This is a genomic window from Martelella alba (assembly GCF_006516955.1).
Classification (GTDB): domain Bacteria; phylum Pseudomonadota; class Alphaproteobacteria; order Rhizobiales; family Rhizobiaceae; genus Martelella; species Martelella alba.
Map to the genome: position 1 here is coordinate 1 of NZ_VHLG01000018.1, position 57,671 is coordinate 57,671.

General features: G+C 59.1%; 47 protein-coding genes (1 of these 47 running past the window's edge). 19 read left to right on the forward strand and 28 right to left on the reverse strand.

The genetic code is table 11. From position 1 onward, the window contains the following. Positions 1–283: 283 nt before the first annotated feature. The 12 genes from FJU08_RS20175 to FJU08_RS20230 all read right to left on the reverse strand — a co-directional run bounded on the left by FJU08_RS20175 (position 284) and on the right by FJU08_RS20230 (position 17,142). On the reverse strand, positions 284–1,216 hold the full coding sequence (locus FJU08_RS20175; RefSeq protein WP_141150864.1) for a helix-turn-helix domain-containing protein: 933 nt from the start codon (positions 1,214–1,216) through the stop codon (positions 284–286). 366 nt (positions 1,217–1,582) lie between these two features. After that, on the reverse strand, positions 1,583–2,554 hold the full coding sequence (locus FJU08_RS20180; protein ID WP_141150865.1) for a D-2-hydroxyacid dehydrogenase family protein: 972 nt from the start codon (positions 2,552–2,554) through the stop codon (positions 1,583–1,585). 108 nt (positions 2,555–2,662) lie between these two features. Beyond that, entirely contained in the window at positions 2,663–4,444 is a 1,782-nt protein-coding gene (locus FJU08_RS20185) for a hydantoinase B/oxoprolinase family protein (RefSeq protein WP_141150866.1), read from the reverse strand. Next, positions 4,437–6,518, reverse strand: a complete 2,082-nt coding sequence (locus tag FJU08_RS20190) for a hydantoinase/oxoprolinase family protein (RefSeq protein ID WP_181409954.1) — start codon at positions 6,516–6,518, stop codon at positions 4,437–4,439. The genes FJU08_RS20185 and FJU08_RS20190 overlap by 8 nt, the downstream gene beginning before the upstream one ends. Positions 6,519–6,688: 170 nt before the next feature. Beyond that, positions 6,689–7,837, reverse strand: coding sequence for a hypothetical protein (locus tag FJU08_RS20195; RefSeq protein ID WP_141150868.1), 1,149 nt, complete (start codon positions 7,835–7,837; stop codon positions 6,689–6,691). A 153-nt stretch (positions 7,838–7,990) separates the two neighbouring features. After that, positions 7,991–9,250 carry a M20 family metallopeptidase gene (locus FJU08_RS20200; protein ID WP_141150869.1) on the reverse strand — a complete coding sequence of 420 codons (1,260 nt, stop codon included), beginning with the start codon at positions 9,248–9,250 and terminating at the stop codon, positions 7,991–7,993. A 138-nt stretch (positions 9,251–9,388) separates the two neighbouring features. Beyond that, on the reverse strand, positions 9,389–10,648 hold the full coding sequence (locus tag FJU08_RS20205; RefSeq protein ID WP_141150870.1) for a M20 family metallopeptidase: 1,260 nt from the start codon (positions 10,646–10,648) through the stop codon (positions 9,389–9,391). A gap of 39 nt (positions 10,649–10,687) precedes the next feature. Continuing rightward, positions 10,688–12,322, reverse strand: coding sequence for a dipeptide ABC transporter ATP-binding protein (locus FJU08_RS20210; RefSeq protein WP_141150871.1), 1,635 nt, complete (start codon positions 12,320–12,322; stop codon positions 10,688–10,690). Then, a complete protein-coding gene (locus tag FJU08_RS20215; protein ID WP_141150872.1) occupies positions 12,322–13,149 on the reverse strand; it encodes an ABC transporter permease in 828 nt (275 codons plus the stop codon). Before FJU08_RS20215 ends, FJU08_RS20210 begins: the two co-directional genes overlap by 1 nt. Positions 13,150–13,153: 4 nt before the next feature. Next, on the reverse strand, positions 13,154–14,101 hold the full coding sequence (locus FJU08_RS20220) for an ABC transporter permease (protein WP_141150873.1): 948 nt from the start codon (positions 14,099–14,101) through the stop codon (positions 13,154–13,156). A gap of 13 nt (positions 14,102–14,114) precedes the next feature. After that, entirely contained in the window at positions 14,115–15,665 is a 1,551-nt protein-coding gene (locus tag FJU08_RS20225; protein ID WP_141150874.1) for an ABC transporter substrate-binding protein, read from the reverse strand. Positions 15,666–15,954: 289 nt separating this feature from the next. Next, the gene (locus FJU08_RS20230) at positions 15,955–17,142 is read right to left on the reverse strand and encodes an MFS transporter (RefSeq protein ID WP_181409956.1); all 1,188 of its coding nucleotides are present in this window, start codon (positions 17,140–17,142) and stop codon (positions 15,955–15,957) included. Between the two features lie 2,171 nt (positions 17,143–19,313). On the opposite strand from FJU08_RS20230, the gene FJU08_RS20240 reads away from it, so the two are divergent. After that, the gene (locus FJU08_RS20240) at positions 19,314–20,354 is read left to right on the forward strand and encodes a tyrosine-type recombinase/integrase (protein ID WP_235890872.1); all 1,041 of its coding nucleotides are present in this window, start codon (positions 19,314–19,316) and stop codon (positions 20,352–20,354) included. A 115-nt stretch (positions 20,355–20,469) separates the two neighbouring features. On the opposite strand, the gene repC is transcribed toward FJU08_RS20240, so the two are convergent. The 8 genes from repC to FJU08_RS20280 all read right to left on the reverse strand — a co-directional run bounded on the left by repC (position 20,470) and on the right by FJU08_RS20280 (position 30,159). Continuing rightward, entirely contained in the window at positions 20,470–21,765 is a 1,296-nt protein-coding gene (repC, locus tag FJU08_RS20245) for a plasmid replication protein RepC (protein WP_141150877.1), read from the reverse strand. Between the two features lie 206 nt (positions 21,766–21,971). Continuing rightward, complete coding sequence (gene repB, locus FJU08_RS20250) at positions 21,972–22,985, reverse strand: plasmid partitioning protein RepB (RefSeq protein ID WP_141150878.1); 1,014 nt, start codon at positions 22,983–22,985, stop codon at positions 21,972–21,974. Then, on the reverse strand, positions 22,982–24,193 hold the full coding sequence (gene repA / locus FJU08_RS20255; RefSeq protein ID WP_407943730.1) for a plasmid partitioning protein RepA: 1,212 nt from the start codon (positions 24,191–24,193) through the stop codon (positions 22,982–22,984). Before repA ends, repB begins: the two co-directional genes overlap by 4 nt. 277 nt (positions 24,194–24,470) lie before the next feature. Then, entirely contained in the window at positions 24,471–25,157 is a 687-nt protein-coding gene (locus FJU08_RS20260; protein ID WP_141150880.1) for a GntR family transcriptional regulator, read from the reverse strand. A gap of 103 nt (positions 25,158–25,260) precedes the next feature. Beyond that, on the reverse strand, positions 25,261–26,061 hold the full coding sequence (gene hpaI, locus FJU08_RS20265) for a 4-hydroxy-2-oxoheptanedioate aldolase (protein WP_141150881.1): 801 nt from the start codon (positions 26,059–26,061) through the stop codon (positions 25,261–25,263). Between the two features lie 253 nt (positions 26,062–26,314). Further along, a complete protein-coding gene (gene trpS / locus FJU08_RS20270; RefSeq protein WP_141150882.1) occupies positions 26,315–27,361 on the reverse strand; it encodes a tryptophan--tRNA ligase in 1,047 nt (348 codons plus the stop codon). Continuing rightward, the gene (locus FJU08_RS20275) at positions 27,358–28,692 is read right to left on the reverse strand and encodes an FAD-dependent oxidoreductase (RefSeq protein ID WP_141150883.1); all 1,335 of its coding nucleotides are present in this window, start codon (positions 28,690–28,692) and stop codon (positions 27,358–27,360) included. The genes trpS and FJU08_RS20275 overlap by 4 nt, the downstream gene beginning before the upstream one ends. 87 nt (positions 28,693–28,779) lie before the next feature. After that, on the reverse strand, positions 28,780–30,159 hold the full coding sequence (locus FJU08_RS20280) for a coproporphyrinogen-III oxidase family protein (RefSeq protein ID WP_141150884.1): 1,380 nt from the start codon (positions 30,157–30,159) through the stop codon (positions 28,780–28,782). 639 nt (positions 30,160–30,798) lie between these two features. On the opposite strand from FJU08_RS20280, the gene FJU08_RS20285 reads away from it, so the two are divergent. The 5 genes from FJU08_RS20285 (at position 30,799) to FJU08_RS20305 (ending at position 36,342) form a co-directional block, all read left to right on the forward strand. Next, positions 30,799–31,977, forward strand: coding sequence for a Gfo/Idh/MocA family protein (locus tag FJU08_RS20285; protein ID WP_141150885.1), 1,179 nt, complete (start codon positions 30,799–30,801; stop codon positions 31,975–31,977). Positions 31,978–31,988: 11 nt separating this feature from the next. Beyond that, the gene (locus FJU08_RS20290) at positions 31,989–32,873 is read left to right on the forward strand and encodes a carbohydrate ABC transporter permease (RefSeq protein WP_141150886.1); all 885 of its coding nucleotides are present in this window, start codon (positions 31,989–31,991) and stop codon (positions 32,871–32,873) included. Further along, complete coding sequence (locus FJU08_RS20295) at positions 32,870–33,727, forward strand: carbohydrate ABC transporter permease (RefSeq protein ID WP_141150887.1); 858 nt, start codon at positions 32,870–32,872, stop codon at positions 33,725–33,727. Before FJU08_RS20290 ends, FJU08_RS20295 begins: the two co-directional genes overlap by 4 nt. 174 nt (positions 33,728–33,901) lie before the next feature. Further along, entirely contained in the window at positions 33,902–35,128 is a 1,227-nt protein-coding gene (locus FJU08_RS20300) for an ABC transporter substrate-binding protein (RefSeq protein WP_141150888.1), read from the forward strand. An 80-nt stretch (positions 35,129–35,208) separates the two neighbouring features. Beyond that, the gene (locus FJU08_RS20305; RefSeq protein ID WP_141150889.1) at positions 35,209–36,342 is read left to right on the forward strand and encodes an ABC transporter ATP-binding protein; all 1,134 of its coding nucleotides are present in this window, start codon (positions 35,209–35,211) and stop codon (positions 36,340–36,342) included. 16 nt (positions 36,343–36,358) lie between these two features. Here the strand turns inward: FJU08_RS20305 and FJU08_RS20310 are convergent, their stop codons facing one another. Next, positions 36,359–37,819, reverse strand: coding sequence for a M81 family metallopeptidase (locus tag FJU08_RS20310; RefSeq protein WP_141150890.1), 1,461 nt, complete (start codon positions 37,817–37,819; stop codon positions 36,359–36,361). 14 nt (positions 37,820–37,833) lie between these two features. Beyond that, positions 37,834–38,322 carry a hypothetical protein gene (locus FJU08_RS20315; protein ID WP_141150891.1) on the reverse strand — a complete coding sequence of 163 codons (489 nt, stop codon included), beginning with the start codon at positions 38,320–38,322 and terminating at the stop codon, positions 37,834–37,836. 180 nt (positions 38,323–38,502) lie between these two features. Between FJU08_RS20315 and FJU08_RS20320 the strand changes: the two genes are divergently transcribed. The 5 genes from FJU08_RS20320 (at position 38,503) to FJU08_RS20340 (ending at position 44,953) form a co-directional block, all read left to right on the forward strand. Continuing rightward, complete coding sequence (locus tag FJU08_RS20320; protein WP_141150892.1) at positions 38,503–39,366, forward strand: MurR/RpiR family transcriptional regulator; 864 nt, start codon at positions 38,503–38,505, stop codon at positions 39,364–39,366. 51 nt (positions 39,367–39,417) lie between these two features. Next, positions 39,418–41,340, forward strand: coding sequence for a beta-N-acetylhexosaminidase (locus FJU08_RS20325; protein WP_141150893.1), 1,923 nt, complete (start codon positions 39,418–39,420; stop codon positions 41,338–41,340). 10 nt (positions 41,341–41,350) lie between these two features. After that, positions 41,351–42,820, forward strand: coding sequence for a M81 family metallopeptidase (locus FJU08_RS20330; protein ID WP_141150894.1), 1,470 nt, complete (start codon positions 41,351–41,353; stop codon positions 42,818–42,820). 70 nt (positions 42,821–42,890) lie between these two features. Beyond that, positions 42,891–43,613: a copper homeostasis protein CutC gene (locus FJU08_RS20335; protein WP_141150895.1), complete on the forward strand. Its 723-nt coding sequence runs from the start codon at positions 42,891–42,893 to the stop codon at positions 43,611–43,613. Between the two features lie 122 nt (positions 43,614–43,735). Beyond that, the gene (locus FJU08_RS20340; RefSeq protein WP_181409957.1) at positions 43,736–44,953 is read left to right on the forward strand and encodes an META domain-containing protein; all 1,218 of its coding nucleotides are present in this window, start codon (positions 43,736–43,738) and stop codon (positions 44,951–44,953) included. Positions 44,954–45,054: 101 nt separating this feature from the next. On the opposite strand, the gene FJU08_RS20345 is transcribed toward FJU08_RS20340, so the two are convergent. From FJU08_RS20345 to FJU08_RS22865, 4 genes are all read right to left on the reverse strand, one after another. Next, the gene (locus tag FJU08_RS20345; RefSeq protein ID WP_181409958.1) at positions 45,055–45,267 is read right to left on the reverse strand and encodes a hypothetical protein; all 213 of its coding nucleotides are present in this window, start codon (positions 45,265–45,267) and stop codon (positions 45,055–45,057) included. A gap of 183 nt (positions 45,268–45,450) precedes the next feature. Continuing rightward, positions 45,451–46,182: a LuxR family transcriptional regulator gene (locus tag FJU08_RS20350; RefSeq protein ID WP_141150898.1), complete on the reverse strand. Its 732-nt coding sequence runs from the start codon at positions 46,180–46,182 to the stop codon at positions 45,451–45,453. A gap of 290 nt (positions 46,183–46,472) precedes the next feature. Then, positions 46,473–46,715: a DUF3329 domain-containing protein gene (locus FJU08_RS20355; protein WP_141150899.1), complete on the reverse strand. Its 243-nt coding sequence runs from the start codon at positions 46,713–46,715 to the stop codon at positions 46,473–46,475. A gap of 14 nt (positions 46,716–46,729) precedes the next feature. Continuing rightward, positions 46,730–46,906 carry a hypothetical protein gene (locus tag FJU08_RS22865; RefSeq protein WP_181409959.1) on the reverse strand — a complete coding sequence of 59 codons (177 nt, stop codon included), beginning with the start codon at positions 46,904–46,906 and terminating at the stop codon, positions 46,730–46,732. Between the two features lie 125 nt (positions 46,907–47,031). Between FJU08_RS22865 and FJU08_RS20360 the strand changes: the two genes are divergently transcribed. The 4 genes from FJU08_RS20360 to FJU08_RS20375 are packed head-to-tail and all read left to right on the forward strand — an operon-like array spanning position 47,032 to position 50,552. Beyond that, complete coding sequence (locus tag FJU08_RS20360; RefSeq protein ID WP_141150900.1) at positions 47,032–48,054, forward strand: ABC transporter permease; 1,023 nt, start codon at positions 47,032–47,034, stop codon at positions 48,052–48,054. A gap of 44 nt (positions 48,055–48,098) precedes the next feature. Further along, positions 48,099–48,956, forward strand: coding sequence for a nickel transporter permease (gene nikC, locus FJU08_RS20365; RefSeq protein WP_141150923.1), 858 nt, complete (start codon positions 48,099–48,101; stop codon positions 48,954–48,956). A gap of 4 nt (positions 48,957–48,960) precedes the next feature. Then, the gene (locus FJU08_RS20370) at positions 48,961–49,809 is read left to right on the forward strand and encodes an ABC transporter ATP-binding protein (protein ID WP_141150901.1); all 849 of its coding nucleotides are present in this window, start codon (positions 48,961–48,963) and stop codon (positions 49,807–49,809) included. Further along, positions 49,806–50,552 (forward strand): ABC transporter ATP-binding protein, encoded by a 747-nt coding sequence (locus FJU08_RS20375; protein WP_141150902.1) that lies wholly within the window; start codon positions 49,806–49,808, stop codon positions 50,550–50,552. The genes FJU08_RS20370 and FJU08_RS20375 overlap by 4 nt, the downstream gene beginning before the upstream one ends. A 242-nt stretch (positions 50,553–50,794) precedes the next feature. Here the strand turns inward: FJU08_RS20375 and FJU08_RS20380 are convergent, their stop codons facing one another. Continuing rightward, entirely contained in the window at positions 50,795–52,405 is a 1,611-nt protein-coding gene (locus FJU08_RS20380; RefSeq protein ID WP_141150903.1) for an IclR family transcriptional regulator domain-containing protein, read from the reverse strand. 183 nt (positions 52,406–52,588) lie between these two features. Here FJU08_RS20380 and garL point away from each other — a divergent pair, with 183 nt between their 5' ends. Together garL and FJU08_RS20390 are read left to right on the forward strand one after the other, a co-directional pair. After that, the gene (gene garL / locus FJU08_RS20385; protein ID WP_141150904.1) at positions 52,589–53,380 is read left to right on the forward strand and encodes a 2-dehydro-3-deoxyglucarate aldolase; all 792 of its coding nucleotides are present in this window, start codon (positions 52,589–52,591) and stop codon (positions 53,378–53,380) included. A 42-nt stretch (positions 53,381–53,422) separates the two neighbouring features. Next, a complete protein-coding gene (locus FJU08_RS20390) occupies positions 53,423–54,313 on the forward strand; it encodes a 2-hydroxy-3-oxopropionate reductase (RefSeq protein ID WP_141150905.1) in 891 nt (296 codons plus the stop codon). A 27-nt stretch (positions 54,314–54,340) separates the two neighbouring features. Here the strand turns inward: FJU08_RS20390 and FJU08_RS20395 are convergent, their stop codons facing one another. Next, complete coding sequence (locus FJU08_RS20395; RefSeq protein ID WP_141150906.1) at positions 54,341–55,093, reverse strand: FadR/GntR family transcriptional regulator; 753 nt, start codon at positions 55,091–55,093, stop codon at positions 54,341–54,343. A 234-nt stretch (positions 55,094–55,327) separates the two neighbouring features. Between FJU08_RS20395 and FJU08_RS20400 the strand changes: the two genes are divergently transcribed. Together FJU08_RS20400 and FJU08_RS20405 are read left to right on the forward strand one after the other, a co-directional pair. Next, the gene (locus FJU08_RS20400; protein ID WP_141150907.1) at positions 55,328–56,476 is read left to right on the forward strand and encodes a mandelate racemase family protein; all 1,149 of its coding nucleotides are present in this window, start codon (positions 55,328–55,330) and stop codon (positions 56,474–56,476) included. A 76-nt stretch (positions 56,477–56,552) separates the two neighbouring features. Then, a protein-coding gene (locus tag FJU08_RS20405; protein ID WP_141150908.1) for an ABC transporter substrate-binding protein crosses the window boundary here: on the forward strand, positions 56,553–57,671 show its 5' portion. The gene runs 474 nt beyond the window's last position; only the first 1,119 of its 1,593 coding nucleotides appear in the window; its start codon is at positions 56,553–56,555; its stop codon lies off the right edge, out of view.

Genomic DNA, 57,671 nt, shown 5'->3' on the forward strand with positions numbered 1-57,671 from the left:
AGGCCGGAGACATGACTGCACCCGACCCGCAAAGCTAAACATCAGACAAAATCACCTTGCCAAACGGGCGCCATCCAGACATGACAACACCGTTAAGGCGACGCCATCAGTGCGGGCAGATCCTTGAAACCCTCAAGGGATAACACCGCCAAGCTCTGCAAATTACAGATCTGGAGCCTGGGGATCCGTGCATCCTTTTGGACGCAGCAGGACATTCTATCTTATTGAATCTACGCATCATTCTTTTCGAAAATCGATTCCGGTTTTCGAAAAGAATGATGCGCTAGCGGGCAATCAGCTTGTTGGGCTGAAGATTGTATTCCCTCTTGAAGGCGCGGGTGTAATGCGAGGAATCCTTGAAGCCGAAGCGGAATGCCGCCTCGGTGACCTGACGCACACTGCCATCGGACAATGCCCTGTAGCTCGCGGCAAGACGCTGTTTCCAGAGCCAGCGCATCACGGTCGTTCCTTCGGAAGCGAACATGCGGTTGAGTGTTCGCGATGACAGGCCCTGGGCCTGGGCAATCGTCTCGATATCCAGCGAAGCATCGCCCAGCTGCTCAAGCAGCGACAGCTTGATCCTCTTGAGAACGGCAGCCTGACCGGGTGTCGGAACCAGTGTGGCACCCAGATTGTCCTTCACAGCGATGCAGACAATATCAAGCAGCGAATGGCCCATCTCGCGACAACTGCCTTCGTCCGGCAGCTCGCTAAGCGTCGCCGCATTCTTCAGCATGCTGACGGCAAGCTGGGTCGTCGGCCGGTCGCCGCGCAGACAGAGCGCGAACTGGCGATCCGCCTCGGGAAGACGGCTCGTGATGAGCGCTCTCGGGATGCGCGCGGAAATGGTCCGGGCCGCTGTCGGGAAGTTCAGCGCGTAAACCTGGTTGGTGTCATAGAGCAGAAGGTCACCCGCCTTGTAGGCGATAGACTGGGAATTGCGCTGAAACGCACCGTCGCCGTCCAGATTGACCACGCAGAGAAAATCATCCCGATCCGATTGCCGGATCTCGTCAACGCCGTGCATGTAAGTGATCGGTGTGAACGAGGCATCCGAGAGCTGCACCGGACCCCAGTCATCGATCCTCATCTGACCTCGAAATCCGATCTGGCTGTCGAACTGGGGGGCAATCTTGATGTGGTGCCGGCAGACCATTTCCCGCCAGTAATCATGGTGGGCCGGATTTCCGGGTTCGGTTTGAAATCCGAGACTCATTGCTGTCTCCAAGGGGCCTGTGCTGTGTCGCCATTCATGGAAACAGACCAACGATCAAGCCGAAATTTGAATATGCTAGCGCCAGCGAGCGGGCGACAACGTGCTATCAGGCTTGATTTTTGCAAATATCCGCCATGTTAAGCAAGTGAAAAATGATGCAAATTTATTCAGTTTTAAAACAGGCTATTTTTTAAGCAATTTAGCCATATCACGCTCAAATCTTTTGCGAAAGCGGTTTCCGCAACAGCCTTTGCGGGCGCCGCTCCATGAACACAAGACATGATGGCGCGTTGTCCCACAGGTCAGATCGCTGTGCCAATCAAGCGCGCGTGGCAGCGAGCACGCCCGCCGCGGCCGATTTCGTGCTCAAACGGCCCGCGGTCGCGCCGGCAACGTTGTTCGCATCGGTGTTCCATCAAGCCAGGAAACGATATTCTCGACAATCTGCCCATAGAAAAGCCGGTAGGTATCCTCGGTAACATAGCCGAGATGCGGCATGGCGAGCACATTTTCCAGCCGCCGGAACGGATGTCCGGCCGGCAGTGGCTCCTCGCCATAAGTATCGAGGCCGGCACCAGCGATCGCCCCAGATTCAAGTGCCGCGATCAGCGCTGCCTCATCGACAATCGGCCCGCGCGACGTATTGATCAGCCAGGCATTCGGCTTCATCAGCGCGATTTCAGGCCTGCCGATCAGCCCCCGCGACCTGTCACTCAACACCATATGAATGCTGACAATATCCGAGTGCCGGAACAGATCGTGCTTGCTCACGGCTTCGACGCCGTGGCTTCTGGCGTGCTCCGGATCGAGGTTCTGGCTCCAGGCGACCACACGCATGCCAAAGGCGGCCCCGACCCGCGCCACCGCCTTGCCGAAATTGCCGAGGCCGACGATGCCGAGCGTGCGGCCATGAATGTCCTGACCGATGGTATGCTGCCACCCCCCGGCCCTGACGGCTGCGATTTCCTGCGGAATATGGCGGATGGCGGCGAGGATCAGCCCCCAGGCCATCTCGGTGGTGCCATAGGACAGATAATCGGTATGACCAACGGCGATCCCGAATGACGATGCAGCGTCCATGTCGATTGCTGCATTCCTTGCCGATGTCGAGGCGATGAATTCCAACCTTGGCAGGCCGGCAAGGACCGCGCGGCAAAGAGGCGTGCGCTCGCGCATGACACAGACGATCTCGAAGTCCTTCAGCCGGTCCGTCAGGGCAGACGGGTCCACCAGATTGTCGCGGAAGACCGTGATCTCTGCCCTGCCTTTCAGCGGCGACCAGTCGGCCATCTTCAGCGCGACACCCTGATAGTCATCAAGCACAGCAATCTTTTTCATGGGGTCGGCCATAGCCCGGCGCCTCGTCTGGTTTTATCTGGTTGTGTGGCATCGATGCAGGCCCTGCGGCAGGCCCTGCCCCCGTGGCGGAAGCGGGGCATGCAGGGCTCAGGCCGCGCGCAGCCTTGCGGTTTCGGCCTCGTCGACGCCGGTCACGAAGCCATCATTGTCGAAATTCAAGGCGACCTTGTAGATGGCCCGGGCCCGCTCGGCGGTTTCATAGCCTTCGCTGACATCTTCCATCACCCGCAGGGGATCCCGCTCGGCCGGATCGCCATAGCCACCGCCGCCGCTGTCGAGGCCGACAATGGTCTCCCCAGGCCTGAGAAGGCATTCGAGATAGCCGGGCAGCACTTCCTCGCGGCCGTCAAGGTGGACCTTGATATTGGCACCGGGAAGCGCGTCATGCCCGCCCTGAACCCCGCGGGGACCGGTTTCAACGCCGTTGGTCACCTGCATCACCATCATGTTGCTGTGGCGCGGGCCGAATTCGGTCCGGGTCGCCACCCCGCCGCGCTGACGGCCCGCGCCTGCCGTGCCGCCGACAAGCCGCATCGACTTCACCAGAAGCGGCGTGCGCTGTTCGGTGATCTCGATGCTGTCGCGATAGCAAAGTCCGGCACCCGCAATCACGGTGAAGACCTCAAGCCCGTCGGCAACGGCAGAGGCCGGCCCGCCGCCGCCCATGAGGAAGAGCTGGTTGACATATTCGGCATCCTGGTAGCGTTCGTCGCGGCCGGAAATGACGCCCGTGGAAACGCCGAGGAACATGTTGGATTCCGAAAGACCGTAACCATCGCCAAGATCGGCGATCGAGGATTGCGCGGCGTTGCAGATCACGTCGGCAAGCAGCGTGGTCGCCGTCGAGCAGCTGTGCGGAAACTGCGGAATACCGACAACGCAGTTTTCGCGCAACAGGACCCTGATACGCCGGAAGGTGCCGGAGTTCAGCGGCAGATCATGCTCGAGGCAGTTCAGAACGCCCGTGATCGCCATGCCCGTCGCCGTCGCCTGGCAGAGGTTCACGCCAGCATCGACGCAATCGATATTCTCGCGCAGATCCACCGTCACCATACCGTCCTCCGGCTCGATCGATATCCTGACGAAAACGTCGACGCCATCGGGCAGGAAATCGCCGAGCGGATCAAGCTTGCCGTATCGGGTAAGTGTCGCGGCCGGAAGTTTGGTGATCGCCGCAGCGGTGCGCCGCTCCGAATAGTCGAGCCAGGCGGCAAGGAATTCACGCACCGTGTCGATGCCGAACTTCTCGACGAATGTCTGCAATGCCCTTTCGCCGACCCGGGCTGCGGCAATCGCCGACTTGAAATCACCATGCCATTGATCGGGAACGCGAATGCGGCGCCTGCACATGCGCACGATGTCGTCATTGTCCTGATAGTCGCGCTGAACACGGACCATCGGGAAGATCAGCGCGCCTTCGGCGTAAATGTCACTGGCGGCTGCGTAATAGGTCGTCGGCACGCTGTTGCCGCAATCGGCCTGATGGCATTTCACGACCGTGGTGAACATATGCTGGCCGTCCACGAACACGGGAACCAGGATGGTATGATCGGCGGCATGGGTGTTGCCGTTATAGGGATCATTGTTCAGGAAGGCATCGCCCTGGCGAAAGTCCGGATGGCTTTCAGCCATGAACCTGCCCTGCAGATTGCTGCCGAAGGCATGGACAGGCAGCGCCTCGGCGGCACCAACGATGTCGCTGTCAGCTGAAAGGATCGAACAGGAGAAGTCACGCGCCATGCCGATGACGCTGGAATTCGCCGTCAGAATGACGGTGTTCGTCATCTCGCGGACGATTGCATCCAGACGGTTGCCCATGATCGCAAGCTGGACCGGATCGAACTGGGCGCCGGTGGTCTGATTATTCATGATTGCCTCCGAAGTCGAAGATGTAATTGCCCTGCGTCGACAGCCGTCCGGTCATGCCCGGCTCGACGACGATGGTCGTCGTCGGCTCCTCGATGATGGCAGGCCCTTCAATGACGTAACCGAGCGGGATCGTGCCGCCATCAAGGACCCGTGTCTGAACCCGGCCGGTCCCGGCGAAATAGACTTGGCTTTGGCGCTCGGCCATCGCCGTCCCCTGTTGCGGTCCGCGCCAGGCGATCTGCGGATGCGGCAGCACGGCGGCGATCCTGAGCCGCCAGTTGATGGTTTCGACGTCCGTGCCGAAGCGGTTGACGGAATAGAGCCGCTCATAGTGATCGGCAAAATCCCGCTCCAGGGTCCCGACGTCATAGGCGCCATCCGCCCAGTCCATGGGGAGTTCCAGTTCAAGCTCCCACTGCTGCCGCAGATAGCGGGCCTCAACGAACAGCTGGCGCCGGAAGGTCTCAACACCCTTGCCGCGCAGCTCATCCTCGAACTGCTGTGCCCTTTCCTTGAGCCCCTCGACAGCCTCCCGGACGACTGCGCCGTCATAGGCGCTGGACAGCGAATAGCAGGAGGCTGAATAGTCGATCGCAATGTCGGAAAACTGGCCGCCCGCCGCACTGATTGCTCCCGCGGTCTTCGGGATGATGACCTTTCTGGCCTTCATGCTCCTTGCAATCGACAGGACATTGAGGCCGGCAGCGCCGCCACCGGCGACGAACACGCTGTCGCCCGGGCTGACACCGTCATTGATGGTGATATCCTCGATCGCCTTGATCATCGTCTCCGATGAGATCTGGATGATCGCCGAGGCGGTTTCCTCGACCGTCTTTCCGAGCTTGACCGCAACGGTCCCGACGGCAGTTTCGGCTGCGGCGCGATCGAGCTTCATCCGGCCCCCGAGGAATTTTTCGGGATCGATATAGCCAAGCGCAACGGCGGCATCAGTGACCGTCGGCTGGTCTCCGCCGCGGCCGTAGCAGGCGGGACCGGGCACAGACCCCGCACTGTGGGGACCAACGCGGAGCATGCCGCCGGCATCGACCCAGGCAATCGAACCGCCGCCGGCACCAACGCTGCGGATATCGACCGTGGCCATGCCGAGCATGGTCGAAAGCAGTGGAACACCGAGCCATGTCTCGCGCGTGTATTTCACCGTGCCATCACGGATCAAGCTGACATCGAAGGTGGTGCCGCCGGTATCGACGATAATCACATCGTCGCCGAAACCTTCCGACCGGGTGTAGGCGATCCCGGCAAGCGGCGCCATGGCGGGGCCGGATTTGGCCATGTAGATCGGCTTTTGCTGAACGTCATCAATATGCATCACGCCGCCGGAGGACGAGCTGACGAGCAATTCGCCCCTGAACCCGGCGCCGAGCAGGTCCGCCTTGAGATCTCCGAGATGGCGCTGCATCAGCGGTTTCAGCGAGGCATCAATGGCGGCGGATGAGGTCCGGGGGAATTCGCGGATGATCGGGTTCAGTTCCGAGGCAAGCGTATAGGGAACGCCCGGAAGAATTTCCTCCACAAGGGCAGCAAGCTGCCGCTCGTGGTCCGGATTGGCAATCGACCAGATGAGGCTGATGGCAACGGCCTCGATACCGATCCGCCCGAGCTTTTCGATGATTTCACGGGCCCTGTCGCGGTCAAGGGCCGCCACGACCTCGCCTTCTGCATTCATGCGCTCGGGGATTTCAAAGGTATAGCGGCGCGGGACATAAGGCGGCTCGACCTTCGAATTGAGCTCAAGCGCATTGAGCTTGCCGCCCTTGCGGAAAACCAGGAGATCCTGGAACCCCTCCGTGACCAGCAGTGCAGTCCTGGCGGTCTTGCGCTCGACGATCGCATTGGTGGCGCGGGTTGTGCCGTAAACGAGCACGTGGGTCTCGGCGAGCAGTTCCGGCAGCGCGATGCCAAGCTGATCCGCTGCATTGCTGATGGCGTTGGACAGCCCGGTAAAACTGCGCTCAGGTGTGGTCAGCGCCTTGCCGATCGTGAGCCTGCCGTCTTCATCGGTTACCACGACATCGGTAAACGTGCCGCCGGTGTCGACCGAAATTCTGTACATACTGCCTCCAAGCAATGAAAAGTCTGGCATGCGCCAAAGAGGGTGCCGCAAAGCGGTGCAAGCGGCTCTGCCCGGACACTAACAAGGCGGGTCGCTGCGAGCCTTGCTGTGAGCGCCAGATTTGCTGTCCGGACCGGACAGGAGCGCCCATCCGAAGCGACAGACACGGTTCAGGACGATATCGTGTCCGCCATCAGCGTGACGTTGATTCGCCGGCCGGTGAAGGTGTCGGAAAAGACTGCAGCATTGGTTTTGTGGAGATATTTCGACGGGAACACGACCGCGCGGTTTCCGCGGTAGGGCACAATATGGGAGGCTGCCTTGGCCTTTTCGATGCGGCTCCGGTTCAGTTCCGGCTGCGAATTATACTGATCGAAGGGAACATCCTCGCCAATACGCAGGTCATAGATGGTCATGCCACCCTGATCGCCATTGTCCAGAAGATTGTCCGCGCTGACGGGCCAGACATTGAGGTTCCAGTCACCCTGATCGGCATGGATGTCGATACCTTTCGAATTGGTCAGGTAGCGGAAGGCCCAGAGCTGGGCGACGACCACCGGCCCGACCAGGCGCTCGACGACATCACGCAGGGTCCTTGCCACATCCAGCATGAAAGGCGTTGCAAGTCCGTCGTGAAGATGGGCACCGAGATAGCTTCGCTGCGCCCGCGCATCGAACCAGATCGTCGAGCGCAAGAGCTGATCAAGCAGGCGCTCAAGCGCCTTCGGGGCGAAGAGATTGTCGATGATGTAGAACCGGTCATCGCCGCTGAGCGGCACCTCTTCGATCCGCATATCGGGTGACAGCAAGGGCATGTCAGCCTGATAAGCGGGCCGGCATGGGGCGAGCGTCAAAAGAGCCCTGACCCAGTCGGTCCCGGCCTCGATGGCACCGCTTCCGGTCGGGCCGTAGAACTCGCTCAGCAGCCGCTCGACCGATCCGAGCTCTTCGGCAATCGCCGGGCTGAACCAGTCGATACCGCCATGATCGGCGATATAGGCCAATTGTTCGCGCAGATTTGCAACGAAGACCGTATTGACGGGTTCACGCGCAGCGGGAGCCGCCGGCGGCCGTTTCTGCGCCCAGTCATGCGGACGGCGTCTGATCTCAAACGCCCGGTCGAAATGCCTGAATGCGCTTTCCAGATCGCCGAGACGCTTGTGGCACTGGGCGGCGTTCACATGCATCGGCCAGGATTCAAGCCCCATCGCGAAAACCTGATCATAGCCGCCGAGCGCCGTGGCGAAGTCCCGGCTCATGAGCGCCCTGTCTGCATCGGCCAGAGCCCGTTGCGCCGCCTGCCGGTCAAATGCGTTCATCACTGCATTTCTCCTGATGAAGATGTGGCGGCGAAACAGGTTCGCCGCCATCATATTGTCCTCATCAGGGTTGGTTCGCCTGCCGCAAACCGCCAACTGACGTGACTGCAGACGACAGGCCGGCCTTGCGGCGGGCGCACCCCGCCGCTGGCCTTATTTGTCGAGATTGCAGACTTCGAGCGCGGTCAGCGTCAGGATCTTGCTGTGCGCGACCATGTCGTCGATATCCATGAACTCGTCGGCAAAGGCACTCTTGATACCGTTCGGATGGCCCGGCCCGAACAGGACGCAGGGAATGCCGGCCTTCCAGAGGTGCGATGTATCGTCACCCGAATAGGAGCCGGGATTGTGGACGCCGACCAGCTCGGGCGGTTCACCCATCACTTCGGTGCGGTACTTGACCACCGTCTTGACGATATATTCGTCCGGCGAAATCTCGAACGGCTCGTGACCACGCGTCAGGCCGGTGCTGAAGAACGCCGGTGCGGGAACCTCGATCTTGTAATCCAGCTCGGGATCCTCGGCCTTCACCTTTTCCAGTGCCCGCTCGAAATCGGCCACGACGCTATCGATGGTCTGGCCCGGCAGGAACCGGATATCGCACAGGATCGTGCAATAGTCCGAAACATAGTTCGGGCCCTTGAGATTGTAGTTGTCGCCGCGTCCACCGATGATGGCACCGACATGGACGGCCGGCACGTCCGGAAGGTCGGCACGCGGTTCATAGGTGAATTCGGTCGCATCGATAGCGGGAATGACCTTCAGCATCTTCTGGATCGCGTCAACGCCATTCTTCTTGTACATGATGTGCTCGGTCTTGCCCTTGACCGAGATGGCGATCGACGAAACACCGACATTCATGGTCAGCACGTTCCACGTTCCGAAGGGCTCGCAGCAGATCGCCATGTCGGTTCTGAAGCCGCTCTTCATCAGCTGGTCCGTGCCGTAGCCACCCTGCAATTCGCCGCAGACCAGCGTGACGACAAGGTCGCCCTTGAGCTTGACGCCGGACTTGCGGATCGCCTCTGCCGCGTGAACAAAGCTCGCATCCGGTCCCTTCATGTTGATGACGCCGGCGCCATAGAGCTTGTTGCCATCGACAAAGGGTTCGAACGGATCGCGCGACCAGCCGAAGGTGGTAACGGGGTCGGTGTCGAGGTGGCCGTTGAACATCAGGCTCTTGCCACCGCCAGTGCCCTTCAGGGTGGCGATGACCGAGCAAAGACCGTGATCCAGTTCCTGCAGCCAGACCTCGTAGCCGCGCTCTTCGAACCAGGCCGCCATCTTGCGCACCAGCGTCGCCTCGTCGCCCTTGACGCTCGGGACCCGGATCATGTCGCAGGCAAGCCCGACCAGTTCGTCTCGGTCGATCTGGGCCAGCGCTGCGGACGCATCGGGAGAAAGCTGATCCATGAGTGTTCCTTTCCTCTTGATTGAATTTCAGACAATGAAATTTCGTCATCGCCCGACGCTGTTTCGGCAGGGCGACTGGAAATGCGTGTTTCGAAAGAGCCGGCCTGCCCGGCAATGCCGTGTCGTCAGCCGGAACTGTCAAGCGTCGCGGTTGCAGACCTCCAGGGCCGTCAGCGCCAGGATCTTGCTGTGCGCGACCATGTCGTCGATATCCATGAACTCGTCGGCAAAGGCGCTCTTGATGCCATTCGGATGGCCGGGCCCGAACAGGACGCAGGGAATGCCGGCCTTCCAGAGGTGCGAGGTGTCGTCACCCGAATAGGAGCCGGGATTGTGGACGCCGACCAGCTCCGGCGGTTCGCCCATCACTTCGGTGCGGTATCTAACCACCGTCTTGACGATATCTTCGTCGGACGAGATCTCGAACGGTTCATGCCCCGTGGTGAGCGCCGTCGCGAAGAAGCGCGGAACCGGGATTTCGACCTTGTAGTCGAGCGAGGGATCTTCGGCCTTCACCTTATCCAGCGCCCGCTCGATATCCGCCTTGACGGTCTCGATGGTCTGGCCGGGCAGGAACCGGACATCGCACAGGATCGTGCAATAGTCCGAAACATAGTTCGGGCCCTTGAGATTGTAGTTGTCGCCGCGCCCGCCGATGATGGCGCCGACGTGAATGCTGGGAACGTCCGGCAGATCGGCGCGCGGCTCGAAGGTGAATTCCATCGCATCAACGGCCGGAATGACCTTCAGCATCTTCTGGATCGCGTCAATGCCGTTCTTCTTGTACATGATGTGCTCGGTCTTGCCCTTGACCGAGATGGCAACCTTGGTGACGCCGACATTCATGGTCAGCACGTTCCAGGTACCGAAAGGCTCGCAGCAGATCGCCATGTCGGTCCTGAAACCGCTCTTCATCAGCTGTTGCGTACCGTAGCCGCCCTGCAGCTCACCGCAGACCAGCGCCACGACCAGATCGCCCTTGAGCCTGACACCGGACTTGCGGACCGCTTCCGCCGCATGGACGAAGCTTGCATCCGGCCCCTTCATGTTGATGACCCCGGCGCCATAAAGCCTGTTGCCGTCGACAAAGGGCTCGAACGGATCGCGCGACCAGCCGAAAGTGGTAACGGGGTCGGTGTCGAGGTGGCCGTTGAACATCAGGCTCTTGCCACCGCCGGTGCCCTTCAGGGTGGCGATGACCTGGCAAAGACCGTGATCCAGTTCCTGCAGCCAGACCTCATAGCCGCGTTCCTCGAACCAGGCCGCCATCTTGCGCACTAGTGTCGCCTCGTCGCCCTTGACGCTCGGGACCCGGATCATGTCGCAGGCAAGTCCGACCAGTTCGTCCCGGTCGACCTGATCCAGGATCGTTTTTGCCTCACCGCTGAATTCGGTCATTGTTGAAGCCTTTCATAATGGAAGTTGCACGCCGCATGGTCACGGATTGACGAGACGCGGCATCTGATTGGCCATGCAGGCCTGGATAAGCTGATTGACATAAGGATGATCGGGCTCGGTGAACAGCCTTTCTGTCGGCGCCACGGTGATGAGTTTCCCGCGATACATCACCGCAACCCGGTCTGCGATGTAACGCACGACGCCCAGATCATGGGTGACGAACAGGATGGACAGGCCGAGGCGCTGACGCAGGTCGAGAAGCAGATCGAGCGCCGATTTCTGCACGGACACGTCGAGCGCCGATGTCGGCTCGTCGAGGATCATCACCGCAGGATCCTGCGCCAGGGCGCGGGCAATGCTAACGCGCTGACGCTCGCCGCCGGAGAGTTCGACAGGAAGACGCTTCAGATAGGTCTTCGGCAGCCGCACGTCTTCAAGAAGCTGCTCGGCCCGCTTCAGCCGGTCACGGCGGGCCACACCGGAAAGCGCCAGTGTGCGCATCAGTGTCCAGCCGATCGTGCGTTTCGGATTGAGCGTGCTCGTCGGGTCCTGAAACACCATCGACACGCGGGTACTCTCGCCGGCCGCGCCGATGGCGATCCGGCTATCGATATCCGGCTGGTAAAGCCCGGCAATCACACGGCTCAGTGTCGTCTTTCCCGACCCGCTCTCGCCGACGACGGCCAGGATCTCGCCTTTGACAAGATCAAGTCCGACATCGTCAAGCGCCTTGAAAACCGGTTCCCGGCGACGCCCGCCGCGCTGCAATGGAAAGGTCACGCTGACCGATGACGCCGTCAGAACGCGATCCCGCGTCACGCTGAGGGTGGTTGCTTCGGGCACCCGGCCCCCGCGCGGCAACGCCACTTTCGGGCTCGCCTCCAGCAGCGCCCGCGTATAGTCGTGGTCCGGACAGGCAAACAGGCTTTGGGCGGCGCCGGCCTCGACTGCCTCGCCCTTGAACATGACCACCACGCGGTCGGCATGTTTGGCGACCAGACCGAGATTGTGGCTGATCAGGAGGATCGTCGTCCCCGTCTCGCGGCGCAACTCGTCGACAAGTTCCAGGATCGCCGCCTCGGTTGTGACATCGAGGCCGGTCGTCGGCTCGTCCATGACGATGACGTTGGGCTTGCACGACAGGGCCATCGCGATCACCACGCGCTGCAACTGTCCGCCGGACAGCTGGTGGGGGTAGCGGCCGGCGATCTGTTGCGGATCCGGCAGACGAACGCGCTCAAAAAGCGCGGCCATGCGGGCTTCAGCGTCCTCGGCAGAAACGCCATGGACAGTCATGGCCTCGGCCACCTGACGGCCGACCGTCATCAGTGGATTGAGCGCGGTCATCGGGCTCTGATAGACCATGGCGATATTGCGTCCGCGCCAGTCACGCTGTGCCCGCCGCGAAAGCGAAGCAACATCCGTTCCACCGACACGGACATGGCCGGCGGCAATCCGGGCATTGGAGGGCAGATAGCCCATCAGCGCCATGCCGGCCGTCGACTTTCCCGATCCGGATTCACCGACGATACCAAGGCACTCGCCGCGGCGGACGGAAAACGAGAGGTCCTTCACCGCCGGCTGATTGCAACCGCGATAGAAAACCGTCAGCCCGTCGATCACGACAGCGTCTTCGCCGCCTGCGTCTTTCTGTCTGATATGATCAGCACCCATCAGTTGGCCACCTCGTCAAGAATGAGATTGACCGAAAGCACGACAACCACGATCGCAAGTGCCGGAGCGATAACGACCCAGGGCGCAAAACTCATGTTCTGGCTGCCCTCGCTGATCATCAGCCCCCAGTCAGGTGTCGGCGGTTGCACGCCAAGACCGAGAAAGCCGAGGGCGGCAAGATTGAGGATGGTGTAGCTCACCCGGATACCGGCCTCGACAGCCAGAACCGAAACCATGTTGGGCAGGAGTTCGAGCGCCATGATTCCAACCGCGCTTTCACCGCGGATCCGCGCAGCATCGACATAGGCCAGATGCGATACCCGCATGGCAGCCGTTCTTGCCACGCGCGAAACAGGCGGTACGAACATCACCGTCAGCGCGGCGATGAGCACGAGCGTGTTGCTGCCGAGGGCGGCAAGGATCAGAAGCGCGATCAGAAGCGATGGCAGCGCCAGAAACACATCCATGACCCGCATGACGATGCCGTCGACCGTTCCGCCGTAATAGCCTGCGACCAGACCGACGGCCGTGCCGAGCACGATGGCGGCGGCGCTGCAGATCAAAGCGAGGCTCAGCGAAGATTGCGCGCCGACAAGCACACGGGTGAGCACATCGCGGCCGTAGTCATCGGTTCCGGCCCAATGCGCCCAGCTCGGTGGCTGCAGGGCGGCAAGCGGGTCGATTTCCACGGCATCATAAGGCGAAAGCCACGGCCCGAAGATGGCGGCAAGCGCCACGAGTGCAAGAACGAGGATGGCGACATAGCTCGGCAGCGGCATGCGCCGGAACCTGATGGCGCGCGATGTCGGTAATTCGGTGACCGCCATGGTATCAGCTCCCGGCTCTGCTGCGCAGACGCGGGTCCAGCGCAAGGATGACGAGGTCGGCGGCAAGATTGCCGAGGCAGACGACCAGCGAAACAAACAGTACAGCAGCCTGCAACAGCGGAATGTCGCGGTTCTGTACGGAGAAAACGATCAGATTGCCCAGCCCCGGATAGGAAAACAGCGTCTCAATGACTGCCAGGCTGCCAAACATCCAGCCGAAGTTCAGGCCGATCGCGCTGATGGCGGGAGACACCGAATTGGGGAAGATGTGACGGAACACGGTCCGGCCCGGTGTCGCCCCTTTGAGCCTTGCCGTGCGGATAAAGTCTTCCTTCAGCGTCGACACGACCCCCGAACGCATCAGGCGGCCGACCTGTGCAAGGGTGAGAAGCGTGAGCGTGAGAACGGGCAGGACGAGAACCTGAGGGTCCTGCAGGGCCGATCCGTCGGTAATGCTGGTCGGCGGCAGAAGACCGAGCCTGTCGGAAAAGATCACGATCAGCAGCACGCCCCAGACAAATTCGGGAACGGATATGCCGAGGAGCCCCACGCCGGTCATCAGGTAGTCCGGTAACCGGTTACGATAGAGCCCGGACAGAAGACCGAGGATGAGCGCAAGCGGCACGCTGACCGCCATGGCGGCGACGGTCAGGATGGCGCTTTGCTCGAAACGGTCAATCACCAGAGGCGCAATCGGGGTCTGAAAGCTCATCGATGTGCCGAGGTCTCCCCGCACAGCGGCGAAAAGCCAGGACAGATAGCGGTGCCAGATGGGCTGGTTAAGGCCCATCTGTTCTCTCAGAGCAGCGAGATTGGTGTCGTTGGCGAAGACGTTCAGCTGCATCTGCGCGGCGTCACCGGGCAGAACCGAACCGGCGATGAAGATCAGAACCGATATCGCGAGCAGCGTGAGAACTGTTGCCAACAATCTCTTGCCAATAAATCCAAGCATCAAACCGTGCCGATTATGCGATTGTCACATATTTGAAATCGTGGAAGCCACGCGGGAAGGCATGGAAATTCTGAACCTTCTCCGACAATGCGACAACGAGCGGAACTTCATAAGGAACAAGGACATAGCCACGCGTGGCGATGATTTCCTGGATCTTGTCATAGATGGCCTTGCGCTTATTGGTGTCGAGTTCGACCTTGCCCTGATGAATGAGCTCGTCCAGTTCGGGATCGGAGAAGTATGGCGGCTCAGATGCCCCGCCATTATAGGAACCGTTCGATTCATAGAATGGCGCAACCGAAGCATCCGCACCGGCCTGAACGCCCCAGTAGAAGGTCACCAGCTCCTTCTTGCGATAGGCCTGGGTGCCGAGATCGCCGTTCGTCCAGGTGACGATCTTGAGATCGATGCCGATCGGCTTCAGCATGGCAGCATAGGCAACCGCCATCTTCTGCAATCCGAAACGCTCGGTGGTGGTATAGATATTGGCGCTGAAGCCCGACGGATAACCGGCCTCGGCCATCAGTGCCTTGGCCTTTTCGACATCGACAGCCGGCGGCTTGACATCGGCGTCGAAGAACGGGTTCGATGTCAGGATGACATTGTCGGCCGTCGGCGTGGCAAGGCCGGCATAGGCGATCTGCGCCAATGCAGGGCGATCCATCATCAGCCGCATGGCTTCGCGCACCTGCGGCTTGGCAAAGCGCTCGTCGGAGGTGTTGATGTAGACGCTGTGGAAGCCGGCGCCGCTCGATTTTTCGAGCGCCAGGCCCTTGCGGCCATCGAGCTGGGGAACGAATTGCGGTGAGACCTGGTTGATCAGATCGACGTGACCGCTGGTGAGCGAGGAAATCTGCGCATTGGCCTGAGCGATCGTCTCCTGCCGGATTTCATCGAGCCCGACGGCTTCGGGCGTGCGATAGTCCTTGTTGCCCTTGTAGACCAGCCGGGTGCCCGGCACGAACTCGGTCATCTGGTAGGGCCCGGTGCCATCGGGCGCGTTCGCAAGGCTCTCCTTGGTCGCGCCAGCAGGCAGGATCGAACCGTAATTGAGCGCCAGAGCGGTCAGGAAGTCAGCATAAGGATATTTCAGTTCAAAGGCGACGGTATGGTCGTCAACAGCCTGCACGCTCTTGACGGCATCGTAGAAAGAGCTTCCGTTGACCGGGTTTTCCGGATCAAGCAGACGCGAGAAGGTGAATTCGACATCATCCGCGGTGAACGGCTTTCCGGAATGAAACTTCGCGTCATCGGCAAGCGTGAAGGTCCAGGTGAGGCCGTCATCGCTGACCGTCCACGTCTTTGCCAGCAAAGGCTTGGGCACCATGTCCGAGCCAAGTTCGGTCAGCGTCTCATAGACCAGCCGGGAGAACTGAAACTCGTCGAGAAGGTTCTGCGAGGCGGGATCCAGGATCTGCGCGGAACCGGACCAGGCCATGCGCAAAACGCCACTCTCGCTTTGTGCCCTTGCCTCACCAAGAGGCCCAAGCACTGCGAAAGCGGCAGCGGCGGCCACCCCGGCCGAGCCCGTCTTGAGAAAATCGCGCCTGCTTGTCGTTACCATTCCAGAACTCTCCTTCTTGAACCCCTTGTTTGATATTGCAGTGAGATTGGACGAGCGATGGCGTCACGAACAGAGTTGTAGCCGCCAATTTGTCGGTCTGTGAGCGCCATTCGCGCATGGCAGCGCGTTGTGACTCCCGTCAAAGAGAATAAAAGACGAAAATGGGGCAAACCGGCTTCAACCGAGGAACATGACCAAAATGCGGCTGCGTTTGCGAGGCCAATGTCAGGCGCAACCGGAGCTGGCGCAGATCCGGAGATCAGCGGGCAGAACAATGATTGCCGCAACCTCAGTATCTGCGGACAGCCCAGGTGAGAACAAGGCCGGCGGCGGCAATCAGAACCACGACCAGCCCGAAAACATCAAATGCATTTCCAAGACCAATCCTGTCGATCAGGAGGCCCATTGCCAGCGTTGGCAGCGCGTTTAACAGATAGCCGACGATATAAAATCCGGAAATATAGGTTGCGCGCCGCGCCCTTGAGGCCGACGAACTCGCAAGCCCGAGCGCGCCGACAAAACACGCCCCATAAGCAAAACCGCAGGCGGCCATCAGCCCCAGCACCAGGTAGCCGTGCCGGCTACCTGCCAGTGCCAGCAAGACCAGCTGAACGACGATGATGCCAACCAGACCGGCGCCGATCGATCGGCGCGGTCCGGCACGCCCGCAAAGCGCCTGCCCCAGTCCGGCAAACAACTGGAATATCGCCGCGATCATGCCCGCCAGACCTGCACCTTGAAGGCCATAGAGCTTTTTGCCCAGATCCGCACCGACGGCCATAATGAACGAACCCAGCATCCAGGCAATCCCCACCGCAAGACAGGAAAGCACGAATAGCGGTATGACCGCCCGGCTTCTTTCTTCGGGATCGTCCTCACCGGATTTTGCCACGCCCTGCATCCTCCAGTCTGGCCAGCTGGACACAGCCAGCCCCAGTCCGGCCACGCAGGAGACGACAACGATGAACAGAAACGGCGAAACGGTCGGCGCAAAATTCAGGGCCATCGCCGCAGAACTCATCAGCGGCCCGCCGGCCGCACCGCCGGTGAATGCCAGGGTCGCGAGTATTGCCGCCTGCCCCCGTTTGTGCGGCGGCGACAATTCATAAAGCGATGCGGATGCCATCGCGGTAATGCCACCCGTACCGATACCGTTCAGGAACCGCCCCGCAAGTAGCATGGTCACGTCATTTGCAAATGCAAAGGTCAGTGCTCCAGCCGCCGTGATGACCAGGCCGGGCAGCATCATGCGGCGGGGATCGGTAACGGACGAGCCGATCCGCGATGATACCAGAAGCGCAACGAGCGTTCCCAGAGCATAGGTGGCAAAAATCTCGGTCACCATGGCATGGCTGAGCGAGAACGTCTGCAGGTAGGTGGGATAGAGCGGGCTCGGAGCGGTGCTGCCGAGAAGAGCTGCAAAGACCGCGAGCGCGACCGAAGCGCGGGCCAGGAGATAGGATGGAACAGGGTGCATGGTGTGAGCTGATTGAGACTGGTTTGATCGGATTGAAGACGACATGCCTGAGACAGTCAGAGGGCTGTGATAGTGCATAAGCCCTTGAATAGATGATGCGAATTCATTGTGGAAAATGGGAGAGCTGACGCTGCCATCGGCTTTCGAACTCCGAAAAGCCGAACAGCATACCGGCAAGGCACTGGACAAACTGAACGTCAAATAGATTGACCAAGAGGGCATAGTCAAGGGACATCGCCAGATAGACGGCCGGTTCGGGGCCGCAATCCGCCTCTCTTCGGCATGTTCTTCTTCGCCCGGAATGTCGCTCTCAACGCCTTAAGCACAGAAATTTGCGACAGGCCCACGAAACCTGCCCTATGGGGAAAACACGCATTCCGGGCACGGATTGAAATGTGCATTAAATAGGGATTTATTTGACATAACCGCACACCTTATCTTCCCTCATTTATGTCCGATAATTTTGCATTATCGGACACAATAACGGAGCAGGCGAAATCACGTCCTGTCGTTCGCTCTTTATCGGTGGACAGCGTGCATTTAGCGTCGGATTGATGAGAATTCACGTTCATTGAGCGAACTGGGTTCACGATCAATACTCGGGCTATGGACAGGCTCTCGTCGAGCAGAGCCTGAAAATTCGCTCCAATCGTCCCTGCGATCGAAATCTCGCACACAGCCGACATGCCGGCGGAGATGGATTTCATGAGACAGCGTGATACGATGCACAGTCTCACGAAATCTGAAAACATCTGAAGATCATAGCGCGGCCGGACCAGTGACATTTCCGGCGAATGTAACGTCGACAAGCTCTTCCCGAACGCACTCCCGTTTACGCCGCGACAGGTTTTCCGCAGAGAGCCCGTACGGATTCATCAGAATTCGACGCGCAAGACGCTCATATTCAGCAGCCATTTCGATTAGCCGGAAAGCCCATAACGACACAGACGAGCGGAACCTTCAGGTCGTTTGCGAGGAACCGCAATGCATTCAGAAATATCCGTTACTGCCGGTAGGTGCCCACCAACATGCCCGGACCTCATCGAATACGATCATCCTGGCTTCGATGGGAGCCAGCACCCCAGCAACCAGCCCTGTCGTAGCGCCGATCGACTGGCATAATGTAGCCGGATGCGCCCACTCGAACCAAGCGATCTGTCTTGATCCATGCAATAGGCTCGCTGCCAGGCAAGGCGGCGTAGCGGCGGTGGCGTTCGTAGAGATGTTTGGCCCCCTCCGCTTTCATGACCATTCCTCGACCCATAGGCGGCAACCATGCTCCAATCGATCGGTACATCATTCTTGGTTTTCACTCGCCCGATCACGGGCGTTGTTTTTTTTCGAAACGACAGAGCTCAACGCATGATGACGCTTCTCAGCCATTTGCCGCGCAGCCCTGCGGTGCACCGCAGCCTCACCAGTAGGCATAGGCTGCACCTCGATTGTGTTGAAGACGAGTGTTGTCGATCAATTGCCAACCACGCTCCTGCAAAACGGACCGGCCAACGGCCACTGGCCGGTCCCCCGCGAAAGCCGTTGAAAGGTTGGGCGTCGCATAGAAAACCCGCAGGAGGTTGATCAGGGCGCCCGGCCCACACGTTCAGCACGTCATCGCAGTAGCGAAGGCCGAACAGGTGAATGCCGTGCGACGGCACCAGCCGGTCGACACCCGGCAGGAAATCGATCATGAAACCTTCAGGATCATGCGGATGCCGCACGGGCCTGACACGACGCGCCATGACCTCTTGCCATGCCGCAAGCGGCGATATCCCAAGCGATCAATGGCTGATGCCCGTGCGTTCATCGCATGCCAGGAAGGCGCATGCACATCCTGCAAAAGACAAAGCCCGCGAACGTCTTTATGCAGCTAATTGATGCTGGGCTTCTGACGCGCTTTGTAAACGTTCCGGACGCTTCAGCAATCACGGTCTCCCGTGCAATCGCCTTGCTCCAGGCGGCGTCATGGCGCAATCATTGTGGATCATTAGAACCATGACAGCCGCGCTGCAAACGTCATCTGCCCGAAGATTACGAAAATTCCGCTGACTCGGTTAGAATCCGCTCATGAAACGCAAATTCGATTCGCATCAAATCAGTGAGTTGCCGTCCGCCAACGAAACGAAATGACTATGACAAAATCGCAGCAAGACACCCCGGAAGAACAGACTTTCATGCCCGTCGAGGAGGACGAGAAAGCAGCCATTCTCTCGGCAGGCAACACAGCCCCTCTCACTGCACATATGGAGGATCTGGTTGAGACGGCACGGGCCTATGTAAAAGCCTCACGAGCGGAAAATACGCGACAGGCCTATGATGCCGATTGGAAGCACTATGGCGCGTGGTGCCGAAAAACGGGCGTAGATCCACTGCCGCCAGATCCGCAAACGATCGGACTATATATCAGTGCGCTTGCAAGCGGGGATGCAAGACGTAAGTCCCCTGCCCTTTCCGTTGCGACGATCGAACGACGCCTGTCCGGCCTTAGCTGGCATTTTTCTCAGCGCGGCCTGCCACTGGATCGCGCTGATCGTCACATCGCCACTGTTCTTGCCGGGATCCGCCGTAGCCATGCTCGCCCGCCAAAGGGCAAAGAAGCACTGATGGGGGGCGATATCATAGCCATGTGTGGCACGCTCAGCCGGGATTTGCGCGGCCTGCGCGATCGGGCCATTCTACTCATCGGCTTCGCTGGCGGCCTCAGACGTTCTGAAATTGTTGCTCTGGATGTTGCGCGTGAAGAAGACAGCAAGGGTTGGATCGAAATCGTGCCGGAGACTGGCGTTCTCCTGACCTTGCGAGGTAAGACGGGCTGGCGCGAGGTGGAGATCGGGCGTGGTTCGACAGAGGCCTCCTGCCCGCTCCGGGCTCTCGAAGCATGGATTAATTACGGAAAGATCGCACGGGGGCCACTTTTCCGGCCGATCCTCAAGGATGGCAGAACCGTGGATGTTGAGCGCCTGTCGGATCGTCATGTCGCGCGCTTGGTCAAAGCGACGGCTCTTGCTGCCGGTATTCGCTCTGATTTGCCGGAGACTGAACGGGCAAAACTCTTCTCAGGTCATTCTCTGCGTGCGGGACTGGCTTCCTCAGCTGAAGTAGAGGAACGTTATGTGCAGAAGCAACTCGGCCACGCCTCTGCCGAAATGACCCGCAAATATCAGCGTCGCCGCGATCGATTCCGTGTTAATCTCACCAAAGCTGCTGGCCTGTAGGCGCCTGGTCCTCTTCTGGCAGGATCAGCTAGATTGGAACCTTGGCCATAGCCTTCCGAAACGGGAATTGATCTGCGTTGATAAAATCCTTGGCAGCTGCCAAGGATGAGCAGGATCAAAGTTGAGCCGATCGGCGCAGTGCAGCTGAAATGAACATCCCCGGATGTGCGTTTTTCGCTGCGGGCGAAACCGGCGCGGTTGATATCGATTCGTGCCTTTGCCTGTTTCGCAAGGCATGGATCATTGGCTGAGTTGAAAATTTGCCGTCTTTCGCTTTCGCTGTCAAAGACCGGAGATAAGCACCAGGGCAGCTAATCCGTTCAGCATGTTGCAGAATGGCTGCAAGTGTGATGGCTGCCGGGATCAATCCCATAGCGAAACAGGCTTCGTGCCAGGCATTGCTGTTGATGGCAAGAACGGTCCGTGCTTTTTCGGCAGCACGGACAAAGTCGCGCCATCCACGGATTTCACCATTTTGCTCATATTGAATGAGATCTGGACAAGCCTTCAGCACTATGGAGAGCGGTGGCGTTGTCTTTGCTGAGTTTGTGTCAGCGGCGTTGACTTTGGCGGCATGGTGCTTGGGGCCGGATGAAATGTCCTTCGTTTCAGATTCAATTGGATTATCTGTATCTGAATTCTGTATGTGCCGACCATTCTGAAGGTCATTGGCGTCCACATCTGTCGATTCAGCGAGTGTTTCCAATGCATCGTTGATCGCCGCTCGTAGGTCAAGCAGGGCGGTGAGCGCGGCGTTGATGGCTTCGAATGTGGGTGAGCGCGGCACCCCGTCAATGATGTTGCGATAGCGGATCTGAAAGTCCGGCCAGTTGCCGTCATGATCCTCTGCGAGGCCAAGCTCGACAAGCTTGACAATGTCGCGGCGTAGCAGAGTCAGCTGTTCGCGGGCTGATTTGAAGGCCTGCCGTTCGATCTCCAGGCGTGCAGCCATCATCTCGAACTCCTCGGCCCTGGCAACCAAAGGGGATAGATCGAAACCATAGGCTTGTGTGATGGCACCATTGCGGGTCTTGCGGGCATAGCGCTTGCCGTTGGGACTATCGCGACGGAGAACAAGACCACAGCGGACAAGGATGGCGAGATGCCGCCGGAGCGTGGTTTCCGGCATGCCGTTGGCCCGTGCACACAGTTGTTCATTCGACGGCCAGACGATCAGGCTGTCATCGTTGGACAGGACATTGTGTGGATGAAACGTCAACAGGGCATTGAGGATCGCCAGTGCACGGTCACTTGCTCCGATCGGCTTTCGGATGGCTCGAATTGTGTGAAAGATCTTCCACTTGTCTGTCACCTTGCCAGCCGGCATATCGCGAACGCGCTTTTGTTCTGCCAATTGGCCAAGTGTCATCGGTCGCCGCCCAAAAGGCGTCGCTATCATTCCCGCATCCATGATTTCACCTTTCAAAAAGGCAAAAGAAACCGTCCTGAAACGAAAGAATTCGCTTCAGCCACTTGACTGATGGAGCCGGAAATGCGAGGCAAGAGGTGCTAACTGATACCTAGGCTTCCGGGCGCATGTCGCTTGGGGGCCTTTTCTTTTGCGCAGCTTTCCTTTCGTTCTGTTTCAATTTAACCTTGGCAGCTGCCAAGGTTCGCTTAGTTCCGCCCGGCGAGATAACGCTCGACGAGTGCGGGTAGTTCATCTTCAAGAAAGGTCTTGAAAGCGTCGGCCTGATCATCAGCCAGAGAAATCTTGATGTCGCTCCGACCAAACGCAACTTTGCCGATCTCCTGTCCTTTTGCTGTGACAAGCGGTATCGCCTTGGGTTTGCCTGCCTTTTCCTTCTTCGGTTGTGCAGCGCGGAGCGCCAGAGCGAAACGCTGGTCGGACGTTGAAGTCTCGGCGTCTGCCAGAACCTTGTCGATCCGGTCAAAAGCGTCCCTGTTCTCGGCGCAAAGCCGTCCCAGTTCGACCCAGCGTCCCCTGCCCGCTTTCGGCGCGCGGCCGATCTTTTGAACTGTGCTGACAGGAATAGATTTCAGTACGGCGCGATAACGAGCAAGCTCGCCGTCATCGACGGAAAGTGCCGAACGGATATCACGGGCCTTGATCTCGGCACGCTCCATGATGTCGGCGAAGAGTGCCTTCTCAATCCAGGTGAGATCCTGCCGGGCAGAGTTTTCAATACCCTGCGCCAGCAGCAACTCGCGATCGTCAAAATCGACGATCTGCGCCTTAACCTTGCGCCCCAGTTCTCGTGCAGCCCGCCAGCGCCTGTGACCATAAACGATCTCGTAGCGTCCCTCGACCCCGGCTTTGCGGCGCAGCTGGATTGGTACGACCTGCCCTTCGGTTTCGATCTGCTGGCGAAAGGCAGCAAAACCCGCTGCGTCATCGTCTGGCAATCGATCAGGATAGGGCGAAGGATCGATCAAATCGGGGTCGATCTCGGCGGCGCCACCTTGTTCAACAAGCGCCCGCAGCCGGTCGCGTTCCTCGCGCAGTTCCGTCAGTGAACGATGTGTGGCTTCGACGATACCAGCACCTACCCGTGTTTTCGGGCGTTCCGCATTGGCTTTCGTTTCAGCTTCACTGTCAGGGGAGGGCGGGGCGGCTGGCGCATAAGAAGCAAAATTCGCCAGAATGGATTTTCTGGGTTTCTTGGTCATTCGCGGCCCCAGTTCTGGTTGAGCAGCTGAACAATCTGGGCGTTGACGGCATCAATCGCTTCCCGTGCGCGTTTGACCGTTGCGGCACCAATCTGACCGGACTCGATCTCGTAAAGGGTGCGCTTGGCGAGGCCTGCTGTCTCGATTGCCCGGCTATCCACAGCCGTCGGCAGCAAAACGTCGGCACCAAACAGATTGCGCAGCATGGCGACGACCTGAACCTGGGTCTGGTCATTCGGATCATGACGCGTGATCAGATATTTTAGAAAATCCTGTTGCATATCGGCGCCAGCATCGCGGATGACCGAGATCAGGTCACCCATCATCAATAGAAACTGGCTCATCGACATGACGTCGAGCATGGCGGGATGGACGGTGATCACAAGTCCTGTTGCGGCATAGATGGCGCCCAGCGTGAGAAAACCGAGGGAAGGGGGGGTATCCAGCAGGACGACATCATAGTCATCTTCAACCTCGGCAATGGCGAGGCGGAGATGCTCAAAGAACATGCCCTTGTCGCTGCTGATGCCGGAGGCCAGCGCGCGTGGCGTCTCGTGCTCATACTCCATTAATTCAATATTGCCGGGAATGAGATCGATGCCGGGAAAATAGGTATGACGAATGATCTCGCCGATTGGCCGGCGATCCTCATCATAGCGAAGTGCGCCGAAAATCGTCTCATTCTCCCCCACATCCATCTCCGGCTGAGCGCCGAACATGGCCGAGAGCGAGGCTTGAGGATCAAGGTCGATCGCCAGAACGCGAAAACCCTGCAGGGCAAGGTAATGGGCAAGATGGGCGGTCGTGGTTGTCTTGGCGCTGCCGCCTTTGAAATTGGCGATCGCAAGGATCTGCACGGGATCGTCGGGGCCTCTGCGCGGCAGAAATCTTAAGGCATCGCCAGGCCGCTGCTGGGCAAACAGGGTGCGCAGCTCATTGATCTGTTGCAGCGTGTAGACACGATGATTGTTTTCAAGACGGTCCGGGATCGGTCCCTTGCCCTCAATCGACATTGTTCGCAAAGTCGATTCGGGTATGGTTGTCAGCGTCGAAACTTCATGCGTCAGAAAGGGCCGGAGGCTCTTTTGAGCGTCCGGGGGATACATCTGTTCACGCCGAGCCTGCAGTTCATAGGATAACTGCTCGGCATGGCGGACAATCTTGTCCGCTGGCAAAGTGGCGGCTTGTGGGTCGTGCCCGTCACTCACGGCTCGCTCCTGCTCTGACGGCCAAAGGGCCATAAATTGCTTTCGTGCCGTCAAAAAAGACATGAAATGCGAGTCGGGTCCAGTTCTTTTTAGTTAACGAAGTCTTAACGCCATGTCCCGCGAAACCTTTCCCCATCGCCGCTGATGACGCGAAGACCAGTTTCTGACCTCATTGCAATCAAACCAGGGCTGCCAGACCCGCGCTGCTCGCCGAAGGCCGGGGGAGGGGCGCCCGCCTCAGGGAACGATGATATTGCTCGGCCTGTACTGGATGGTATCAGTGACTGTCACTTGTCTGTTCTTCTTGTAGTATCAAAGGGTTGGACGCTAGCAGGATATCGGTGGTTCGCTGCAGGTGGTCACGCAGCGCCAGGCAGGCGCGTTCGCCATCGCGCGCAAGCGCATGCGTGACGATTGTCTGATGCTCGGCGTTGATATCGCGTCTGACGCCTTCGATCGGCAGGGTCATCCGCCGGTAGCGCTCCGCTTGGGTATAAAGTTCGCCGCGCAACTGAAGCCACCAACGGCTGTCGCAGCAAGACAGGAGCTGATCATGAAAGGCATCATGCAGGCGGCACCACTCCTTCCGGTCCATCATGTTGGCATCAAGCCATACCGTGCGTGACAGCCGCCGCCAGAGACTTATCAGCCGGTCTTCCCATTCCTGCGTGCCAAGGGCGATCGAGCGTCTGAGACAGCGTGTCTCGATCTCGATCCTGACCTCTGTCAGGTCAATAAGGTCGCCGGCGGAAACAGGTGCGGCAATGAAGCCGCGTTGAGGCTGGCAGACAACCAGGCGGTCAGATGTCAACCGCGATAATGCTTCACGTATCGCGCCGGCGCTGACCCCATAATGCTCCGCCAGATGAATGATCGCCAATTTGCCGCCCGGCGGATAGACACTGTCGAGCAGGGCTTGCCGCAGTGCTTCATAAACCTTTGCTGTTCTGCTCGCCGCTGCCACATTCTCACTCCTGATGAAGGCCGGTTGTTGCCCGATTACACGATGCTTGGGCGATCTTGCTTGTGAGATAAAGCGTCGTCGCGGGCGGGGGGAGCGTCAGGCATCAGCCATAGCTGCTTGCTGAAGGTGCTGCCGTGCCGTCCTTGAATTCGGCTGCCAGTGATGCACTGGCATTCGCCAGAATGCCGACATCTGTGCCCACGGCCACGAAGGTGCAGCCCATGTCTCGATATTGTTTTGCCAATGTCCGGTTTCCGGTGAGAATGCCGGCTGCCTTGCCATTTGCGAGGATCCGGGCAATGCCATGTTCAATGGCTTTGAGGACTTCCGGTGCCTCGGGCTGGCCGAGATGGCCCATATCGGCGGCGAGATCGGAAGGACCGATAAAGACACCATCGACACCTTCGGTGGCGGCAATGGCATCAATGGCTTCAAGGCCGGCACGGCTTTCGACCTGCAGCAACAGGCAGATCTCGTCATTGGCTGTTGCAAGATAGTCAGGAATGCGGTCGAAGGCCGAGGCGCGGGCAAGTGCTGCGCCGACGCCACGCATGCCCTGAGGGGGATAACGCATCGCCCGCGCCATGGCGGCGGCATGTTGTGCTGTTTCCACCATCGGCACCAAAATGGTCTGGGCACCGATATCGAGAACCTGCTTGATCATCCAGGCCTCGCCGATCGGTACGCGCACCACCGGGTGGGTCGGGGAGGCGGCAAGCGCCTGAACCTGGGCGGACAGCAGCGGCAGGTCGTTGGGGGCATGTTCCCCGTCAATCAGCAGCCAGTCGAAACCGGAGCCGCCGAGGATCTCTGTCGTATAGGCACTGGCAAGCGCTGCCCAAAGGCCGATCTGCGGCCTGCGGTCGTTCAGGGCCTGTTTGAAGGTGTTTTTCGGTGCGGGCATGTCTTCTGGCTCCTCATATTTTTCCGCCCGCTGGCAGGCGGCGGAAATCCCCTTTGGCTCAATGGACCCGGCGGGCGCCCCGCAGGCCTTGCTGCGAGATGCGCCCTTGCACCATTTTGGCAACGCCGGTGCGGTTCGGATCAAGGCGGAGAAGTTCTAGCACAGGGGGCAGGATCAGCAAGGATGCGAGCGTTGCTGCGGCGTCCGGAAAAGCCGCCTGCCGTGTCTTTGGCCAGCGTAAGCGTGTGCAGCGCTAGAGGCAGAAAAGACCGAGTGCGGATTTCACCGCATCGAGCGTTTGCTGGCTGGTCTGGCGCGCGCGGCGCGTTCCCTCTGCAACGATGTCGCGCACCCTGTCAGGACAGGCTTCCAAACGGGTCCGGCGCTCGCGGATCGGTTCGAGTTCCGCCTGCAGAAGGGATTCAAGCCGTGCTTTGACCGCCCCGTCGCCAAGCCCGCCGCGCCGATAATGACTTTTGAGCGCTGCGATAGCGTCACGATCGGGGTCGAAAGCATCGAGATAGGTGAAAACGACATTGCCCTCGATTTTGCCGGGATCGCTGACCCGCAGATGGTCGGGATCGGTGAACATCATTTTCACCGCGTGGCGGATCTCCTTCGGGCTGGCCGAAAGGGCGATGGCATTGCCCAGCGATTTGGACATTTTTGCCTTGCCGTCAATACCGGGCAGCCGGGTCACGCGGGAGAGTATCGCTGCGGCTTCCGGCAAGACCTTGATACCGGCCTGGCGATTGATGCGCCGAACAATTTCGTTCGTCTGCTCGATCATCGGCAGCTGGTCCTCACCGACCGGCACTGCCGTTGCCTTGAATGCGGTGATATCGGCTGCCTGCGCTGCGGGATAGCACAGGAAGCCGGCGGGAATATCGCGCTCGAAACCGCGCTGCCTGATCTCATCCTTGATGGTGGGATTGCGTTCAAGCCGGGCGACCGTCACCATGTTGAGATAGAGCATCGACAATTCCGGGAGAGCGGGCAGGGCGGATTGCAGGCAGATCGTCGTCTTTTCCGGATCAAGGCCGACTGCCAGATAATCCATCGCAACCGAAAGTACATTTTCGCGCACGCTGGCCGGATCGCTCATATTGTCGGTCAGTGCCTGGGCATCGGCGAGCATGACATACTGGTCATGGCTTTCCTGCAATGTGAGGCGGTTTTTGAGCGAGCCGAGATAATGGCCAAGATGCAGCGGGCCTGTCGTGCGGTCGCCGGTCAGTACGACCGGCTTTTGCGCTGTGTCTGCGGTCGCGGCGAAAGCGGATGTTTCGGGCTTGTTCATGAGGGCCATGTCCTTGTCATCTGTTGAGAACTGTCATTGTGTGCGACCAGAGATGCGGCCGTGCCGCGCTGTGAAAGAAGCGCTTCGGCCAGGTGCTCGGCACTTTCCAGAGCGCCCTCGATCCAGCCGGGCCGCTTGGTGAAAAGATCGGAGCAGATCACAGCATTCTCACCGATGCGCCAGCATCCCGAGGGGACGAGGTTGATCCCGCTGCGCCAGAAGGCGATGCCGTGCGGCCAGAAAACATGCCCGTGGTCGATTGGCGGCGGTACGCGGTCGGTCGGGGTGGCAAAGGGCAGGGCATCGCGCATGACTGAAACGAAAGCCTGATGCAGATGCGGGTCATTGAGAAAGCTGTCGCGCAGTTGCTCGGCACTGTGGCCATCACAGTAAATCATCAGATAGCTTGCATCGTCGGGGAAATAGACCTTGCGGAACATGCTGGCCGTGGTGAAGCAGCGGCCTTCCACCTGCAGGCCTTGCCACCAGCGTTGCGGATAGGCGAAATAGGCCTTGATCAACGGCACGGAGCCGATCCGTTCGCGGATGGAGACAGATATGTTGAGCCCCTTCACCCGGCGCATGGCCGAGACCGGCAGGGCCAGAACCAGCTTCCGGGTTTCCTGAACGCGCTCGCCGAAGGGGGTTTGAAATATCAGACGGTAGCCATTGGCAGCCGGGGCGATTTCGACCAGTTCGTGGCCGGTTCTGATGTCGGCCTTTTGCGCAAGATCACCTTCAAGCGCCCTGATGAGGGCGGAAAAGCCGTCTGCGAGCGCTGACCATCGCCGCCTGCTGCCGGAAAAGAGCGCATTTGTTTCGGGGTGGTGCCGCAGCAGTCCAAACCCCTCCTCAAAGCTGAGATCGGGATGGGCGAATGTGTCATAGCCACACATATCCACCAGCAGAGCAAAGCTTGGCGCACCGAGCAGGGCGTTCGCCGCGCTTTCAAAGGTCACGGCATGGCGTTTCTGGGCCGGCATGTCGTGATAGAGCGCTTCAAGTGCATCGCAAAGCCCGTTGAGGATCTGCCGTCCCTGGTCGTGCAGCCCGTTCTGCAGCGGCGAAAGCACATAGTCGAAGGGCTTGGTGGGCAGGTTGAAACGGGCGACAAGCCCGGCCAGGCGGCGGTGATCGTCCGGGTCGAAACGGCCGGCACCAAGTTCCACAATGCCGCGATTGCTGCCGATATTATAGGATTTGAGCCGCCCGCCCGCGGTGTTTTCCCGTTCAAATATCGCGATACGGCATTCGGGATCTGCCTGAAGCAGGTTGCCGGCAGCGGCAAGACCGGCAATCCCGGCGCCGATAACTGCAATTTCCATCGTCATGATAGCGTCAATCCGGTCCCTGGTTTGCAAAAACGCCCCGCCACCCGGTTCGCACCGGATGGCAGGTTTTGGGCGCGTATAGCGATCTCAGGCATTGGCCTCGACATCACCGGAGGCCTTGATGCGGCTGATGGCGGAATAGTGGGTCTTGCCATCCTGGCCTATGCTTGTGGTATCGGTGTAGCCGACACTGGTGCTGGCCTTGCCTTCGAAATGGGTGCGCACATTATTGGCCCAGACATCGCCCTTTTCGGTGAAGTTGAGCCGTCCGTCGCCGGCGATGAGATAACCGCCCTCGGACAGATCTTCGATCTCTCGGGCGAAGACGTCGAAAAAGGCCCTGCCGAAACGTGCCTCGAAGGGAGCAAGGTCAAGATTGCGCATGCGCAGCCCCATCACCGCATAGCGGCGCATTTGCTCATCGGTGGAGGCGAGGCGCATGGCGTCGAACGGGATCGTGCCATTTTGCTCGACATGCTCCATATAGTGCTGGGTTGAGCGTATGATCCGGTAGGTGAAACCCGCCAGATAGCCATGCGCGCCCGCGCCCAGAGCAAGAATATGATTGGATTCCGCATTCATGCGAATGTAGCGGCAATCGCGCCCGGGCAGGGCGAAGTCGCGCACCGAATAGCGATTGCGGAACGGACTGTCGGCAATCTGATTAAGGGCGGCGCGGTACATTGCAATCTCGCGCGTTTCCTCGGGCGAAGCATATTTGCCGTTCTTGACGTAGTCCGAATAAAAGATCGTCTTTTCGAGGAGAACGAGAGGGTAGAGCGTCAGATGGGTGGCGCCTGAGGTCAGCGCCTGATGCACGTCCTCCTCCCAGATCGCGTCGGTCTGGTTGGGCAGATTGTAGATGAAATCGAGGTTGAAATTGCTGAAGTTATTGCGCAGCGTCGCGATGCCTTCCAGCAGTTCCTCGCGGCCATCACGCATGTGAAGATGGGCCTCGCGGATGGCACGGTCGAAGGTCTGGATCCCGGCAGAGACACGGTTGACGCCATGCGCCTTGAGAACGTCAATGCGCTCCCGGGTGAAATTCTGGATGATACCTTCACAGGTGATTTCGATGCCGTCATCGAAATGAAGATGGTTGTGAAGGGCCTCCAGAATGCGGCCAAGCTGCCCGGCCGAAAGTGCATTTGGTGTCCCTCCGCCGAGATAGACTGCGCCGAAGCGCAGCGACTGGACATAGGCGGATTGTGCCTGAAGCGCGATCTCGCGGATCAGAGCATTGACATATCGTTCCTTGGTTGTCTCGTTGCTGACGGCTTTGTTGAAACCGCAAAAGGAACAGATCTGGTCGCAAAAGGGAATATGCAGATAGATCGTTGCGTCATTAAAGCGGCCAGCCGGGCTGGCGAGGCGGCGATCGATCTCCTGAATATCGACGGCGTCGCCGGGCATTGGGAATGTGCTGGAGCCGATGGGTTCACGATGCTTGAAAGAGATACCACTCATGCGTTTTCACCTTCCGTTGAAGTTGAAGAAAGATTGGGTGGAGGCAGCGTTCAGCGCCTCTGCCTGCGGACCAGTTGCCAGGGCATTTTTTGACAGATATATTTTCTTTTCTCTGTCTGAATTCGATTTATAAAATCGAATAAATTGCCGAAACATCCTTTACACCTCTATCGTCGAGTGTACAGATTACAGTTTATAAGATCTATATCTAATGATTTCCTATATTTATGCTTCCGATATTTGAGAATATTTCTTTATTTTTTCTTTGTATATATTTATTGTGAATCGATTTCGGATTAAGAGATATGAATTAGACTATAATATGATGCGATCCGACGCGTTGGATTCAGGCATTGCGACATGAGGTATGCTGCCGCGTGCGCAAAGCTAGTCGTCGCCGTGCGGGCGCTGTTGTGGCCGATGGTGGTGTCATGTCTGCGGCAACAGCGGGTGGCCGTGCAATTGGCCGATGTGCCGGGTAGCGGAGCGCTGGGCGCATCACGATATCGATGTCTTGCGCAGGCGATTATGAAAATGATTTTCACAGACCGGAATTTTCTGTGAAAATTAATTGACGAATTCGGGAGTTTGTCCCAGTCTGAAGAAAATAAATTACGAAAACTGTGGGAACAAACTGCTATGAAGGTCGCCATTATCGGGCTCGGATTCCGTCTTGGTTATCTCGGGACGGTTTTTCATGAAATGGAACCCGATTTCGAGATTGTAGGGCATGTCGACCCGCAGCCTGCCGGTCTGCAGGCTCTGAAGGATTTCGACATTGCGCCGGGCCGGACCTATGAGACGCCGGAAGCGCTGATCGAAAATGAAACCTTTGATCTTCTGATGATCGGCTCGCCCAACCACATGCATCTGGAACATATCCGGCTTGGACTTGAAGCGGGGCTGACGGTCTTTTCCGAAAAGCCGATTGTCACCACCATCGAGGAAAGCTTTGCATTGGCAGCGCTGCTTAATACTTACGGTCATGACCGGCTGCTGGTCGGCCTCGTGCTGCGCTACTCGCCGCTTTATCGCGATCTGCGCCGCGCCCAGTCCGAAGGCATGCTCGGCGATGTGGTGTCGATCGAAGCCTCTGAACATATAGCGCCTTATCACGGCGCTTTTTTTATGCGCGACTGGCGTCGATACACCCGCTATTCCGGGTCTTTCATGCTGGAGAAATGCTGCCACGACCTCGACCTTTATAATGGCGTTGTCGGCGCGCGCCCGCGCTATGTCGCAAGCTTTGGCGGACGCAAGAGCTTTATTCCCGCCAATGCGCCCGAGGCGAGCGGCATTAACGATATGGAGGTCTATTATCGCAAGCCGAGCGGCTGGATGGGGTCTGACAAGGTGTTCGACAGTGATGCCGACATCATCGATTACCAGACCGCAACGATTGAATATGAAAATGGTGTGGCCATGACGTTTCACACCAATCTCAATGTTCCGGATGAGTTTCGCCGGTTCTGCGTTATCGGTGCGAAGGGCATGGCCGAGGGGGATTTCGTCCGCGGCTTCTTCAATGTTCATGATGCCCGCACCAGTGCCCGATTGATCGGTAAGACCTATTCCTCCCCCTCGGAACGTTCGGCGCATTATGGCGCCGACGAACAGATGGCGCAGGATGTGATCGCCCATATCAAGAATGGCGCGGCGCTGCCGGTCTCGGCCCTGGATGCCATCGAGGCCGGAATATTGGCGCTGGCCATGGATGAGGCGAGGAATGAGCGCAAGGTCATCGATCTACAGCCCATATTTGCTCATTATGACGCGCTTCTTCATGGTGAAGCGGCCGTCACCGGATCAGTTGGCTGAGGGGGCGGGAAATGGATCACAAGCGCTCCGCCGTCATCTTCGCCTGGGCCCTGCTGCTTCCCGCTTTGCTCTATCTTCTGCTGATCGTCGCCTATCCGCTGGTCGACACGTTCAAACTCTCCTTCACCGATGCCTCGCTGAAACGGACCTATGACTGGGTTGGCCTGGAAAACTACATCAAGATTTTCGAACGCGGTTTCGGCTCGGTGATCGTCAGGACCTTCATCTGGACCTTCCTGTCGGTCGGGCTGAAAATGCTGATCGGCACAGCCGGTGCCTCGCTTCTGAACGCAGCCGTTCCTGGCAAGACCATCTTCCGCGTTCTCACCATGCCACCCTGGATCGTGCCGATGGCGATCGGCATTTTCATGTGGGGCTGGATGTATAACGGCCAGTTCGGCATGATTTCCGGCATCCTCCAGCGTGTCGGCATTCTCGATGGGCCTTTCCCGATCCTGGCAACTGGAACTTCGGCCTTCTTCGCCACGATCGTTACCGATGTCTGGATCGGCGTGCCGATGGTGACGATCTATCTTCTGGCCGCCATGCAGTCGATCCCGAGCGATCTCTACGAAGCCGCCTGGACCGATGGCGCCGGCCGTTTCTATCGCTTCCGCCGCATCACCCTGCCGCTGATCGTGCCGGCCATGGTCACCATGTCGATGCTGTCGCTGATCTCGACCTTCAATTCCTTCGATATCATCTGGATCCTGACCAAGGGCGGACCGTCCAATGCGACCACGACCATGATCATCGATACCTACAAGGTGGCAATTGGCTCCTACAAATTCGGCGCGGGTGCTGCGCGTGCCGTGATGATCTGCATCTTCCTGTCGCTGTTCAGCTTCGTCTATTTCCGCAGTGTCAGCCGCTTTTCCGGGGAGGCCGCACGATGAAACCGACCGCACGCATTCATCACTACCGCTGGTACGAGCTGATCGGCATATATGCAGGGCTTGCACTGTTTCTCTGCTTCGTGCTGGCGCCTTTCGTTGAAGGCTTCATGGTGTCGCTGAAGCCGCTCAACCACCTGTTTTCCTCGCCCTACAAGTTCTGGCCGGAGGAGGGGTCGCTTGATGCCTATTTCAACATGTGGAAGCGCGTACCGCTGCTCGGCCGCTATATCCTCAACTCGATTTTCATCGCCGGTGTCGGAACGCTGCTTGCGGTGATCTTCATCACGCCGGCTGCTTACGCCTTTGCGCGGTTTGATTTTCGCGGCCGTGGTCCGCTGCTCGGTGCCTTTCTGGCGGTCAACATGTTCTCCGGCGCGGTGCTTCTGATCCCGCTGTTCCGGTTGATGCGGTCCTTCGGGTTGATCAACACCTATTTCGCCATGATCGTGCCGGGCGTGGCCTTCGTCATCCCGACCGGGATCTGGCTGCTTCGGACCTATATGCTGCGCATCCCGCGCGAGCTGGAGGAGGCGGCGCTGGTCGATGGCGCCAGCCGGTTTTACACCTTCCGCCGGGTGATCGTGCCGCTCGCCATGCCGGGCATTGCCGTTGTCTCGATTGCTTCTTTCCTGACGATCTATGCGCAGCAATTCATCTATGCGCTGACCTTCAATTCGAAGACGGAATATATGCCGCTGCCTGTCGGCCTCTACGCCTTTTTCGGGCGTCAGGAGGTGATCTGGAACGAGCTGATGGCGGCCAGTTTCGTCGGCATTCTGCCGGTCTTCATCGTCTTTGTCTTCCTTCAGCGCTATCTCGTCGCCGGCATGACGGCGGGCGCTGTGAAAACCTGACAGGGCGGAGATGCCGCCTCTGGCACAACCGGCGTTCGGGAGAACCATGACAACGATCATGGCGAGCGCCGGGATAAAGGACAGCCGAAGCGAAATGCCGGCGGTCACCTGGAAGAGCCCGCAACGTCCACGGGTTACATAGAACCGGACGAAAGACATAAGGGGAATATCAATATGTCTGAACTGCGTTTGAAACATTTATGCCTTGGTGTGGCATCACTGCTGATGGTCGCATCGGCGCCCTACACCGCGTCGGCGGATGACAAGGTCGTGTCGATGATCCAGTGCGGTGATACGCTGGCCGAAGGCTATGACAAGTTCATTTCCGAATGGGAAGCTGACAATCCGGGCTACAAGGTCGAAACGGAAGTGGTTGGCTGGGGCCAGTGCCAGGAAAAGGCCACCAACATGGCCGCTGCCGGTACGCCGGTTGCCCTTGCCTATATGGGCTCGCGCACGCTGAAACAGCTTTCCGAGAATGGCCTGATCGTGCCGATCCCGATGACAGACGAGGAAAAGGCGAGCTACTATCCGCATATTGTCGATACGGTCAGCTTTGACGGCAAGCAGTGGGGCGTTCCGGTGGCCTTCTCCACCAAGGCGCTTTACTGGAACAAGGACCTGTTCAAGGAAGCCGGGCTTGATCCCGATACGCCGCCGAAGACCTGGCAGGAAATGTATGACATGGCCAAGACCATCAAGGACAAGACCGGCGTTGCCGGTTTCGGCCTGACGGCCAAGAGCTTCGACAACACCATGCACCAGTTCCTGCATTGGGTTTACACCAATAACGGCCAGGTCATCGATGCCGATGGCAATATCGTGCTCGACACACCGCAGAACCTTGAGGCGCTGCAGTGGTACAAGAAAATGGTCGATGTTTCTGAAGAAGGCCCGACCGCCTACGAGCAGGACGAGCTGACGCCGCTCTTCAATGACGGCAAGGTTGCCATGATCGAACAGGGCCCGTGGGTGCGCAAGCGGGTCAACGACACGCTCAACTGGGGCGTTGCACCGCTGCCGCTGGGGCCGGAAGCCAAGGGTCCCGGAACGTTGCTGATCACCGACAGCCTCGCCGTCTTCGATGGTTCCGGCGTTGAAGATCAGGCCATCAGCCTCGCCAAGTGGCTGACCAATCCCGACAACCAGTTCTATTATGAAAAGACCCACGGTCTGACGCCGCTGCGCCCGGTTCCCGGTGTTGCGGATATGGTCGCGGCTGACCCGTCCTGGAAGCCCTTCCTCGACGGCATCGAATTCGGGGGTCCCGAACCGCTGTTCACCGATTATCAGGCCTTCCAGAATTCCATGATCGACATGGTTCAGTCCGTCGTCATCGGTTCCAAGGAACCCGCCGATGCGCTGAAGGCGACATCTGTAGAAATCGAAGACTACAAATAATCCAATCGCCGCCCGGAATGGCAATTCCGGGCGGCGGCATGATCGATGTTGGCCGGTCGCCTTTGCCAGGAGTATGCCCGTTGGGACAGCTTGAACTGAAGAAAATCTACAAGAATTACGGGATTTACGATGTCATCAAGGGCATCGATCTCAATGTCAACGAGGGCGAGTTTGTCGTATTTGTCGGCCCGTCGGGCTGTGGCAAGTCAACGCTGCTGCGCATGATTGCCGGGCTGGAGGACATTTCCGGCGGCGACATCACCATCGATGGCGACCGCGTCAACAATCTGCCGCCGGTCAAGCGCGGCATTTCCATGGTGTTTCAGTCCTACGCGCTTTACCCGCATATGAGCGTTTACGAGAATATCGCCTTTCCGCTCCGGGTGCAGAAAATGGCCGAGCCTCAGGTCAGGGGCCGTGTCGAGGGGGCGGCGAAGATCTTGCAGCTTGAAGAGCGGCTGCAGCAAAAGCCGGGCATGCTGTCCGGTGGCCAGCGCCAGCGCGTCGCCATTGGCCGGGCCATTGTCCGCAAGCCGAAGATCTTTCTGTTTGACGAGCCGCTGTCCAACCTTGATGCAGCGCTTCGTTCCGAAATGCGCATCGAGCTTACAAGGCTTCATCACGATCTCAAGGCGACGATGATCTATGTGACCCATGATCAGGTGGAAGCCATGACCATGGCTGACCGGATCGTCGTGCTGAATGCCGGTGATATCGCCCAGGTTGGGGCGCCGCTGGAGCTTTATCACAAGCCGCGCAATCTCTTCGTTGCCGGCTTTATCGGCAATCCGAAGATGAATTTCCTGCCGGTGAACTGCTTATCGGTTAGCGACGCAGGGGTGACGGTGGAATTTCGCGGCCAGACGATCACGGTTCCGGTGGCATCCCGTCCCCAGCTTGCGGGCAAGGTGCTGACGCTTGGCATCCGCCCCGAACATACCGTTCTCGGACCTGGCGATATGTCCGTCACCATGGCCCCCAACGTGATCGAGCGCCTCGGCATCAACACCATCGCCTATGCGGCGCTGGATGATGAGACGACGTTCTGCTCGCTGATTGCCGGTTCCGCGCCGGTGAAAGTCGATGAGGAGATCACCATCGGCATCAATGCCGGTGACTGCCATCTGTTTGACACGGCAGGCTATGCGCTGGAGCGCAAGGTCGAACTGACGGCCTTCGATTTCGAGACGGTCCTCACCCCTAAGGCGGGGTGAGACGGTTACCCGCCCCTCAGCTTTCGAACGGGTTCTCCACCATTGGCCAGATATTCTTGCGTACATGGCGGTAGGCGGTTTTCGCTGGCTGGTTCGGATAAGGAGAGCCGGCGGCGCAATAGATGATTTCGGCGGCGATTTTCGAAAAAGCGGCGTGGAAGTGGTTGGTTGACTTGATCAGCAGGATTTTTTTCTGCGACGGATCAATGCCCATCACTGAGAACAGTGACGGGTCATAGCTTTGCGCCCGCACGGTGTTGAGAATGATCTCGATGCCGTTCAGCGCCACCGTGACGGCGGGGCCGAATGGCACGATGCTTTCACCGAACTGCATTTCCGCCTTGTCGTTGACCTTGAGGACACGCACGGTGCCATCGATCGGATTGCCGGTTCCAGGCGCTGACTTGGCGCCGAAGCGCAAGGGGATCTCTGCCCCTTCGCCAGCGGCGCGGCAGATCGAGACGGCGACCGGATCCCAGATGGTGCCGACGGCCACATCGGTAATGCCCTGTGCCAGCATTTCGGCCAGCACCACGGTCGCATCCCCCGCCGTACCGCCGCCGGGATTATCCCACATATCGGCAATCACGACAGGTTTTTCCGGAATGCGGAGCGCCTGGCGGATGGCCTCTTTCTCGTCAACCTCCGGCATGCGGAACGTGCCGCGCCGTTCAAAAAGCCATTGTCCCATCTCGCGGGCGATGGCGGCACCCTTTGCTGCATTGCCATTGGTGACGGCAATCGTTCTGGTGCCCATTTCTGGCACATCGCCAGCCATGAAGCCGTGAATGACCGAGAGCGAGAGAATGTCCGGGTCGCTCTGTTCGCGGTTGATCAGCTGATCGACAAAGGCGCGCATCGGTGCGCGCGAGGTCGGAAACACATCGATCATGCGGCAGTCAAAGACCGACATGACCGGCTTTACCCGGCCTTCGAGCGTATCAACGGCGATGCGCCAGAGATCGCGGGCGCGGTCGACAAAATCCGTGTGGGGAAATTCCTTGAAGGCGACGAGGAAATCAGCCGCGGCAACGCGCTTTGCCGTCAGGTGGCTGTGGGGGTCGAGTTCGGCACAGACGAGCACATCGGGTCCGACGATCTCGCGGATGCGGGCCAGAAAATCACCTTCCGGGTCGAGATATCCAGCGGCGACCATGGCGCCGTGAAGGCCAAGCACAACGGCGTCGACCGGCATCGCCGTCTTGAGCTGATCGACGATCTCGTCGCGCAGGCCCTCATAGGTTGCGCGATTGACGAGGCCTGCCGGATCGGCCCAGGTGGCGCTACCTTCAATCAGCGTCCAACCCCTGTCGCGACAGACGTCCCGTCCAACGGTGATTGGCGCGGTGCAGAGCGTCGGCGTATCGGGATGAGCGCCGGGTCCGGCATAAAAGGAGGCCTCGAAGGCCCTGCGATCGATTGCAATCGGTGAAAATGTGTTGGTCTCGGTCGCCAGTGCTGCTGTGAAGATGCGCACCCTTTGTTCCTTTCCTATGCCGGAAAGGGGAAGGGCAGGTAGCCGGTGAAGCCGGCAATCTTCCAGCGCCCCTCTTCAAAGCGGCAGTAATATAAGGTTTGCCAGTTCATCGCATCAAAGCCGCCATCGGCGCGTTTGATGCCGCCATCGAATTTCTTGCGCACCAGAGCGCTCGGCCCGGAAATCTCGACTTCCTCCAGCGTCGTCGCGCTGAAAATCGCCTGGCGCGGATCATCTTCATATATGCCTCTGGCGAAGTCCTTCGCCTGACGCAGCCACTCGTCACGATAATGGGCAAGGTCGGGGAATCCGAGTTTCCAGTCATCGGGATCGGGCTTGCCGCAGGCATCGAGTGCAAAGAAGCCGATCGTGACGAAATCCTCTTCGACCATCGACCAGTCAGCGGCGAGAAAGGCGGCAATGTCGCGATCGACAAGCATGTCCCAGATCGCCCGGCGATCGGTGTCCACTTCAGCAAACGGATTGGTGAAAGGATCGCGCATTCTGCCCTTCGTCTAAATTATTTTCTTAAAACAGGTTTTCCCCTAGTCAAATGAGCGCTTTTGTGCTGCCATGTCAACGAACTACGAAAATAATTTAGACAAACGGCTCTTTCCATCGCGTGGCCGGCTTGACCAGACGGCGGATCGTTCGGGAGCTTTCGTTGAGGGCACACCAGGCGCATGGATATTTTCGCGGTCATTCAGGAAGAACAGGCGCAGTTTTCGCATGCCGAGAAGCGCATTGCAGACATCTTGCTGAATGATTTTGATTTCGCCGTCAATGCGTCGATCGTCGAACTGGCCGGACGGGCAGGCGTTTCTGCGCCGACGGTGACGCGCTTCTGCCGCCGGCTCAACTGTTTGAATTTCGCAGATTTCAAGGTGAAGCTTGCCAAGACGGCCTATGTCGGCGTGCGCTATTTAAACCCCGGTGCGCGCAGTTCCGGTGCTGATGATGTGGCCGCTGATGTGGTTACCAAAGCGCAGAATGCGCTCTATCTGATGCATCGTTCGCTTGATGCGGCAAAGCTTGAACAGGCGAGCGAATGGCTTGCGGCAGCAGCGATGATCTATGCTTTCGGCTCGGGCGGCAATTCGTCCATGATTGCATCGGAAATGCAAAACCGCCTGTTCCGCCTCGGAAAGCATATCACCGCCAGTTCCGACCAGACCATGCAGTTGATGCTGACGGCAGCTGCCACGGCCGAGGATGTGTTGATCGCATCGTCTTTTTCCGGCCGCAACCATGAACTGGCGCATACGCTGGATATCGCCCGTGCCGCAGGCATCCGCACCATTGCGCTGACCCAGAGCGACAGCCCTGTGGCGCAGGCGGCGGACCTCGTGATCGGCATTGATCTACCCGAGGGGCAGAATATTTTCCGCCCGACCTCGACACGTTTTGCCTATCTGGCACTGATCGACATCATCGCCAATTTGGTTGCCTACAAGATGCGCGCGCTTTCGGCGCCGACGCTGCGAAACATCAAGACACAGCTGGTCATTCATCGCGACAAGGATGACAGCCAGTTGCTGGGTGACTGAGCTTCAGCACAACGTCCAAGCCGTAAAGGCATTTCAAAGAAGAGGGGTCCCATGACCAAATCCATGTTCCGTCTCGAAAACAGCTGGCGACCGGTTGATGGCGATCGTGGCGGATGTTTCGATTTTGCGCTGGTCAATCTTTCCGATGAGACGCTGAGCGGCTTTTCACTTGTCTACACGTCGCTGACGCGCACCGTCGGCGCCCCGCAATGCGACAATGCACGCTTCGTCCGGCGCAATGCCAATTATCATGAATTCGCTGCGCCCGAGGGCTTTGTTCTGGCGCCCGGCGAGCGTTGGAACTTTGCCGTTCAGGGCCTGTGGCGGCCTGCCGTTCATCGCACCGATGGCGCCAAATCCGCCTTTCTCATTCTGCCCGGCGAACGCTATGTCGACGTTTCCGTTGATGATCTGATGCTGGCTGGCTCATCCGGTGCCCGACCGCCCGCACTGCTGCCGGAGGGGAGACTTGCCGAACCCTATGCGCTGCTGCCTTTCCCGGCGGCGCTGGACCTGAAACCGGCCGATCAACCGCCGGTGGCGCTTTTCCCTGTTGCCGGCACAACACTTGAGAACCTGCGGGCCGTCGACAATGTTGCGGGTCTTTTCGCCCGGCTTTTTCCCGAGGCGCATGCCCCCCTCAGCCTGAAACCGGTCGAGGGCGGCCGTGCGGTTTCGCTGGTGAGCGATGCGACGCTTGCCGCAGAGGCCTATGCGATTGATTTTGACGATCCGGTGATCGTCCTGAAGGCTTCGTCGGCGACGGGCTTTCAATATGGCCTGACGGCGCTGGCGCAGATGCTCGATGCCGCGCGGATCACCGGTTCGAAATTCCGCTTTCCCGCCACCGGCACGATTGCGGATCAGCCGCGTTACGGCTGGCGCGGCACCCATCTTGATGTGTCGCGGCATTTCTACCCGAAGGGCGATATCCTGCGTCTCATCGATATTCTCGCCTGGCACCGCATGAACATCTTCCACTGGCACCTCACCGATGATGAGGCCTGGCGGCTGGAGATCAAGGCCTATCCGGCACTGACCGGCATCGGCGCGACCCGTGCGCCTGGTACCGTCATGCTGCCGCAGCTTGGCGATGGTGCGGAACCTGTTCAAGGGTTCTACAGCCAGGATGATGTGCGTGAAATCGTTGCCCATGCACTGGCGCTTGGCATCGAGATCGTGCCGGAAATCGATATTCCCGGCCATTCGACAGCGATCCTGGCGGCGCTTCCGGAACTGACCGACGGGCAGGAAGCGCCGGAAAGCTACCACTCGGTCCAGGGCTTTCCCAATAACGCGCTCAATCCGGCGATTGAGGAAACCTATGCCTTTCTCGGGCAAGTCTTTGACGAGATGGTGACGCTGTTCCCCGGTCGCTACATTCATGTCGGCGGCGATGAGGTGGCGGCTGATACCTGGATGGCCTCGCCGCTGGCCCGCAAGCTGATGGAAGAGCAGGGGCTGGAGGGGACATTCGGCCTGCAATCCTTTTTCATGAAGCGGATCCAGTCCATGCTGACCGCGCGCGGCCGCCTGCTGGCCGGCTGGGATGAGGTCTCCCATGGCGGCGGCGTTGCGCGCGAAGGCGCGCTTTTGATGGCCTGGCAGAAGCCGGAAGTCGGCATCGCGCTAGCCGAGGATGGCTATGATGTGGTGATGACGCCGGGGCAGGCCTATTATCTCGACATGGTGCAGGATGAAGCCTTTCAGGAGCCGGGCGCCAGCTGGGCAGGCACTGTGCCACCGGAGCATAGCTACACTTACGAAGCGGCGGGCGAATTTCCCGAGGCGCTGCAGCATCGCCTGCGCGGTGTGCAGGCCTGTATCTGGGGCGAGCACTTCCTCAACCGTGGTTATTTCAATCACCTTGTCTTTCCGCGGCTTTATGCCGTTGCCGAAGCGGCCTGGACACCGAAAGCTGCAAAAGACTGGCAGCGTTTCGCGGCCATCGCGCCGCTCGGTCCGAAGCTTTGAGGGGGTTGTGATGACGTTCAGGATTGCTGTTGGCGGTATCCATACCGAATGTTCGACCGGAAATCCGGCATTGATGGAAAAGGAGCATTTCCGGGTTGTCTCCGGCCCGGACCTTGTCGAAGCCGATTATTTCGCATTCCTGAAAGATGCGGAAAATGTCGCGGTCGCGCCTCTTCTCCACGCAAGGGCGGTTCCTGGCGGCCCGGTTTCGGCGAAAGCCTATCAGGCCTTCAAGGCGGATTTTCTGACGCGGCTTCAACAGAGCCTGCCAATTGACGGGCTTTACCTCGCCATGCATGGCGCCATGAATGTCGAGGGCATGGACGATGCCGAGGCAGACTGGATATCCGCCGCGCGGGCGGTTATCGGCCCGGATTGCCCGCTTGCTGTCAGCTATGATCTGCATGGCAATGTCAGCCAGACGATCATTGACCAGATCGATATTTTTGCCGCCTATCGCACAGCGCCGCATATCGATGTGCGCGAGACCATGACGCGGGCCTATACCATGCTGGTGAAATCGCTGGAAACGGGCGTCCGCCCCGGTGTCGCATGGGCAAAGGTACCAGTGCTTTTGCCGGGCGAACGCACGTCAACGGAAGATGAGCCTGCAGCATCGCTTTACCGGCAATTGCCCGATTATGACGCGATGGATGGCATCTGGGACGCCAATCTGATGATCGGCTATGTCTGGGCAGATGAGCCACGCGCGACGGCCTGCGCCGTGGTGACGGCGAGCGATCCGGCGGTGGCGGAAAAGGTTGCCGCCGCGATTGCTCTTTCATACTGGGATGCGCGAGAGGATTTTGCGTTTGGCCCGGTGACCGGCCGGCTTGAGGATATGCTGGAACTGGCGGAGAAGGCCGAAACCCGTCCCGTCATTCTGGCCGATTCCGGTGATAACCCGACCGGCGGCGGTGTCGGGGACCGTGCCGACGTGCTGAAGGCACTTCTGGAGCGTGATTTCAACGGCGCTCTGATTGCCGGGATCGCCGACCGTCCGGCGGTGGAGGCATGTTTTGCCGCTGGAACCGGAGCGCGCATGGCGCTTTCAATTGGCGGCACACTTGACCCCAAAAGCCCGTCCGTCACGCTGCCCGTGGAAGTGCTGCAGCTTGATGATCCCGCTGGTGCCGATGAGCGGCAGGCCGTTGTCGCCACGGGCGGCATCACGGTGGTGCTTTCGGCGCGCCGCCGGCCATATCACAATATTGCCGATTTCGCCCGTTTCGGCTTCGATCCTGAGGAATGGCGGCTTGTCGTGGTGAAATCCGGCTATCTGTCGCCGGAACTGGCGCCGATTGCCCGGCCCAATCTGATGGCGCTGACCGATGGAGCGATCAATCAGGAGATCGAGGCGCTGCCGAACCGGCGGCGGATAAAGCCAAGCTATCCTTTCGAGAAAGGCTTTGATTTTACGCCCGAGATTCGCCCTTCCGCCCGCTGGGCTGCGCCGGAAGACGGGGGCGGAGTGTCATGATCTCTTCTGTTTTGGTCGGCTTTGCCGGCACCTCGCTCGTTTTGTATCCTGAAGGTCCGCGGGGGGCTTGATGGCTGGTCCTTTTTCTCTGGAAGTCTGTGTTGAAAATGCCGCGGGACTGAGCGCGGCAATCAAGGGCGGTGCGGACCGGATCGAGCTTTGCGCTGCTCTGGAATGCGGCGGGTTGACACCATCGCCCGGTTTCATAGCGCTCGCCGCCAGGGCGCAGGTTCCGGTCAATGTTCTTATCCGCCCGCGCGCTGGCGGCTTTTGCTATGGCGAAGCTGAAGTCGATGCCATGTGCGAAGACATCGCCTTTTGCCGGGCCGCCGGTGTCGCCGGCGTGGTGATCGGCGCGCTTGATGATGAGGGGCATCTCGACCGAGCGTTCATGGAACGGCTTGCCGCCGCCGCTGGCGGCCTTGATATCACGCTGCACCGGGCTTTTGATCTGGCAAAAGACCCATTCGGCGCGATGGAGACAGCGATTGCACTGGGGATAGGCCGGATACTGACATCCGGTCAGGCGGTGACGGCTAGCGCCGGGATCGATCTGATTGCAAGGCTTGCCGAACGATCTGAGGGCCGAATTTCGCTGATGCCGGGCGGTGGCGTCAACGCCGCAAATGCCGCCGCCTTCCTTGCCATTCCGGGCATAACCGAGCTGCACAGTTCGTGCAGCCGTCCGGCCGGTCCGATGCCGCTGGCCCTTGCCGGTTTTGCCGTGCTCAACCCGCGCGAAACGGATCCGTTGGCCGTGCGGGCACTCAAGACTGCGATGTCGGAAATGTAGGTTTGAGCTGACGTATTCGTTAAAAACCATCGGCCTGCGGCATATTCTTTGCGGCTGAGAGTTGTCTTTCGGTGCGCGAAAGACGACATTGCCCGAAAGGCAAATCAGCAAGGGAGATGAATATGTTGCGCTTTTTGATGGTTTTGTTGGCCATGGCAGCGGTGACACCGGCGCTGGCTGACGAGATGCGCAGCATTTCAGGCTCGGCGGCCTATCGCGAACGCGTTATCCTGCCGAAGGATGCGGAACTTGTTGTCGAGGTGACCGGCTTTCAGGACGCAGAACTGGGGCTGACCACCGAGCCAACCGAAGGCAAGCAGGTGCCTGTCGATTTTAGCGTCGACATTCCCGAAAATATGCAGGGTTCGCTGCGGGTTGCCTTCACGGTTGAGGATCAGGTGCGCTGGATCAGCGACCCGGTTCATATCGCAGCCGGTTCCGGAGCGCTTGATCTCGGTACCGTCATGCTGCATGGCTATGTCGACACCGGCTATTCGGATTTTCTGATCTGCGGCGACGAGACCATGCGGATCGGCTTCAATCAGAACGGCGCCGTTCTTGAACGCAATGGTGTGGCCGAAGAGCTGGCCCCCACTGTGGTGGTCAGCGGCGTGCGCTACCAGAGCCTTGATGGCAAGACCATCTTCACTGGCAATGGCAATTCCGGCACGTTGACGCTTGAAGGCCGCGAACCGGCTTCCTGCACGCTGGCGCCGATCGCCCGCCAGATCTGGTCAGCAAAGGGCAATGAACCGGGCTGGATGGCCCGGATCGACGATCAGCGCCTGACGCTGGATCTCAATTACGGTTCCGACCGGCTTGATCTCGACCTGCCAGATCCAACGCTAGACGGCGGTGCCTATCATTATGCCTTTCCGCAGCTTGGCCTGGATTTTGCCGTCAGCGACGGGATCTGCCGTGATGACATGAGCGGCCGGATCTATCCACAGACGGTCGCATTGAAGACCCTGACCGAAACCTTGAAAGGCTGTGGCGGCAATACGCTGAGCTTGCTTACCGGTGAGCCATGGACAGTGGAGGAGCTGGCCGGAAGCGCGCTTTCCACCGACAGTCCCCCGACACTTTCGGTCATGGATGATGGGACGGTGTCCGGCTTTGCCGGCTGCAACCAGTTTAGCGGGCCGCTGGCGATCGATGGCGAGGGCTTGGTCAGGATCGGCCCGTTTGCCGTCACGCAGAAGATGTGTGGCCCCGATCAGATGCAGCAGGAAAAGACCTTTCTCGATACGCTGGCTACGGTCAATGGCTTTGATATCGGTGCCAGCGGCAAGCTCAAGCTGATGGCAGGTGACACGATTGCCGTGCTGGCGGCGCGGTGACCGGAAAACCTTCATGCGAGCCGGATCGGCGGTGGCACCTGTCACTTGGCCCGTCAGGCGAAAGTAACTGCCGGCATGAAGATGCCGGCAGTGGGCTGCAGTTACAGTGACGTTGTTGCCGCGCCTTCCGTCTGAACAGCCCGCCTTGCGGTTCCTTCGCTAAGAAGACGGGTTCTGTTGTCTCTCGTATAGGCGATCGCCAGACCGAGCAGATAGGCGAGGAAGTCATCGCCGAGCAGTTTCACGTCAGCCTGGGCAAAATGCAGGGCTGCTTCGAGACTATCGACATGGCCACGTGTTTTGCTGCGTTCCATCATTTGCGGCCACGCCCCGCAGCGGGTCTGATCCGGTATGTTGCCGCACCCTTGATTGGCACGGCAGTGCGGGCGACAGCCTCGCCTGTTCCACGATATTTCATGCTCATATTCCCCCAAGCATTGATGACATGAAAAACATAGATGAATTTAAAACCTGCAATACCCGTAAAAATACCGGGACTACATCTCAGGATAGAATAAATTCTGGCTGATGGCCTTGGTGACGGCGTGGGTGGCGTTGTGGGCGTCCAGCTTGACGACGGCATTGCCGATGTAGAAATGCACAGTCCGCTCCGAAATATTGAGAATATCGGCGATCTGGTCAGCGGTCTTGCCGGCAGATTTCCATTTGAGGCATTCGATTTCCCGCGGTGCCAGCCGCACTGTCGGAACGATCAGATTCTCATTCTGCTCTACGCGCTGATGCAGATAATAGGCGATGAGCTGGAAATCCCGTTGTATGGCCACGGACAGGCTCTGCCATTCCCTGTCCGGCAGATCGCTTGTTACGGAGAAGACGGCGCGGGTCAGGGCGTGGCCGCGAATGGGAATGGTGATGCCGTTGTTGCCGATACCATAATCGGCAGCATTACCGAAAAATGACGCGACGCGTTTGTTGTCATTGCGGAATTGCGCCCAGTCAATCGGCAGCAGTGCGGTGAGCCCTTTTCCGACAACCGGATCGATGAAGACATAGTCCATCTCCCTGTAGTGCTTCATCCAGTCTTCTGAATAAGTAACGGCGAGGTATGGATCATGAACCTCCGGTTTGACTCGGTTTATGCCGAAATATGCAGCCTGTTTCAGACCATAAAGATCGCAGATCTGACGCAATAGTACAGGCATTTTGATCGGTATTTTTGTCTCGAATTTCGATACAATCTCCTGAAATCGATCTGCAATTTCATCCATTCCGATTTCCTTTAGATACGGATTGAATATTTTATCTAAATATAAAATAATACACGTAATTATATATGCTTCAATATGAAATATTATTATATATAAGGTAAGTTATTACGAATATTCATTCATCGGATAGGATAAATCATAGAATATTGATCGTCATCCTGTAGATAAGGGTGATGACCAAGAATACAGTTTCAGGCGCAGTTGGGTGTCTGTATGTACAGGCTCATGGCTGGGCCAATCGCCGTCTCACCGAGGGCGATTGCGGGAGGAGTGCTTCACCGGAAGCGCTCTCACTTTTCCGCGTCGTCATCGCCTTTTGTGAAATAGTGTCTGTCTGAGGACAGAAAAAAGACCCAGGCCATATAAAGACCTGCTGCGATGACAGCACCGGCCCAGAAGCGCGAGCCGATGGTGAATTCGACTGCTGCCCAGCCGAAGCAGACAGCAATCAGCAAAAGGCGCAGCCAGAGCGGCTTGAGCATCGGATGTTTCAGGTCGAAATTCTTCCGCCAGTCTCGCTTTTCGTCTGCCATCGTCGCTTTGTCCCTTATCGCCTGCCCAGCCGAGCGAGAGCATTGTCACCGGTGCTTGCCACGCCGGCAGCCCGCTGGCTGCTCGGCGAAGGCTCGTGCAGGGTCGGCTCCAGCTCTGCTTCAGTCCTCAGCCATCCGGCATAGCCGTGACTGGCGATAATTTCCAGCTCCAGATGAAAGCCGCCATGCATTCGGGACTACCTGCCACTGTTCATTTCAGCACTTCCCAAATGCTGTATAACAGATTATAAGGATATGTAATACAGGAATGGGTTGCCCTGAATTGGCCCGTTCCGGCACTTTGGGAGGAGTTGCAATGACAGATGAACAGGGCCGGACAGGTGCGCTGTTCGAGCGGGCCGGGTCCATTTTGGTCACGCTTTTCGGCCTTCTTGTCCTGACCTTCGTGATCGGGCGCGTCATGCCGGTGGATCCGGTGCGCGCCATCGTTGGCGAGGATGCGACCAAGGAAGTCTATCAGAACGTCTACCACCAGCTTGGTCTCGACCGGCCGATGTGGGAACAGTTCTTCTTCTATATCCGCGATGTCCTGACCGGGAATTTCGGCACATCGGTGCGCACCGGCCAGCCGGTTATCCAGGATATTCTCCATGTCATGCCGGCGACGATCGAACTTGCCACCTTCGCCATCATTGTCGGCGCCGGGCTTGGCATTCCGCTTGGCGTTCTGGCGGCAATCAAGAAGGACCGCTGGCAGGATCAGGTAATCCGCGTATTCAGCCTGCTCGGCCATTCCATGCCGATCTTCTGGACCGGCATGATTGGGCTTTTGATCTTCTATGCCGGGCTTGGCTGGGTCGGCGGTTCGGGGCGGATGAGCCAGTTTTATATCGGCATGGTGCCGGAACGGACCAATTTCCTCTTGATCGACAGCGCACTGGCCGGTGACTGGGATGTGTTCAGGAGTGCGATTGACCATATCATCCTGCCGGCCTCGCTGCTTGGCTATTCCTCTGCGGCCTATATCACCCGCATGACCCGTAGTTTCATGCTGGATCAGATCAATCAGGAATATGTGACCACCGCCCGGGTCAAGGGGTTGAGCCAGCGCCAGACCATCTGGTTTCATGTTTTCATCAATATCCGCGTCCAGCTCGTCACCATCATCGCGCTGGCCTATGGCGGCCTGCTGGAAGGCGCGGTGCTGATCGAGACGGTCTTCGCCTGGCCGGGTTTTGGCCAGTATCTCACCTCCAACCTGCGCATCGGAGACATGAACGCGGTCATGACCTGCGTTCTGCTCGTCGGCCTGATCTTCATCGGCCTCAACATTCTCTCCGATGTTCTCTACCGCGTATTCGATCCGAGGACCCGATGACCATGTCCGATAGCACGCCGCTCAAGGCGACCCGTTCCAGGACCATGCCTCAGGCGCTGGTCACGACCAAGAATATCCTGATCTTTCTGGCGAAATCGCCAACCTCGGCCTTCGGCCTTCTGGTGCTTGCCATTCTCATCATCGGCGCCCTGTTCGGCCCGATGCTGGCAACCCATGATCCCTATCTGCAGGATCTGCAGGCGACATTGCAGCCGCCAAGTGCGGCGCATTATTTCGGAACCGACGAACTTGGCCGCGACATCTACAGCCGTCTTCTCTATGGCTCGCGGATCACGCTGAGGATCATCTTTCTGGTTTCGATCGTGGTCGGGCCGATCGGCCTCCTGGTTGGCACGGTGGCCGGCTATTTCGGCGGTCGCATTGACAATATCATGATGCGGATCACCGATATCTTCCTTTCCTTCCCCTCGCTGATCCTGTCGCTGGCCTTTGTCGCGGCCCTCGGCCCGAGCCTCAACAATGCGATCATCGCCATTTCGCTGACGGCCTGGCCGCCGATTGCACGGCTTGCCCGTGCCGAGACCATGACCTTTCGCAGTGCCGACTATATTTCGGCCGCACGGCTTCAGGGCGCGTCTTCGGCGCGCATCATCTGGCGCTCGATCGTGCCGATGTGTCTGCCATCCGTGATCATCCGGCTGACGCTGAACATGGCAACCGTGATCCTGACGGCGGCCGGCCTCGGCTTTCTCGGCCTTGGCGCACAGCCGCCGCTGCCGGAATGGGGGGCGATGATTGCCACCGGCCGGCGTTACATGATCGATAGCTGGTGGCTCGTAACCTTCCCCGGCGTTGCGATCCTCTGCGTCAGCCTCGCCTTCAATCTCCTTGGCGACGGCCTGCGCGATGCGCTTGATCCGAAACAGATGAACAGGCGGTGAGACCATGAGCGACGACAGACTGCTTGAGGTCGAGGACCTCTCCATCCATTACCGAGGAACGCCGGAACCGGCGGTGCGCCATGTCAGCTTCACGCTTGGCCGCGAGCGGCTCGGCATTGTCGGCGAAAGCGGATCGGGCAAATCCACCGTTGGCCGCGCACTGCTGAAGCTTCTGCCGACCGCCGACATCACCGCCAAGAAGATGCGCTTCGGTGAAACCGATCTCCTTGCTGCCAGCGAGCGCGCAATGCTGAAGATCCGCGGTGCCCATATGTCGATGATCCTGCAGGACCCGAAATTCTCGCTCAATCCGATCCAGCGCTGCGGCGATCAGGTGGCGGAGGCCTTCCGGACCCATGTTCATTGCTCAAAGGCCGATGCGCGGAAAAAGGCGATCGCGATGCTGGAAGCGGTGCAGATCCGCGATCCGGAGCGGGTCTATGATCTCTATCCGCACGAGGTATCCGGCGGCATGGGGCAGCGCATCATGATCGCGATGATGCTTCTGACCGATCCGGATCTGGTGATTGCCGATGAGCCGACCTCGGCGCTTGATGTGACGGTGCGGTTGCAGGTGCTGAAAATCCTCGACGATCTGGTACGCGAGAAAGGTATCGGCCTGATCATGATCTCGCATGACCTCAATCTAGTGCGCAATTTCTGCGATCGGGTGCTGATCATGTATGCCGGCCGCGTGGTGGAAACCCTGGCAGCGGCTGATCTCGACAGGGCAGAACATCCCTATACGCGCGGGCTGCTTGCCGCCCAGCCGCGCATTGGCGGCGCCCGCACACCACTGCCGGTGCTGCATCGTCAGAAAAGCTGGCTGGACGCGGAGGAGGGACGGCCATGAAATCGATCACCGTTGACAAGATGACGATCCGCTTCGGTGCGCTGACGGTTCTGCCGGAGGTGAGTTTTACCGTGAAGCCTGGCGAATGTTTCGGTCTCGTTGGTGAAAGCGGCTCGGGCAAGTCCACCGTGCTGCGCTGCGCCTCGTTGCTTCTGGAAAAATGGCAGGGCCGCGTGCTGATCGGCGATCGCGATGTGCGTGAGATGAAGCGAGAGGAGCGCTGCCGCACGGTGCAGATGGTGTTTCAGGACCCCTATGGCTCGCTGCATCCGCGCCATTCGATCCGCACGGTGCTGAGTGAACCGCTGAAGATCCACGGCATTGGTGATCGCGAGGCGCGCATGGCGCGCGCACTCAGCGATGTCGGTCTGCCGGAGGATTTTCTGGATCGCTATCCACACCAGCTTTCCGGGGGCCAGCGCCAGCGCGTTGCCATCGCCCGCGCGCTGATCATGGAGCCGGATGTGCTGTTTCTCGACGAGCCAACCTCGGCGCTTGATGTTTCGGTACAGGCCGAAATCATCAACCTGCTGGTCAGGCTGCGCGCCGAGAAGGGTTTCACCTATCTGATGGTCAGTCACGATCTCGCCGTGATCGACTATATGTGCGACCGCTTCGCGGTGATGCAGGCCGGCAATATTGTTGAGGTTTTGCCGCGCGAGGCGATCCTTGGCAATGGCGCGAGCGACCCTTATGCGCGGGAGCTGATCGGCGCCAGCCTGACCTACGAACAGGCGATGTGAGGTTCTGCTGCCATCAGGCGCGCGCCTCCTCTCCCCTCAAAAGGCGCCAAGGCCCTCTCCGCACAAATATATCCCGGATATTTTTGTGCGGAGCGGCCATCTGGCCCAATCTACCCCCGGCCATCACCGGCGAGGCGGGCGCGATGGCTATTGAAAAAGGGGGGAATGATGACACGACAGGGACAGGATGGACGAGCAGCGGACGGCTTTCCGGCCAGAACAGGGAAGCCGGATACGGGCGGTCAGATCTGCATTGCCAGCATTAAAAGCCGCCCGGAAAGCGGAGCGTTTTCGAGAATGTCGCGGGCAATGCCGATCCGCTCGCTGGTGACGAACAGTGTCGAGCCGTTGTCGCCGCCAAAGGCGAGCCCCGTCGGGCGTGGCACGGGCAGCGCAATGGCTTCGGCAATTTCGCCATTTTCATCCAGCCGGACGACGCTCCAGCCATCGCTGAGCGCGACCCAGAGCCGTCCGCGCCGGTCAAGCGCAAGCGCTGAAGCTATGCCCGAGCCGCGCGGGATCCGGCTCAAGACCATCGGCACCTCTCGCCCGGCCTGCAATGCGTAAATGGTGCCTTCATGCGGGCTGAGCGCGAAAAGCCTGCTGCCGTCCTCACTGAACGCCATATCGGTTATGTCATGGCCGACGCGCCAGGCGGGCTGAAAGCCGTCCCGCGCCGAAAGCCGGCCGATCTGTGTCACCCCGCCCCCCTGCCGCGCCGCCCAGAGTGACCCGGCCGGTCCGCGGGCAAGGGCGCGTTCATCGCCGGCAATCGGCCGGTCGATGGCGACACAGCCGGCGCCTCTGGTCACGTTGAACCAGCCATTCTCGCAAATGAGATCAAGTCCGCCGGACCTGCCAGGCAGCGCATGAGTGATCGGCCCCGGCGGCCGTGCAACCGTTTCGACGGCGTTGCCGTCCTCAGGCAGCGCGTAAACGGCCGGTGCCAGCCGGTCGACCCAGTAAAGGCAGTTCTCTCGCGGCAGCCAGAATGGCCGGTCTCCGTGAAAGGCGGCGGGACCCGTGGCGGCGATATCATTGCGTGCCGGCCGGGCCGTCTTTGCCGTCTGGCTTTGCACCAGAAGCGCCAGCCGGCGGCCGGCGGCAATCAGCTCGGGTGCCAGCTGTTCAACCCGTTCCGGCGTCATCCGATAGATCGGGCCGGAAACACTAATGGCGGCGACGGGAATGCCCGTTTCATCAAGAACCGGCACGCCGATGCAGCGGGTTCCAGCGATATTTTCCTGATCATCAATGGCAAAGCCGCGCTGGCGCACAAGCGTGAGATTGCGTTTCAGGCTTGCGATGTCCGTGAGGGTGAAGGGGGTAATGGCCTGAAAGGCAAGCGTTGCCATGATCTGCTCTGCCTGACGCTCCGGCAGAAAGGCGAGCACAGCCTTGCCCTGGCTGGTGGCATAAACCGGCTTTGCCTTGCCCATGGCCGCTGTCGAGGCGTTCTCATGGGCGCCGACGGATTTTGCGAGCGAAACCATCTGGTTGCCGGCAAGGGACGCGAGATAGGCCGTCTCGCCGGTCATCTCGCGCAAGCGCCGCAACTCATCCGCTGCAAGGGCGGCAAGATCCTGCCCGGCGCCGACATTCTGCGCCAGATCGAGATAGTGGAAGCCCAACAGCAGGCTTTGTCCGTCTGTCCCGTTGCGCAGGAAACCGCGTGCCACCAGCGCCGAAACGATGCGGTAAAGCGTCGAACGGGAAAGCCCTGTCTCGGCCACCAACGCACTCACCGTCCACTGGCCCGGCGCTTCGCCGACAAGATCGAGGATATCGCAGGCCTTCATCAACAGCCCGGCGCCCTGTATCGCCTGCTTTTGCGTCGCTCGGTCCTGGCTCATTGCGGTCTCCCGTGTTTTGGAACTTTATGATTCTCACAATGTGAAACATAATTCGCTTAAACTAGCTTCGTTTTCAATCAAAACCCACATTGTGGTTGACCTGAAATGCGTTCGGAGAAAATCCTCGCTCCAGATCCGGCGCCGGACATCATGATCCGGCTGACGGGAGGAAAGGAACAACCAATGTCCGAAACCACGCCCTATCAGGGTATTCCAAACCGTTTTCGCCAGAATATATTGGCGCGCAAGGTGCAGATCGGCTGCTGGTCGGCGCTGGGTAGCCCAATTACCGCGGAGGTTCTCGGCTGTGCCGGTTTCGACTGGCTGCTGCTGGACAGCGAACATGCGCCGAATGATGTGCTGAGCCTCATTCCGCAGCTGATGGCGCTGAAGGACAGCCCGTCTGCCCCGGTGGTTCGTCCGCCATGGAATGATACGGTGGTGATCAAGCGGCTGCTCGACAGCGGTTTTTACAACTTCCTCGTTCCGTTTGTTCAGACGGCAGAAGAAGCGGAAAAGGCCGTGGCAGCGACGCGCTATCCGCCACAGGGCGTGCGCGGCGTATCGGTTTCGCAGCGCTCCAACCGCTATGGCACGGTTGCCGATTACATGAAACGGGTGAATGACAACATCACCGTGCTCGTGCAGATCGAAAGCCCGCTGGCGGTTGGAAATGCTGATGCCATTGCCGCCGTCGACGGTGTTGACGGGCTGTTTGTCGGGCCTTCCGATCTTGCCGCCGGCTATGGCCATCTCGGCAATGCCGGCGATCCGGAAGTCCAGACGGCGATCCGCCATGTCTTCGATGTTGCTGCCAGCCACAACAAGGCCTCGGGCATTCTGGCGCCGGTGGAGGCCGATGCGCGCCGCTATCTTGAGATGGGCGCAAGCTTCGTCGCGGTGGGTTCCGATCTCGGCGTATTCAGGGGCGCTACCCAGGCGCTTTGCGACAAGTACAAGACAGGCGCCGCCTGAGGCCGCGCTCAAGCAGAACACCATTTTACAGGGAGTTGAGTGATGACGAAAATAGGATTTGTCGGCCTCGGGATCATGGGCACGCAGATGGCGGGACGGCTTGCCGATGCTGGCCACGAGATCTTCGCCTATGACCGCAAGCCGCTGGCCGAAACGCTGATGGCAAAGGGTGTCACCGCCTGTGGGTCCTCGAAGGAGGCGGCGGAAAACTGCGAGGTCTTCATCTCGATCGTGCCGGATACGCCGGATGTCGCAGCGGTTCTGTTCGGCGAGAACGGGGCTGCCGAGGGGTTGAGTGCCGGCAAGATCGTTATCGACATGAGCTCGATCTCTCCGGTTGAGACCAAGCAATATGCCGAAAAGATCGCCGCCCTTGGCTGTGCCTATGTCGATGCGCCGGTTTCAGGCGGTGAAGTCGGGGCACGCGATGGAACGCTTTCCATCATGGTCGGCGCCGATGAGGCAATTTTCGAAACGGTCAGGCCGCTGTTTGAAATCATGGGCAAGAATGTCACGCTCGTGGGTGATATCGGCGCGGGCCAGACCGCCAAGGTGGCAAACCAGATGATCGTGGCGATGAATATCGAGGCGGTGGCTGAAGCGCTGCTGTTTGCCGCCCGTGCCGGTGTCGATCCCGAACGCGTCCGCCAGGCGATTTCGGGCGGCTTTGCCTCTTCGAAAATCCTCGAGCTTCATGGCGCGCGGATGATCAAGCGGACCTTCGATCCCGGTTTCCGTATCAATCTGCATCAGAAGGATCTCAATCTGGCGCTGAGCGCCGGACGTCAGATGGGGCTTTCGCTCCCCAATACGGCCAATTGCCAGGAATTGTTCAATGCCTGCGCTGCCCATGGCGGTAGCGGCTGGGACCATTCCGCCATGGTCAAGGCACTGGAACTGCTGGCAGGTTACGAGATCGGCCAGAACGACTGATCCATCACGAACAGGCGGTTGGCGGCATCAATGCTGCCGGCCGCTTTTCAGCATGGCGCGATAGCGCCCGAGACTGCCTTCCAGATGCACTTTCATCGCCGCTTCGGCTTCCGCCACATTGCCCTCGATGATCGCATCGACGATCCGCTCATGCTCGGCCACCATTTGCGGGTTCGGCACATAGGGACGCGGTGCGCCGTCATGCGCCTCAAGCTCGACGCGCGGGACGATACCGGGGCGGATCAGCGACAGGAATTCGGGAAAACGCTTGTTCTGCGACGCCTGGGCGATCGCGTAATGGAAAGCGAAATCCGCTTCGCGCGGTGATCGTCCGTCCCTGAAACACTGAACGACATCCTCATGCGCCTTGACAATGGCATCAATCTGGGTCGCTGAACGGCGCCCGGCTGCCAGACCGGCAGCGGCGATTTCAAAGGCGCTTCGCAGTTCGAAAAGCTCGATCACGCCGGAGAGACGCTCCATATCGAGATCGGCAAAGGGCCGTCGCCGCTCGGCCTTGGCCGGATCAAGCGCGAAAACACCAGACCCTTTGCGCGCTTCGACCAGACCTTCTGTCCGCAAAAGCGCAAAGGCCTCGCGCACCACGGTGCGGCTGACGGCATGCTGGCGTGTAAGCTCTGATTCGCTTGGCAGACGGTCACCGGGTCGGAACCGTCCGGCCTCAATGTCCCGGCGCAGTTCATCGGCAATCTCGCTCACGCGGGTGCGTGTCGAATTGGTCCTGGCAGGCTTCGGTTTCAGCGTCTCGGTATCGGTCATTCAGGCCTCGGTGAACCCCGTCTGTGTAATATGTTTGTTTAGCATGGAAGCAGCGAAAAAATCCACGTCACGACGAACATGTCGCCTTTTCTGTGCGGCTCGGTGCAGATCATGCGCTTTGCCTGTTGACCTGTATAGCATATTTATCATACAAAGTTATTATACAGATTATCAGCGACCGACACCACATCAGAAGGGGTACGCGGTCGGAGGAAGCCAGGGAAGGAACCGGCCGTGATCATTACGGATGTTTCGGTTAGCGTATTCAAGCATAAGACAAGACGGCACAGCGATAGCGCTGGCCACGGCCATCCGGGGCCGGAGCATTTCGTTCAGCAGGCCATGCTGGCGATCACTACCGAGGACGGCCATAGCGGCTACAGCTTTTGCCCCCCGGAAGTGGTGCGCCCGCATGTGATGGATAAATTCGTTCGCAAGGTGCTGATCGGCCAGGATTGCCGCAACCGTGAAAAGCTCTGGCAGGATCTCGCCCACTGGCAGCGCGGCTCGGCCGCCCAGCTTACCGATCGCACGCTTGCCGTTGTTGACTGTGCATTGTGGGATCTCGCCGGGCGTATGCTCAACCAGCCGGTCTACAAGCTGATTGGCGGCTATCGCGACAAGGTTCTGGCCTATGGCTCGATCATGTGCGGTGACGAGCTTGAGGGCGGGCTCGCCACGCCGGAAGATTACGGTCGTTTTGCCGAAAAGCTGGTGGCGCGCGGTTACAAGGGCATCAAGCTGCATACCTGGATGCCGCCGGTCAGCTGGGCGCCGGACGTGAAGATGGATCTGAAGGCCTGTGCCGCTGTGCGCGAGGCGGTCGGTCCCGATATCGAACTGATGATCGATGCCTTCCACTGGTATTCCCGAGTCGATGCGCTGGCGCTCGGCCGTGGCCTTGAAAAGCTTGGCTTTTCATGGATCGAGGAGCCGATGGATGAACAGTCGATGTCGTCTTATCGCTGGCTTGCCGAAAATCTCGATATCCCGGTTGTCGGGCCGGAAAGTGCGGCCGGCAAACACTGGCACCGTGCCGAATGGATCACTTCCGGCGCTTGCGACATTCTCAGAACCGGGGTCAACGATGTCGGCGGCATCACGCCTGCGATGAAAACCATGCATCTGGCTGAAAGCTTCGGGATAGCCTGTGAAGTCCATGGCAACACGGCGATGAACCTGCATGTGGTTGCGGCCTCCAAGGCATCCAAATGGTATGAACGGGGCCTGCTTCACCCCTTCCTCGAATATGATGACGGCTTTGACTATCTGAACGCCCTGTCCGACCCGATGGATGCGGACGGCTATGTCCACGTTCCGGACCGGCCCGGCCTTGGCGAGGATATCAATTTCGACGTCATCGAGAACAACCGCGTCGCCTGACGCTTCAGATCTGCCGGCGCTGCGTGATGCGGCGCCGTTTTTGTAAACGGATGTCAAACAACCTTTGGGAGGAGACATGAGACATCTTCTGGCAGGGGTCGCGCTTGCGACCCTGATGACACTTACCGTACCGGCTTTTGCCGAGACGCCTGACAATCAGCTGGTCGCAGCCTTCAACATGACCAATGTGCTGACCATGGACCCGGCCGCCATTACCGGTGGCGAGACGGTACAGATCCTCAACAATGTCTATGACGCACTGGTTGAGCTGAACCCCGAAACCAAGGCGCTGGAACCGCGCATTGCCGAAAGCTGGACGATTTCCGACGACAACATGTCGGTGACGATGAAGCTCAAGCCCGGTGTCACATTTGCCTCCGGCAATCCGCTGACCGCCAATGATGTGAAATACAGCCTGTCGCGTGTTCTGACGCTGAACCTTGCTCAGGCTTCGGGCCTTAAAAGCCGCGGCTTCACCACCGAGAATATCGACAAGGAATTCGTTGTCGACGATGATCTCACCTTCACCATCAATCTGCCGGAGGCGGGTGACCCCAAGCTGATCCTGATGTATCTGGCGCAGGCTGGCGTCGGCTCGATCCTTGATTCCAAGCTGGTGGAGCAAAACGCCAAGGATGGCGATATGGGCCGCGGCTGGCTCACCAATAATTCAGCCGGTTCCGGTGCCTACACGCTCAATCAGTGGCGCGCCAATGAATATGTCATCCTGACCCGCAACGACAATTTCTGGGGCGACAAACCGCAGATGGCCCGCATCCTGATGCGCCATCTGCCGGAATCGCAGACCCAGCGTCTCGGACTTGAACAGGGTGATATCGATGTCGGCTTCTCGCTGGCGGCTCCTGACCTCAAGGCGCTTGCCGCCGAAAAGGGCATCACCGTCGAAACGGTTCCGAGCGCCGGTTTCTACTATCTCGCCGCTTCTATGGGGGACGAGCATTTTGTCAATCAGAAGGTGCGTGAGGCGCTGCGCTATCTGATCGACTACAAAGGCATAAACGGCGCGATCATGCCCTATTTCGGTGTCGAACGTCAGCGCCCGGTCAATTCCACCGCCTTTGCGGCGCTACCGGATCCGGGCTACGCGCTCAATATCGAAAAGGCGAAGGAATTGCTGGCCGAAGGTGGTTATCCCGACGGCTTCGATACGACGATCCGGGTGATTTCGACCCAG

Coding starts and splice junctions, on each gene's coding strand:
- FJU08_RS20175 (WP_141150864.1), bottom strand. CDS start 1,216: ATGAGTCTCGGATTTCAAACCGAACCCGGAAATCCGGCCCACCATGAT.
- FJU08_RS20180 (WP_141150865.1), bottom strand. CDS start 2,554: ATGAAAAAGATTGCTGTGCTTGATGACTATCAGGGTGTCGCGCTGAAG.
- FJU08_RS20185 (WP_141150866.1), bottom strand. CDS start 4,444: ATGAATAATCAGACCACCGGCGCCCAGTTCGATCCGGTCCAGCTTGCG.
- FJU08_RS20190 (WP_181409954.1), bottom strand. CDS start 6,518: ATGTACAGAATTTCGGTCGACACCGGCGGCACGTTTACCGATGTCGTG.
- FJU08_RS20195 (WP_141150868.1), bottom strand. CDS start 7,837: ATGAACGCATTTGACCGGCAGGCGGCGCAACGGGCTCTGGCCGATGCA.
- FJU08_RS20200 (WP_141150869.1), bottom strand. CDS start 9,250: ATGGATCAGCTTTCTCCCGATGCGTCCGCAGCGCTGGCCCAGATCGAC.
- FJU08_RS20205 (WP_141150870.1), bottom strand. CDS start 10,648: ATGACCGAATTCAGCGGTGAGGCAAAAACGATCCTGGATCAGGTCGAC.
- FJU08_RS20210 (WP_141150871.1), bottom strand. CDS start 12,322: ATGGGTGCTGATCATATCAGACAGAAAGACGCAGGCGGCGAAGACGCT.
- FJU08_RS20215 (WP_141150872.1), bottom strand. CDS start 13,149: ATGGCGGTCACCGAATTACCGACATCGCGCGCCATCAGGTTCCGGCGC.
- FJU08_RS20220 (WP_141150873.1), bottom strand. CDS start 14,101: ATGCTTGGATTTATTGGCAAGAGATTGTTGGCAACAGTTCTCACGCTG.
- FJU08_RS20225 (WP_141150874.1), bottom strand. CDS start 15,665: ATGGTAACGACAAGCAGGCGCGATTTTCTCAAGACGGGCTCGGCCGGG.
- FJU08_RS20230 (WP_181409956.1), bottom strand. CDS start 17,142: ATGCACCCTGTTCCATCCTATCTCCTGGCCCGCGCTTCGGTCGCGCTC.
- FJU08_RS20240 (WP_235890872.1), top strand. CDS start 19,314: ATGCCCGTCGAGGAGGACGAGAAAGCAGCCATTCTCTCGGCAGGCAAC.
- repC (WP_141150877.1), bottom strand. CDS start 21,765: ATGGATGCGGGAATGATAGCGACGCCTTTTGGGCGGCGACCGATGACA.
- repB (WP_141150878.1), bottom strand. CDS start 22,985: ATGACCAAGAAACCCAGAAAATCCATTCTGGCGAATTTTGCTTCTTAT.
- hpaI (WP_141150881.1), bottom strand. CDS start 26,061: ATGCCCGCACCGAAAAACACCTTCAAACAGGCCCTGAACGACCGCAGG.
- trpS (WP_141150882.1), bottom strand. CDS start 27,361: ATGAACAAGCCCGAAACATCCGCTTTCGCCGCGACCGCAGACACAGCG.
- FJU08_RS20275 (WP_141150883.1), bottom strand. CDS start 28,692: ATGACGATGGAAATTGCAGTTATCGGCGCCGGGATTGCCGGTCTTGCC.
- FJU08_RS20280 (WP_141150884.1), bottom strand. CDS start 30,159: ATGAGTGGTATCTCTTTCAAGCATCGTGAACCCATCGGCTCCAGCACA.
- FJU08_RS20285 (WP_141150885.1), top strand. CDS start 30,799: ATGAAGGTCGCCATTATCGGGCTCGGATTCCGTCTTGGTTATCTCGGG.
- FJU08_RS20290 (WP_141150886.1), top strand. CDS start 31,989: ATGGATCACAAGCGCTCCGCCGTCATCTTCGCCTGGGCCCTGCTGCTT.
- FJU08_RS20295 (WP_141150887.1), top strand. CDS start 32,870: ATGAAACCGACCGCACGCATTCATCACTACCGCTGGTACGAGCTGATC.
- FJU08_RS20300 (WP_141150888.1), top strand. CDS start 33,902: ATGTCTGAACTGCGTTTGAAACATTTATGCCTTGGTGTGGCATCACTG.
- FJU08_RS20315 (WP_141150891.1), bottom strand. CDS start 38,322: ATGCGCGATCCTTTCACCAATCCGTTTGCTGAAGTGGACACCGATCGC.
- FJU08_RS20320 (WP_141150892.1), top strand. CDS start 38,503: ATGGATATTTTCGCGGTCATTCAGGAAGAACAGGCGCAGTTTTCGCAT.
- FJU08_RS20325 (WP_141150893.1), top strand. CDS start 39,418: ATGACCAAATCCATGTTCCGTCTCGAAAACAGCTGGCGACCGGTTGAT.
- FJU08_RS20330 (WP_141150894.1), top strand. CDS start 41,351: ATGACGTTCAGGATTGCTGTTGGCGGTATCCATACCGAATGTTCGACC.
- FJU08_RS20335 (WP_141150895.1), top strand. CDS start 42,891: ATGGCTGGTCCTTTTTCTCTGGAAGTCTGTGTTGAAAATGCCGCGGGA.
- FJU08_RS20340 (WP_181409957.1), top strand. CDS start 43,736: ATGTTGCGCTTTTTGATGGTTTTGTTGGCCATGGCAGCGGTGACACCG.
- FJU08_RS20345 (WP_181409958.1), bottom strand. CDS start 45,267: ATGGAACGCAGCAAAACACGTGGCCATGTCGATAGTCTCGAAGCAGCC.
- FJU08_RS20350 (WP_141150898.1), bottom strand. CDS start 46,182: ATGGATGAAATTGCAGATCGATTTCAGGAGATTGTATCGAAATTCGAG.
- FJU08_RS20355 (WP_141150899.1), bottom strand. CDS start 46,715: ATGGCAGACGAAAAGCGAGACTGGCGGAAGAATTTCGACCTGAAACAT.
- FJU08_RS22865 (WP_181409959.1), bottom strand. CDS start 46,906: ATGCATGGCGGCTTTCATCTGGAGCTGGAAATTATCGCCAGTCACGGC.
- FJU08_RS20360 (WP_141150900.1), top strand. CDS start 47,032: ATGACAGATGAACAGGGCCGGACAGGTGCGCTGTTCGAGCGGGCCGGG.
- nikC (WP_141150923.1), top strand. CDS start 48,099: ATGCCTCAGGCGCTGGTCACGACCAAGAATATCCTGATCTTTCTGGCG.
- FJU08_RS20370 (WP_141150901.1), top strand. CDS start 48,961: ATGAGCGACGACAGACTGCTTGAGGTCGAGGACCTCTCCATCCATTAC.
- FJU08_RS20375 (WP_141150902.1), top strand. CDS start 49,806: ATGAAATCGATCACCGTTGACAAGATGACGATCCGCTTCGGTGCGCTG.
- FJU08_RS20380 (WP_141150903.1), bottom strand. CDS start 52,405: ATGAGCCAGGACCGAGCGACGCAAAAGCAGGCGATACAGGGCGCCGGG.
- garL (WP_141150904.1), top strand. CDS start 52,589: ATGTCCGAAACCACGCCCTATCAGGGTATTCCAAACCGTTTTCGCCAG.
- FJU08_RS20390 (WP_141150905.1), top strand. CDS start 53,423: ATGACGAAAATAGGATTTGTCGGCCTCGGGATCATGGGCACGCAGATG.
- FJU08_RS20395 (WP_141150906.1), bottom strand. CDS start 55,093: ATGACCGATACCGAGACGCTGAAACCGAAGCCTGCCAGGACCAATTCG.